At 71.5% G+C, this 57,671-nt stretch carries 51 protein-coding genes and 1 pseudogene (2 of these 52 cut by a window edge); 11 read left to right on the forward strand and 41 right to left on the reverse strand.

What is annotated here, in order from left to right:
- Positions 1–270, reverse strand: the 5' end (the start) of a protein-coding gene (locus JK364_RS30255) for a sugar-binding transcriptional regulator (RefSeq protein ID WP_201854533.1). Its footprint begins 720 nt before the window's first position; the window shows 270 of its 990 coding nt (coding positions 1–270); its start codon is at positions 268–270; its stop codon lies beyond the left edge, outside the window.
- 135 nt (positions 271–405) lie between these two features.
- The gene (gene rpe, locus JK364_RS30260; RefSeq protein ID WP_201854534.1) at positions 406–1,080 is read right to left on the reverse strand and encodes a ribulose-phosphate 3-epimerase; all 675 of its coding nucleotides are present in this window, start codon (positions 1,078–1,080) and stop codon (positions 406–408) included.
- 148 nt (positions 1,081–1,228) lie between these two features.
- Here rpe and JK364_RS30265 point away from each other — a divergent pair, with 148 nt between their 5' ends.
- Positions 1,229–2,182 (forward strand): serine hydrolase, encoded by a 954-nt coding sequence (locus JK364_RS30265; RefSeq protein WP_201854535.1) that lies wholly within the window; start codon positions 1,229–1,231, stop codon positions 2,180–2,182.
- A 116-nt stretch (positions 2,183–2,298) separates the two neighbouring features.
- Here JK364_RS30265 and JK364_RS30270 read toward each other — a convergent pair whose 3' ends face one another.
- The 3 genes from JK364_RS30270 to fmt all read right to left on the reverse strand — a co-directional run bounded on the left by JK364_RS30270 (position 2,299) and on the right by fmt (position 6,979).
- Positions 2,299–3,771: an RsmB/NOP family class I SAM-dependent RNA methyltransferase gene (locus JK364_RS30270; protein ID WP_201854536.1), complete on the reverse strand. Its 1,473-nt coding sequence runs from the start codon at positions 3,769–3,771 to the stop codon at positions 2,299–2,301.
- Positions 3,772–3,814: 43 nt separating this feature from the next.
- Positions 3,815–5,890 carry an ABC transporter ATP-binding protein gene (locus JK364_RS30275; RefSeq protein ID WP_201854537.1) on the reverse strand — a complete coding sequence of 692 codons (2,076 nt, stop codon included), beginning with the start codon at positions 5,888–5,890 and terminating at the stop codon, positions 3,815–3,817.
- 156 nt (positions 5,891–6,046) lie between these two features.
- Positions 6,047–6,979, reverse strand: a complete 933-nt coding sequence (gene fmt, locus JK364_RS30280; RefSeq protein ID WP_201854538.1) for a methionyl-tRNA formyltransferase — start codon at positions 6,977–6,979, stop codon at positions 6,047–6,049.
- Positions 6,980–7,280: 301 nt separating this feature from the next.
- Between fmt and JK364_RS30285 the strand changes: the two genes are divergently transcribed.
- On the forward strand, positions 7,281–7,796 hold the full coding sequence (locus tag JK364_RS30285) for a hypothetical protein (RefSeq protein WP_037951675.1): 516 nt from the start codon (positions 7,281–7,283) through the stop codon (positions 7,794–7,796).
- A gap of 73 nt (positions 7,797–7,869) precedes the next feature.
- Here the strand turns inward: JK364_RS30285 and JK364_RS30290 are convergent, their stop codons facing one another.
- The gene (locus JK364_RS30290) at positions 7,870–10,035 is read right to left on the reverse strand and encodes a primosomal protein N' (protein WP_201854539.1); all 2,166 of its coding nucleotides are present in this window, start codon (positions 10,033–10,035) and stop codon (positions 7,870–7,872) included.
- A gap of 133 nt (positions 10,036–10,168) precedes the next feature.
- Between JK364_RS30290 and JK364_RS30295 the strand changes: the two genes are divergently transcribed.
- The 4 genes from JK364_RS30295 (at position 10,169) to JK364_RS30310 (ending at position 15,321) form a co-directional block, all read left to right on the forward strand.
- Positions 10,169–11,527 (forward strand): NsdA family TPR-like regulatory protein, encoded by a 1,359-nt coding sequence (locus JK364_RS30295; RefSeq protein ID WP_504942008.1) that lies wholly within the window; start codon positions 10,169–10,171, stop codon positions 11,525–11,527.
- A 15-nt stretch (positions 11,528–11,542) separates the two neighbouring features.
- Positions 11,543–12,298 carry a toll/interleukin-1 receptor domain-containing protein gene (locus JK364_RS30300; protein ID WP_201854540.1) on the forward strand — a complete coding sequence of 252 codons (756 nt, stop codon included), beginning with the start codon at positions 11,543–11,545 and terminating at the stop codon, positions 12,296–12,298.
- Positions 12,295–14,214, forward strand: coding sequence for an nSTAND3 domain-containing NTPase (locus tag JK364_RS30305; RefSeq protein ID WP_201854541.1), 1,920 nt, complete (start codon positions 12,295–12,297; stop codon positions 14,212–14,214). Before JK364_RS30300 ends, JK364_RS30305 begins: the two co-directional genes overlap by 4 nt.
- Before the next feature lie 237 nt (positions 14,215–14,451).
- Positions 14,452–15,321, forward strand: coding sequence for a hypothetical protein (locus JK364_RS30310; RefSeq protein WP_230992728.1), 870 nt, complete (start codon positions 14,452–14,454; stop codon positions 15,319–15,321).
- Positions 15,322–15,390: 69 nt separating this feature from the next.
- On the opposite strand, the gene metK is transcribed toward JK364_RS30310, so the two are convergent.
- From metK to pyrR, 13 genes are all read right to left on the reverse strand, one after another.
- Entirely contained in the window at positions 15,391–16,599 is a 1,209-nt protein-coding gene (metK, locus tag JK364_RS30315; RefSeq protein WP_201854542.1) for a methionine adenosyltransferase, read from the reverse strand.
- Between the two features lie 381 nt (positions 16,600–16,980).
- Complete coding sequence (coaBC, locus tag JK364_RS30320) at positions 16,981–18,189, reverse strand: bifunctional phosphopantothenoylcysteine decarboxylase/phosphopantothenate--cysteine ligase CoaBC (RefSeq protein ID WP_201854543.1); 1,209 nt, start codon at positions 18,187–18,189, stop codon at positions 16,981–16,983.
- 160 nt (positions 18,190–18,349) lie between these two features.
- The gene (gene rpoZ / locus JK364_RS30325; protein ID WP_020867048.1) at positions 18,350–18,610 is read right to left on the reverse strand and encodes a DNA-directed RNA polymerase subunit omega; all 261 of its coding nucleotides are present in this window, start codon (positions 18,608–18,610) and stop codon (positions 18,350–18,352) included.
- 58 nt (positions 18,611–18,668) lie between these two features.
- A complete protein-coding gene (gene gmk / locus JK364_RS30330; RefSeq protein WP_201854544.1) occupies positions 18,669–19,235 on the reverse strand; it encodes a guanylate kinase in 567 nt (188 codons plus the stop codon).
- A gap of 50 nt (positions 19,236–19,285) precedes the next feature.
- The gene (locus JK364_RS30335; protein WP_009713618.1) at positions 19,286–19,609 is read right to left on the reverse strand and encodes an integration host factor; all 324 of its coding nucleotides are present in this window, start codon (positions 19,607–19,609) and stop codon (positions 19,286–19,288) included.
- Between the two features lie 204 nt (positions 19,610–19,813).
- Complete coding sequence (gene pyrF / locus JK364_RS30340) at positions 19,814–20,665, reverse strand: orotidine-5'-phosphate decarboxylase (RefSeq protein ID WP_201854545.1); 852 nt, start codon at positions 20,663–20,665, stop codon at positions 19,814–19,816.
- A complete protein-coding gene (locus JK364_RS30345; RefSeq protein WP_201854694.1) occupies positions 20,662–21,771 on the reverse strand; it encodes a quinone-dependent dihydroorotate dehydrogenase in 1,110 nt (369 codons plus the stop codon). Before JK364_RS30345 ends, pyrF begins: the two co-directional genes overlap by 4 nt.
- Positions 21,772–21,863: 92 nt before the next feature.
- Complete coding sequence (gene carB / locus JK364_RS30350; RefSeq protein ID WP_201854546.1) at positions 21,864–25,175, reverse strand: carbamoyl-phosphate synthase large subunit; 3,312 nt, start codon at positions 25,173–25,175, stop codon at positions 21,864–21,866.
- Positions 25,168–26,307, reverse strand: a complete 1,140-nt coding sequence (gene carA / locus JK364_RS30355; protein ID WP_201854547.1) for a glutamine-hydrolyzing carbamoyl-phosphate synthase small subunit — start codon at positions 26,305–26,307, stop codon at positions 25,168–25,170. Before carA ends, carB begins: the two co-directional genes overlap by 8 nt.
- The gene (locus JK364_RS30360) at positions 26,304–26,966 is read right to left on the reverse strand and encodes a PH-like domain-containing protein (protein WP_201854548.1); all 663 of its coding nucleotides are present in this window, start codon (positions 26,964–26,966) and stop codon (positions 26,304–26,306) included. The genes carA and JK364_RS30360 overlap by 4 nt, the downstream gene beginning before the upstream one ends.
- Complete coding sequence (locus JK364_RS30365; protein ID WP_201854549.1) at positions 26,963–28,258, reverse strand: dihydroorotase; 1,296 nt, start codon at positions 28,256–28,258, stop codon at positions 26,963–26,965. The genes JK364_RS30360 and JK364_RS30365 overlap by 4 nt, the downstream gene beginning before the upstream one ends.
- Before the next feature lie 2 nt (positions 28,259–28,260).
- Positions 28,261–29,241, reverse strand: a complete 981-nt coding sequence (locus tag JK364_RS30370) for an aspartate carbamoyltransferase catalytic subunit (protein WP_201854550.1) — start codon at positions 29,239–29,241, stop codon at positions 28,261–28,263.
- Positions 29,242–29,382: 141 nt separating this feature from the next.
- Positions 29,383–29,964 (reverse strand): bifunctional pyr operon transcriptional regulator/uracil phosphoribosyltransferase PyrR, encoded by a 582-nt coding sequence (gene pyrR / locus JK364_RS30375; RefSeq protein WP_201854551.1) that lies wholly within the window; start codon positions 29,962–29,964, stop codon positions 29,383–29,385.
- A 222-nt stretch (positions 29,965–30,186) separates the two neighbouring features.
- Between pyrR and bldD the strand changes: the two genes are divergently transcribed.
- On the forward strand, positions 30,187–30,687 hold the full coding sequence (bldD, locus tag JK364_RS30380; RefSeq protein WP_014056259.1) for a transcriptional regulator BldD: 501 nt from the start codon (positions 30,187–30,189) through the stop codon (positions 30,685–30,687).
- A gap of 119 nt (positions 30,688–30,806) precedes the next feature.
- Here the strand turns inward: bldD and nusB are convergent, their stop codons facing one another.
- The 14 genes from nusB to rpsD form a co-directional block, all read right to left on the reverse strand.
- A complete protein-coding gene (nusB, locus tag JK364_RS30385) occupies positions 30,807–31,259 on the reverse strand; it encodes a transcription antitermination factor NusB (protein WP_201854552.1) in 453 nt (150 codons plus the stop codon).
- Positions 31,260–31,261: 2 nt separating this feature from the next.
- Positions 31,262–31,828, reverse strand: coding sequence for an elongation factor P (gene efp / locus JK364_RS30390; RefSeq protein WP_020867059.1), 567 nt, complete (start codon positions 31,826–31,828; stop codon positions 31,262–31,264).
- A gap of 64 nt (positions 31,829–31,892) precedes the next feature.
- Complete coding sequence (locus JK364_RS30395) at positions 31,893–33,005, reverse strand: aminopeptidase P family protein (protein ID WP_201854553.1); 1,113 nt, start codon at positions 33,003–33,005, stop codon at positions 31,893–31,895.
- 61 nt (positions 33,006–33,066) lie between these two features.
- Entirely contained in the window at positions 33,067–33,945 is an 879-nt protein-coding gene (locus JK364_RS30400; protein WP_201854554.1) for a Pro-rich N-terminal domain-containing protein, read from the reverse strand.
- Positions 33,946–34,225: 280 nt separating this feature from the next.
- Entirely contained in the window at positions 34,226–35,329 is a 1,104-nt protein-coding gene (gene aroB, locus JK364_RS30405) for a 3-dehydroquinate synthase (protein WP_201854555.1), read from the reverse strand.
- Positions 35,326–35,808 carry a shikimate kinase gene (locus JK364_RS30410; protein ID WP_201854695.1) on the reverse strand — a complete coding sequence of 161 codons (483 nt, stop codon included), beginning with the start codon at positions 35,806–35,808 and terminating at the stop codon, positions 35,326–35,328. The genes aroB and JK364_RS30410 overlap by 4 nt, the downstream gene beginning before the upstream one ends.
- 44 nt (positions 35,809–35,852) lie before the next feature.
- On the reverse strand, positions 35,853–37,037 hold the full coding sequence (aroC, locus tag JK364_RS30415; protein ID WP_201854556.1) for a chorismate synthase: 1,185 nt from the start codon (positions 37,035–37,037) through the stop codon (positions 35,853–35,855).
- 213 nt (positions 37,038–37,250) lie between these two features.
- Positions 37,251–38,078, reverse strand: a complete 828-nt coding sequence (locus JK364_RS30420) for a shikimate dehydrogenase (protein WP_201854557.1) — start codon at positions 38,076–38,078, stop codon at positions 37,251–37,253.
- Between the two features lie 6 nt (positions 38,079–38,084).
- On the reverse strand, positions 38,085–39,860 hold the full coding sequence (mltG, locus tag JK364_RS30425; protein ID WP_201854558.1) for an endolytic transglycosylase MltG: 1,776 nt from the start codon (positions 39,858–39,860) through the stop codon (positions 38,085–38,087).
- Positions 39,861–39,951: 91 nt separating this feature from the next.
- Positions 39,952–40,416 (reverse strand): Holliday junction resolvase RuvX, encoded by a 465-nt coding sequence (gene ruvX, locus JK364_RS30430; protein ID WP_307841424.1) that lies wholly within the window; start codon positions 40,414–40,416, stop codon positions 39,952–39,954.
- A gap of 2 nt (positions 40,417–40,418) precedes the next feature.
- Complete coding sequence (gene alaS, locus JK364_RS30435) at positions 40,419–43,091, reverse strand: alanine--tRNA ligase (protein ID WP_201854559.1); 2,673 nt, start codon at positions 43,089–43,091, stop codon at positions 40,419–40,421.
- Entirely contained in the window at positions 43,091–43,420 is a 330-nt protein-coding gene (locus JK364_RS30440; RefSeq protein ID WP_037951636.1) for a DUF6167 family protein, read from the reverse strand. The genes alaS and JK364_RS30440 overlap by 1 nt, the downstream gene beginning before the upstream one ends.
- Positions 43,421–43,428: 8 nt before the next feature.
- Positions 43,429–43,875: a DUF948 domain-containing protein gene (locus JK364_RS30445; protein ID WP_201854560.1), complete on the reverse strand. Its 447-nt coding sequence runs from the start codon at positions 43,873–43,875 to the stop codon at positions 43,429–43,431.
- 327 nt (positions 43,876–44,202) lie between these two features.
- Positions 44,203–44,814: a 30S ribosomal protein S4 gene (gene rpsD, locus JK364_RS30450; protein WP_201854561.1), complete on the reverse strand. Its 612-nt coding sequence runs from the start codon at positions 44,812–44,814 to the stop codon at positions 44,203–44,205.
- A 55-nt stretch (positions 44,815–44,869) separates the two neighbouring features.
- On the opposite strand from rpsD, the gene JK364_RS30455 reads away from it, so the two are divergent.
- Positions 44,870–45,772 (forward strand): DUF2470 domain-containing protein, encoded by a 903-nt coding sequence (locus JK364_RS30455; protein ID WP_372462014.1) that lies wholly within the window; start codon positions 44,870–44,872, stop codon positions 45,770–45,772.
- Positions 45,773–45,943: 171 nt separating this feature from the next.
- On the opposite strand, the gene JK364_RS30460 is transcribed toward JK364_RS30455, so the two are convergent.
- Together JK364_RS30460 and JK364_RS30465 are read right to left on the reverse strand one after the other, a co-directional pair.
- Positions 45,944–47,332, reverse strand: coding sequence for a replication-associated recombination protein A (locus JK364_RS30460; RefSeq protein WP_201854563.1), 1,389 nt, complete (start codon positions 47,330–47,332; stop codon positions 45,944–45,946).
- 62 nt (positions 47,333–47,394) lie between these two features.
- Entirely contained in the window at positions 47,395–48,051 is a 657-nt protein-coding gene (locus JK364_RS30465; protein WP_201854564.1) for a vitamin K epoxide reductase family protein, read from the reverse strand.
- Positions 48,052–48,236: 185 nt separating this feature from the next.
- Between JK364_RS30465 and JK364_RS55640 the strand changes: the two are divergent.
- Positions 48,237–48,474, forward strand: a pseudogene (locus tag JK364_RS55640) (P-loop NTPase family protein); the annotation flags it as partial.
- Between the two features lie 100 nt (positions 48,475–48,574).
- On the opposite strand, the gene hisS reads toward JK364_RS55640, so the two are convergent.
- Together hisS and JK364_RS30475 are read right to left on the reverse strand one after the other, a co-directional pair.
- A complete protein-coding gene (gene hisS / locus JK364_RS30470) occupies positions 48,575–49,837 on the reverse strand; it encodes a histidine--tRNA ligase (protein WP_201854565.1) in 1,263 nt (420 codons plus the stop codon).
- A 13-nt stretch (positions 49,838–49,850) separates the two neighbouring features.
- Positions 49,851–50,567 carry an MBL fold metallo-hydrolase gene (locus tag JK364_RS30475; RefSeq protein WP_201854566.1) on the reverse strand — a complete coding sequence of 239 codons (717 nt, stop codon included), beginning with the start codon at positions 50,565–50,567 and terminating at the stop codon, positions 49,851–49,853.
- Positions 50,568–50,719: 152 nt separating this feature from the next.
- On the opposite strand from JK364_RS30475, the gene JK364_RS30480 reads away from it, so the two are divergent.
- Positions 50,720–51,583 carry a peptidylprolyl isomerase gene (locus tag JK364_RS30480; protein WP_201854567.1) on the forward strand — a complete coding sequence of 288 codons (864 nt, stop codon included), beginning with the start codon at positions 50,720–50,722 and terminating at the stop codon, positions 51,581–51,583.
- A gap of 209 nt (positions 51,584–51,792) precedes the next feature.
- Positions 51,793–53,022, forward strand: a complete 1,230-nt coding sequence (locus JK364_RS30485) for a DUF349 domain-containing protein (protein ID WP_201854568.1) — start codon at positions 51,793–51,795, stop codon at positions 53,020–53,022.
- A gap of 156 nt (positions 53,023–53,178) precedes the next feature.
- Here the strand turns inward: JK364_RS30485 and JK364_RS30490 are convergent, their stop codons facing one another.
- The 4 genes from JK364_RS30490 to secD all read right to left on the reverse strand — a co-directional run.
- Entirely contained in the window at positions 53,179–55,710 is a 2,532-nt protein-coding gene (locus tag JK364_RS30490; RefSeq protein WP_201854569.1) for a RelA/SpoT family protein, read from the reverse strand.
- A gap of 221 nt (positions 55,711–55,931) precedes the next feature.
- Positions 55,932–56,528: an adenine phosphoribosyltransferase gene (locus tag JK364_RS30495; RefSeq protein WP_230992730.1), complete on the reverse strand. Its 597-nt coding sequence runs from the start codon at positions 56,526–56,528 to the stop codon at positions 55,932–55,934.
- Between the two features lie 17 nt (positions 56,529–56,545).
- Positions 56,546–57,667 (reverse strand): protein translocase subunit SecF, encoded by a 1,122-nt coding sequence (secF, locus tag JK364_RS30500; protein ID WP_201854570.1) that lies wholly within the window; start codon positions 57,665–57,667, stop codon positions 56,546–56,548.
- Between the two features lies 1 nt (position 57,668).
- A protein-coding gene (gene secD, locus JK364_RS30505) for a protein translocase subunit SecD (protein WP_201854571.1) crosses the window boundary here: on the reverse strand, positions 57,669–57,671 show its 3' portion. The gene runs 1,794 nt beyond the window's last position; 3 of the gene's 1,797 nt are visible here — the last part of the coding sequence; the start codon falls outside the window, past its right edge; its stop codon occupies positions 57,669–57,671.

The following is a 57,671-nucleotide window of genomic DNA, read 5'->3' on the forward strand; positions in this document are numbered from 1 at the left end:
GGTGTCCGCCTCGGCGTCGGCCGGGGACTCCACGACGACCGCGTGGCGCAGCCCGTAGCGGGCGCGCAAGGCGTCGGAGCGCTCCGCGTCGAGTTCGGCGGGAACCCGGATTTCGATGCGCACCAGATCGCGCTCGAGCGCCGTCTCCAGCACCCGCGCGACCTTGAAGCGGCTGACGCCGAACTCCTCGGCGATCTGGATCTTGGACTTGCCCTCGAGGTAGAAGCGGCGCGCCATGGCGGCCGCCTGCACCAGTTCGGCGGGTCCCATCCGCGTGGCTGAACGGCCCGTCGACACCGCGGTCTCCTCACTATTCACTGTCCGGACTCACCGTTCATCCTGTCAGAAACGGCGGAGTTGGTTTGGCCTTCACCCTTGAGTTCATCGACCGGTAGCTACGTCGCCTCATGAACCGGGGGTGCCGGTCGCCTTTTCGGCGAGGTGGCGCAGCGCCCGTACGGCCTTGGCCGGGTCGTCGGCGCCGTAGACGGCCGAGCCCGCGACGAACACATCGGCGCCCGCCTCGGCGCACCGCTCGATCGTCTCGGCCGAGACCCCGCCATCCACCTGCAACCACATCTCAAGGCCGTGCTTCTCGATGAGCTGCCGGGTGCGGCGGATCTTCGGCAGCATGATGTCGAGGAACGCCTGGCCGCCGAAGCCGGGCTCCACGGTCATCACCAGCAGCATGTCCAGCTCGGGCAGCAGATCCTCGTACGGCTCGATGGGCGTGGCGGGCTTGAGCGCCATCGAGGCCCGCGCGCCCTTGGCCCGGATCTCGCGCGCCAGCCGCACCGGCGCGGCCGCGGCCTCCACATGGAAGGTGACGGAGCCGGCGCCCGCCTCGATGTACTGCGGCGCCCAGCGGTCCGGGTCCTCGATCATGAGATGGCAGTCCAGCGGGGTCTCCGTGGCCTTGCCCAGCGATTCGACCACCGGCACGCCGAGGGTGAGGTTGGGGACGAAGTGGTTGTCCATGACGTCGACGTGGAGCCAGTCGGCGCCTTCGACCGCCTTCGCCTCATCCGCCAGGCGGGCGAAGTCTGCGGACAGGATGCTGGGATTGATCTGCTGGGCCATGGCTCCAAGCCTCCCACGATCGGCGCCGGTCCATGGAGCCGGGATGTGATCACCGGATCCCGCTCGGATCGACGGACGCCGATGGAGCCAGGATCATGAAGATGTCGGACAGAAACCTTGGCCATCGGGCGCAACCAGGCAACCCACCATGACGAGCGATCGGATACCCCGGCACCCCCGCACCGCGGTGTGCGCGGCGCTCACAGCGGCCGTCGTCGCGGCGCCGGTCGCCGGGGCCGGGCCCGCCTCCGCCGCCTCCGTCGCCTCCGCCGCGGCGGCCACGGCACCGCGGCCGGTCTGCGTCTCGCACCAGTCCGGACTGGCCGGAAAGATGTCCAAGGACATCGCCGGCGCGCTGCGCGGCCGGTCCGGCACCGTCGCGATCAGCCTCCGCGACCACACCACCCACACCCGCTGCACCCTGCGCGCGAACCAGGGGTTCGACTCCGCGAGCGTGGTGAAGGTGACGGTCCTGGGGACGCTGCTGTGGGACGCGCAGCGGCACCACCGGGGGCTGACCAAGCGCGAGAAGACCCTCGCCAAGGCCATGATCACCAAGTCGGACAACGCCTCGACCAGCAAGCTGTGGAAGCAGCTCAAGCCCTCCGGGGTCAAGGCGTTCGTGCGGGCGGCCGGCATGGACGCGACCGTGCCCGGCAAGGACGGCTACTGGGGCCTCACCCGGATCACCGCGAACGACCAGGAGCGGCTCCTGGACCTGATCACCCACCCCAATACGGTGCTGAGCGACGGCTCCCGCGCATGCGTCCTCTCCCTCATGGGCAAGGTCATCCCCGAACAGCGCTGGGGCACCCCGGCCGGCGCCCCGGGCGGTACCCGGATCCATGTGAAGAACGGCTGGCTGGAGCGGTCCACGCACGGCTGGCGGGTGCACAGCATCGGCGCCTTCACCGGCGGCGGCCACGACTACACGCTCACCGTGCTCACCCAGGGCAACCGCACCATGGAGGCGGGGGTGGCCACCATCGAGGCGGTGGCGCGCGCGGTGCACAGGGACCTCACCCCCACCGCCTACGCCGTTACGCGCTACGCCCCGACCGACCGGCCCGAGGAAGCGCTTCCGGCGGTCCCGAAGGACTGACCCGGCAGGACCGGCCCGGCAGAAGTGACCCGGTAGCGCTGGCCTGGCAGGAGTGACCCGGCAGGACCGGCCCAGCAGGACTGAACCGGCAGGACCGGCCCCGGAAATGAGCGCGGTCAGCCGGTGCGGCGCAGCAGGGCCAGATACATGGCGTCCGTGCCGTGCCGGTGCGGCCACAGCTGGATGTCGGGGCCGTCGCCCAGCTCGGGCACCCCGGGCAGCAGCGGACGGGCGTCGATCCACTCCGCGGAGACGGCCGCGCCGCCCCGCCCCTTGAGGACGTCCTCGACCACGGCCCGGGTCTCGGCCGGATGCGGGGAACAGGTGGCGTAGCCGACCACCCCGCCGATCCGCGCCGCGGCCAGCGCCTCCCGCAGCAGCCCGCGCTGGAGCGGGGCGAAGCCCTCGAGGTCCTCGGGGCGGCGCCGCCAGCGCGCCTCGGGGCGGCGGCGCAGGGCGCCCAGGCCGGTGCAGGGGACGTCCACCAGCACCCGGTCGAAGGACTCCGGGCGCCACGGCGGCCGGGTGCCGTCCGCGGCGATCACCTGGTACGGCCCGGGGTTGCCCGCCAGGGCCCCGGCCACCAGCCGGGCCCGGTGCGGCTGCTTCTCGGCGGCCAGCAGCGAGGCACCGCGCTCCGCGGCGAGCGCGGCGAGCAGCGCGGCCTTGCCGCCGGGGCCCGCGCAGCCGTCCAGCCAGCGCCGGTCGTCCCCCTCCAGCGGGGCGTTCGCCAGCGCGAGGGCCACCAGCTGGCTGCCCTCGTCCTGCACTCCGGCCCGCCCGTCGCGCACCGCCTCCAGCGCACCGGGCTCGCCGCCCTCGGTGAGCCGTACCGCGTACGGCGACCAGCGGCCCGGCACCGCGGTCTGCTCGCCGACCGCGTCCAGCAGTTCCCCGGGCGTGGACCGGCCGGGCCGGGCGACGAGGGTGACCTCGGGCCGTTCGTTGTCGGCGGCCAGCAGCTCCTCCATACCGGCGCTGCCGCCGCCGAGCGCGTCCCACAGCGCGGAGACGACCCAGCGCGGATGCGAGTGGCGGACGCCCAGATGCTCCTCGGGGTCCTCGTCGTACGGCGGGGCGACCCGCTCCAGCCAGCCGTCGAGATCATGCGTGGCGATCTTGCGCAGCACGGCGTTGACGAACTTGGCCCGGCCGTCGCCGAGCACCACCCGGGCCAGTTCGACGCTCGCCGAGACGGCGGCGTGGGTAGGGATACGGGTCCCGAGCAACTGGTGGGCGCCGAGGCTCAGTACATCGAGCACGGGCGGATCCACCTCGCGCAGCGGGCGGTCCACGCATTCGGCGATGACCGCGTCGTAGGTGCCCTGGTGGCGCAGGGTGCCGTAGACCAGCTCGGTGGCGAGCGCCGCGTCCCGGGAGTCGAACCGCGGCCCGCTGCCGGCCTCCGCGCTCTCCCGCGCCTTGCGCAGCAGGGGCGGGAGAACGAGGTTGGCGTACGCGTCCCGTTCGTCGACCGCCCGCAGCGCCTCGAAGGCGAGGATCCGCACGGGGTCCTTCTGCGGGCGGCGGTAGGGCTTGCCAGGCCGGTTCGGGGCGTGGGGACGGCGACGACGGGGCTGGTCGGTCACGGGAAATGTGCTCCGGGGGACGGATCGGGCTGAAGGGACCAGCCTACGTCGCCGGGGCGTCGGCGGTGGTGGGGCCGCCGTCCAGGGCCGCTCCGTCCACGATGGTCCCGTCCGCGGTCGTTCCGTCCGCGATCATTCTGTCCACGGTCGTTCCGTCCGCGGTCGTGGGGGCGACGGCCGTGGGGGCGACGGCCGTGGGGGCGACGGCCGCGCCGGACCCGCTCGCTCCGTCCAGGGCGGATCCGTCGCCCACCGTCGCCGGCTGTTCGAACTGGGTGCGGTACAGCTCCTCGTAGCGGCCCCCGGCGGCCAGCAGCGCGGTGTGCGTACCGCGCTCCACGATCCGCCCGTCCTCCACGACCAGAATGAGATCCGCCGCCCGGACCGTGGACAGCCGGTGGGCGATCACCACCGCGGTGCGCCCGTCCAGCGCCTCGCCGAGCGCCTCCTGGACATCCGCCTCCGAGGTGGAGTCCAGATGCGCGGTGGCCTCGTCGAGGATCACCACCCGGGGCCGGGCCAGCAGCAGCCGGGCGATGGTCAGCCGCTGGCGCTCACCGCCGGAGAGCCGGTAGCCGCGCTCGCCCACGACGGTGTCAAGACCGTCCGGCAGGGCCGCGATCAGCCCCTCAAGACGGGCCCGGCGCAGCACCTCCCACAGCTCCTCGTCGGTGGCCTCCGGCCGGGCCAGCAGCAGATTGGCGCGGATCGAGTCATGGAAGAGATGGCCGTCCTGGGTGACCATGCCGAGGGTGGCGCGGATCGAGTCGGCCGTCAGCTCGCGGACGTCCACCCCGGCGAGCCGTACGGCGCCGTGGTCGGTGTCGTAGAGCCTCGGCAGCAGCTGCGCGATGGTCGACTTCCCGGCGCCGGAGGAGCCCACCAGCGCGACCATCTGGCCCGGTTCGGCGCGGAAGGACAGCTGGTGCAGGACCGGGACGCCACCGCGGGTGTCCAGGGTGGCGACCTCCTCCAGGGAGGCGAGGGAGACCTTGTCCGCGGCCGGGTAGCCGAAGCCGACGCGGTCGAACTCGACGGACACCGGCCCCTCCGGGACCTCCCGGGCGTCCGGCTTCTCCTTGATCAGCGGCTCGAGGTCGAGCACCTCGAAGACCCGCTCGAAGCTGACGAGCGCGCTCATCACCTCGACCCGCGCCCCGGCCAGCGCGGTCAGCGGCGCGTACAGCCGGGTGAGGAGCAGCGCGAGGGCGACGACGGCGCCGGGGTCGAGCCGCCCGTGCAGCGCGAACCAGCCGCCGAGGCCGTAGACCAGGGCGAGGGCCAGGGCGGAGACGAGGGTCAGGGCGGTCACGAAGGAGACCTGCACCATCGCGGTCCGCACCCCGATGTCCCGCACCCGCCGGGTCCGCGCGGCGAACTCGGCGGACTCGTCGGCCGGCCGCCCGAACAGCTTGACCAGGGTCGCCCCGGGCGCGGAGAAGCGCTCGGTCATCTGGGTGCTCATCGCGGCGTTGTGCGCGGCCGCCTCGCGCCGCAGCTTCGCCAGCCGTCCGCCCACCCGGCGCGCGGGCAGCAGGAAGACGGGCAGGAGCAGCAGCGTCAGCAGGGTGATCTGCCAGGAGATCCCGATCATGACGACAAAGGTGAGCAGCAGCGTGACCACATTGCCGACCACCCCGGAGAGGGTGTCGCTGAACGCCCGCTGCGCGCCGATGACGTCGTTGTTGAGCCTGCTGACCAGCGCGCCGGTGCGGGTCCGGGTGAAGAACGCCACCGGCATCCGCTGGACGTGGTCGAAGACGGCGGTGCGCAGATCGAGGATCAGCCCCTCGCCGATGTTCGCCGACAGCCAGCGGGTCACCAGCCCGAGCGCCGCCTCGGCCACGGCGATCGCGGCGATGAGCCCGGCCAGCCGGAGCACCGTGCCCTGTTCCGAACGGTGGACGATCGCGTCCACCACCCGGCCCGCCAGCAGCGGCGTCGCCACCGCGAGCACCGCCGTGACCGTGCTCAGCACCAGGAACAGCAGCAGCTGACGGCGGTGCGGACGGGCAAAGGCACCGATGCGGCGCAGCGTCTCGCGGGAGAAGGGCCGCCGGTCGTCTTGGGCATTGGCCGTCTGATACAGGGAATGCCAGGCGGTCGATTGCATGTCCATCACGCACCTCCGAGGTCTCGTGAGGAACGTAAGACTTCAACCTAGGTTGAAGTCAACTTCCGCCTGCCCGGCGCGTCCGTAGCGCGGCTGGTCGTGGCATGGCTGGTCGTGGCGCGGCTGATCGTGGCACGGCGCCCTGCTCAGGCTCCGACCCGCTCAGGCGCCGAGCCGCTCGCCCTCCGCGATCCGCACCCCGCGCGCCCAGTCCGCCGCGAGCATCGGCTTCTTGCCCTGCGGCCGCACCCAGGTCAGCTCGACGGCATGGCTGCCGGTGCCCACGTACACGGCCTTCTTGGTGACGGCCGGCAGACCGGGCTCCAGATCCGTACGGTCCGCCACCGGCCGCGCCGAGACGACCTTCAGCCGCTCCCCCCGGAAGGTGGTCCACGCGCCCGGGGCGGGGGTGCACGCCCGCACCAGCCGGTCGACGCGCAGCGCGGGCGCCGTCCAGTCGATCTCCGCGTCCTCGACGGTGATCTTCGGGGCGAGCGAGATGCCCTCGGCCGACTGCTCCACCGGGCGCAGGGTGCCGTTCTCGATGCCGTCCATCGTCGCCTCGAGCAGCCCCGCACCGGCGAAGGCGAGCCGGGTCAGCAGATCGCCGCTGGTGTCGGTGGCCCGCACCTGCTCCGTGACCACCCCGAACACCGGCCCGGAGTCCAGCCCTTCCTCGATCTGGAAGGTCGAGGCGCCGGTCATCTCATCGCCCGCCAGCAGGGAGTGCTGCACGGGGGCCGCACCCCGCCAGGCCGGGAGCAGCGAGAAGTGCAGATTGACCCAGCCGTGCGCGGGGATCTCCAGCGCGGCCTTGGGCAGCAGCGCGCCGTAGGCCACCACCGGGCAGCAGTCCGGCGCGATCTCGGTGAGCCGGGACAGGAACTCCGGATCCCGCGGCTTGGCGGGCTTGAGCACCTCGATCCCCGCCTCCTCGGCCCGCTCGGCGACCGGGCTGGCCACCAGCCGACGGCCGCGTCCGGCGGGCGCGTCGGGACGGGTCACCACGGCCACCACCTCGTGCTTCCCGGACGCGATCAGCGCGTCCAGAGCGGGCAGGGCGACCTCGGGGGTACCGGCGAAGACGAGCCTCATGGGTGGCGAACTACCTCTCACACAGCGGATACGGCGGGAACGTCGCGAACAGCGTCTGAAGTCTATGGTCCGCCGTCCGAGGGGGCGTACGAGCGGACTGCCGCACGCCCCGGACCGTGACCGACGGGCGGGTACCGCGTTGGTCAAGGCAGATTGACCGCATCGGGCCGCTGTCGCGGCCCGATCCATTTCCGCCGTCCGTCCGACTCCCCCGATCCAGCCCCAGCGCTCCCCCTCCAACTCCCCCATCTCATCCCCCCATCTCCCATCCCCCGTCAACGCCGGTTCGAGAGGCTTGTTCATGGCCGACCACGCAACTCATGACGCCCAGGCACGGGCCAGCCTGCACCTCCTGGTCCGGGACATCGAGCGGGTCCGCCGCCAGGTGGACGCGCTGCGTACGCTCACCGCCCAGCTCGGCAATGTCTACCGCCCCCGTCGCACCGGCCCGTCCGCCGGTTTCGTGGTGTACGGACGCGCCCCGGCCCCCACCGTGCGGCTCGCCCAGGAACTGCGGGACAGCGTCGAGACGCTGGTCACGGCCGCGGTCGACTTCGACCGCTCGCTCGGCTTCTCCTGGGACGCGGTGGGTTCGGCGCTCGGCGTCACCAAGCAGGCGGTGCACCGCCGTTACGGCGCCCGCCGGGCCGCCGCGCAGAGCGCGGCCGAGGGCGGCGAACCGTCCACGGGCCGTCCGGCCGAGCCCGCCCCGCTGCCCTCGGTGCCCGCCGCCCGCACGGTCCCCCCGCAGTCGACCCCGTCCCTCCGCGAGGACCCCCGCCCGAGCGCTTTCCCGAGCCCCCGGCCATCCCTCTAGGGGCCGGCCCCCGGCCATCCCTCTAGGGGCTCGGCTCTCCCCCAGCCACCGCTGGGAGGTGCCCCCGCCGGGCTCACCCGATGTCCAGGGGATCCACCCGCACCGCGGGGTCCCTGTCCCCCCGGGCCAGACGGCGGGCCTTCGCCTCCTTGAGGGCTGCCGCGAGGGCGCTGCCCTGGCCGGGGCGGACCCGTAGCAGGGCGCGCTCCCAGACCTCGCCCGCGGGCGGGTCTCCGGGGCGGCGCGGGCGGCCGGGGGGCGGCGGGGGCAGCGGGACCGGGCCCAGGGTCTCGGCCCCCTCGGGGAGCCGGGTCGAGGCGATCAGCTCGGCCACCGCCTCCGCGGGGCCGGTCACGGCCGCCATCCGGGAGATCGGCGGGAAGCCCAGATCAGACCGCTCGGCCAGCTCCCGCGCCGCATAACCGGCCGGGTCCCAGCGCACCAGCGCCTGAACGGGCCGCAGCGTCGGCTCGGCCATGATCACCACCGTGCCGCCCCGGCCGTCGTCCCCCTCCTCCCCATGGCCGCGGACCAGTGAGGCCGCCTCCAGCCAGTGGCGCAGCGCGTCCTCGCCCGCGCGCAGATCGGGGCGGCCGAGCAGGGCCCAGCCGTCGAGCAGCAGCGCCGCGGCGTAGCCGCCCTCCGCGACCGGTTCGGCGCCCGGTGTGCTCACGACGAGCGCCGGACGGTCGGGGACGGACGTCAGCACATGGTCACGGCCCGATGTGCGGACGGGCACGGACGGAAAGGCACGGCCCAGCTCCTCGGCGGTGCGCCGGGCCCCGACGATGGACGCCCGCAGCCGGACGCCCCCGCATTCGCGGCAGTGCCAGGCGGGCTCGTCCCGCCCGCACCAGCCACACACCAGATGGTCCGCGTCCCGCGCCTCCAGGGGGCCCGAGCAGTGCGCACAGCGCGCGGGCTCCCGGCAGCGCTCACAGGCGAGCTTCGGCACATAGCCCCGGCGCGGCACCTGCACCAGCACCGGGCCGCGGGTCAGCGCCTCCCGTACGGTCTGCCAGGCGATCGTGGGCAGCCGGGCGGCGCGGGCCTCCGCGTCCCGGGCCACCTCGCCCTCGTCGACCGTACGGATCAGCGGAGCCGCCGCCCGGACCCGCTCGCGGTCGGCCTCGAGCGGGCGGGCCCAGCCGTTCTCCACCAGCTGGGCGGCCTCGACGGTGCGGCCGAGGTCGCCCAGCAGAAAGCCGGTCTTCTCATGGACGGCGCGCAGCAGCAGCACATCGCGGGCATGCGGCTGCGGCAGCCGGTCGTCGCTGTGACTGCGGTCCCCGTCGTCCCAGATCCCCACCAGCCCGAGGTCCCGGACCGGTGCGAACATCGCCGCCCGGGTGCCCACCACCGCCCGGACCGAGCCCCGACTGACCGCCAGCCAGCGGCGGTAACGCTCCTCGGGCCCGAGGTCGGCGGTGAGCAGCACATGCCGCCCCGGGCCGCCGAGCGCCTCCGTGAGCGCGGCGTCCACCCGCTCGGCGGTCCGCCCGTCCGGCACGACGACGAGCGCCCCGCGCCCGGACGCGAGCGTGGCGGCCACGGCGGTGGCCCACTCCAGGGGCCAGTGCGGCCCGGGCAACGCGGTCCATACGGCACGCGGCCGGTCCCCGCGCACCAGCGCCTCCAGGAACCCGGCCCCGGCCGGATAACGCGCCCAGCTCCCGGGCGCGGGCGGCTCCGGCGGGGGCAGCGGCGGCGGTGACGGCTCGCCCTCGGCGCGGGCGTTGCGCTTGGGCAGGGCCAGCTGGAGCACATCGGCGAGCGATCCGGCGTACCGGTCGGCCACCGCCCGGCACAGCGCCAGCAGCCCCGGCCCCAGCACCTGCTCCGTGGAGACCACCTGCGCGAGGGCGGCCAGCGGGCCCCGGTAGTCGGACTCGGCGACGCGCTCGATGATGTACCCGTCGAGCAGCCCGCCCCCCTCGCGCCGCCCCTCACGCACCTTCCCGGCCCCGGCCCCGAACCGCACCCGCACCCGCACCCCGGGCCGGGCCTCGGCGTCCATCTCGGCCGGCACCGCGTAGTCCCACAGCTTGTCGAGGTGGACCGGCCCCTTGTCGACCAGCACCCGAGCCACCGGCCGCTCCGCGGCCAGCGCCGCCCCCCGCCAGGTCCGCGGCTTGGCCTTGGGCACCTTGGCCTTGCGCACCGTCTCCCGAATGAGCGCGAGCTGCTCCCCCTCCGGCACCTCCGCCGGATCCCCCGGCCGCTCGTTGTCCCTGCTCACAGCTTCAGTCCTACCAGAAGCCACCGACATGGACTCGGTGTCCGGCCATCGCCCGGCCATCTCGACAGGTCGGGCCGATTGCACTTGCCTGCCAAGAGGAAACGGGAAACCCCCCATTTCGCCTTGTTCCACTGTGCTGCCCGGCCGCAATCTGACACGCGGCGGCCGCTGGCTGCTCCGGTGGACGGTCACGGAGGTCGATGTGCTGGAGCAGTCGCACGAGTTCGGGCGAGAGCTGCGCAGGCGACGTCTCGCGGCGGAGCTTTCGCTGGAGCAACTGAGCAAGTTGGTCCACTACAGCAAAGGCCAGCTCAGCAAGGTGGAGCGGGGGCTCAAGCGCCCCACGCCGGAGCTGGCCAGGCTCTGCGACACGCAGTTGACGGCGGGAGGCGCGCTGGCCGGCCTGGTGCCCAACCAGGCCCCGGCGGCCCTCGGCGTCCCGGATCCCCATCAGGACGGTGAGGTGTGGTTGATGCGCTTGGGCAAAAACGGGTCGAGCTCCTTTCAGCAGATGGACCGCCGCCAGGTCATCGCGGCGGGAGCGTCCTCGTTCCTCGCGATGGGAGTCGACGGCATTCGTCTGTCGGCCGAGGCCGGCGGCATGAGCCTGGTCGACGCCTCCAGGGCGTTATTCGTCCAGTTCCGGCAGCTCGGCCAGGCGGCGGGGCCGGGAGCGGTGCTGCCGCCGCTGATCGCGCAGACCCACTCGCTGGAACAGCTGGCCTCCCGCTGCGGCGCCCGCGCACGGCGCGAGCTGCTGGTGCTCGCGTCCCGGTACGCCGAGTACACGGGCTGGATGGCACAGGAGTCCGGAAACGACGAGGCCGCGCTGTGGTGGACGGACCGGGCGGTGGCACTGGCGACGGCGGGCGAGGATCGCGGTCTGGCCACGTACGGCCTGGTCCGCCGGGCGCTGATCAGCCTCTTCCGGGGAGATGTGGGGCAGGCCGTCGAACTGGCCGAGGCCGCGCAGGCCAGCGACGCGCCACCCCGCATTCGCGGCCTGGCAGCGCAGAAACTCGCCCAGAGCCACGCAGTGGCCGGAGACCACACCAGCTGTATGCACAGCCTGGATCAGGCCCGCGAGCTGCTGGCCCTCGACGCCAGGGAGCAGGACGCACCGGTGATCGGCACCTCACAACTGACCGATGTGGTGTCCATGTTCACCGGCTGGTGCCTGTACGAGCTGGGTCGGCCTCAGCAAGCCGCCGAGACCCTGGACCAGGAGACGGCCAAACTGCCGCAACACGCGCTGCGCTCCCGATCCCGGTACGGCGTCCGCACGGCTCTGGCCCATGCCACGGCAGGAGAGATCGACCACGCCTGCGAGCTGACACGCGGCCTCCTCGACACCATCGGCCTCGTCCACTCGGCAACCATCGGCACCGATCTGCGCCGCCTGGCGCGCGTGCTCGGCCGTCACCCGCGCAATCCCTCCGTGCGCTCCCTGAGCCCGGACCTCTCCGCCGTTCTGACCACCACAACAACCTAGAAAGGCATCGGCACCGTGGAAGAAGTGTTCCTCAACTACCGCACCAAGGACGGCAAGGAAGTCGCGTACATCTTCGACGAGAAGCTGTCGGCGCGGTTCGGAAGCGAGAACGTGTTCCGCGCCACCAAGTCCATCGATGCCGGAGCCGACTACGGCGAAACCATGCTCGGCCGTGTCCGGCGCAGTAGCGTGCTGCTCGCGCTCATCGGGGACGCCTGGCTCGACGCCCCCGACCGGAAACGCCCGGGGCGCCGGGCGCTGAACGATCCGCAGGACTGGGTACGCCAGGAGATCGAGGAGGCGTTCGCCCACGGCGTGCTGGTCGTTCCCGTTCTGCTGGGCCGAGGCATGGAGCAGTTGGAGCCGCGCCGCCTGCCGAAGTCACTGACCGCGCTGGCCGAGTGCCAGTACGAGCGGTTCTCGCTACGGAGCCCCGACACCGACATCAAACGATTGGGTGACCGCCTCGTACGCCAGGTACCGACGCTGGCCGCCCTCGACCGGAAGCCGCCCGCCCGCAAGGACACGGACGCCACGAACCAGCCGACCGGAGGCGTCCACAACACCGGGCAGAGCGGCGGCATCAACACCCTGAACGGACCGCTCGGCACGTTCATCCAGGACTCCCACGGTCCGCTGCACACTGGTAACGGTCCGCAGCACGCACCGCAGTTTCAGGGCGAGAACACCAATTACATCGCTCGGGACAACCACGGCGGGGTCCATTTCGGTCCGGCGAAGCGCCAGGACGAAAATGAGGACGAGCGATGAGAGAGGGCCCCACCACACATGTCGGCGCCGCTCACGGCCCCACGGCCACGGGGCCCGGACCGCAGTACAACAATTACTACTTCGAGGCGGCATCACGGCTACGGGTCCAGGGGAAGGATCCACGGACCCTGGCCCAGGACACGCTGGACCGGCTCTCCCAGTGCTTCGTCCCACCGCCAGGGATCGGCCGGGCACGCGATCTGCTGAGCCGCCACAGCACCGTCCTGATATCCGGGCCACCCGGCAGCGGCCGGCGCAGCGCGGCCATGATGCTGCTACACGAGTTGAGTGACAACAGCGGGCCACCACGCGAGCTGGACATGCAGGACGAGCAGCCATTCTTGGACGCCAGAGCCGTGGGGAAGTGCGATCGCATCCTGCTCGACCTGTCGGGCGCGAGCGAGCGCCACGAAGCGGTCTGGCCCGAGTTATCCGGATTACGGTCCGTGGTGCGGCAGCGCGCGGCGTGGCTCACCGTCGTTCTGCCCCAGCCGTCCATCCGCCACGAGGCCGAGCTGCTCCCCATCACCGCGGAGATCAAACGGCCGAAGACAGACGAGATGCTCATGCGGCATCTGCGGGTCGATGACATCCGCCCATCTCTCGACCAGTTGGCCGCCCCGGACCTGGCACGGTACCTGGAGAGCGCTCGCGCGGGCGACGTCGCCCGGCTCTCGGACCTCATCCGGCGCGCCCGGGACGAGGGAGATCCGGGAGACGGCTTCCCCCAATGGAGGAAACGGGCCCTGGGGGCGCTCGACGACCGGAACGGGGAGGTGGGGAAGTTCGTGGCGGGCCTGAACGACGGACGCCCGCGGGCGCTGCTGCTCTCCCTGGCCATGTTCCACGGCTCTACCCCCGAGACCGTCCACCGCGCCGCCACCGAGCTGCTGAAGGCCATCGACCATCCCGAACTGGAGGAACCACGGCTGAACCATCCGGATCTGAGCCAGCAGTTCGAGGCCATCAAGGCGCGGACCGGTGCGGACGGACACGTCCGGTTTGAGGAGTGGGCGTACGACCCCGCCGTCCGCGCCCACTTCTGGACGTACTACCCCGATCTGCGGACCGGGTTCCGTACCTGGGTACGGACGTGTGCCGACTGGCTCGCCCCGGACATGCGCGACGCTCTCGTCAGCCACTTCGCCGAACAGTCGCTGCGCACGGGCCACCCCGAGGACCTCTGGTCGCTGGCTGAGGAGTGGACCGCGCCGGAGTCCTCCGAGCGGTTTGTGCCGGATGCGGCCCAAGCCCTTGCCGCGGGGCTGCTGGACGACCGGCACGGCCGTGCCACCCGCCAGAAGATCTACGATTGGGCGACGGCAAATCTGTCGAGGGGGCTCAGGAACGCCCTCGTCCCGGTCTGCGCCGAGGTCATGTCGGTACGCCATCCCGACCAGGCCCTGGTCCGGCTGCGCCACCTCGCCCGACGGGAAGGCGGGGACGGGCGTCGTCCGGCGCTGGACGCCCTGCTCGCCCTCGCCCGCGGCGACGGCCGCCTCTTCCGGCTACTGCTCGACCGCGTCGATCCGGCCCAGTGGGCCACGGACACGGACATCTTCCTCGCACTGGCCGAGACCGCGTCCCGCACCCGCTCGCTCTACGTCAGCCCAGCGATTCGGAACGGGCTTGCCCGCGGCTGGGCGGAGGTGCTGCGCACACGGCCGCCCGAGGAGTGGAAGCGGCCGGTGGTGCGCTGGCTGGACGCCGCGAACGCGACGGTCACGCACCATGAGGCGCTGCTGGGTCTGCTTCTGGACGGCTGCGAGCGACGCGTCGAGGCGTTCAACCGGATGTACGTGCTCTCCCGCGACTGGGCCGCGGCGGCTCCCGTGGAGCGCGGCGAGCTCGCCGGACGGTTCGCATGGATGATCGACGTCGCGCAGGGCGTCCAGCCGCAGGAGGCCGCCCCATGAGCTCCGGCCACAAGACCATGGCAGGCTTCCTGACCGTCATCTGCGGAATGATCCTGACCATCGTCGGCCTACTGGTGGACTGGCCTCGCTGGGTCTGGCCCCTCGTGGCAGCACTGCTGCTGACCGGCGTGGCCTTCGCTCTGAGGGCGACGTCGCGGCCTTCGGGGCCGATTCCGCCGAGCCACATGCTGGAGCCGGATCTGCCGAATCCCCGAGCCGGAGCGCTGGGAGCGGGTGGTGAGCGATGTCGCACTGCCCAGTTCCATCCCGGACTACGACTTCCTCTTCTCCGCCACGGTCCGGTGGTGCCCGGGAGACGCCTCGGGCGACGCCCCGTACATCAATCCGGGAGCGCTTGCGGTCGACGCGGTCCTCGACCGGGCCCGGCGCATCACCGCCACCCAGCCACCGCATCGGAGTTCACTCGCCCAGCATCAGCTGAACGGTGCGCTCGGCACCATGACGACGGATCCGACGGGACGGGTGAAGGCCCTGGCCGAGGACGTCACGCTCCGGCTCACCGAGGCGGACCTGGCACGGCTGCACAAGCTGTCGACCGTACGCAAGGACGAGGACGTCTGGGAACACGAGCGCAATTACGAGCGCAACAAACGCGCGTACCTCGGCGACGATGTGTTCAAGGACACGGGCAGCGCCGTGGTCTGGTGGATGGCGAAGAACGACGATCATGTCGAGAAGGCAGTCGACCTCATCGGGCCGCTCGCGCAGCTGTCGTCGGCGGCCAACAACACGGAGCTCCCCGAGCGGTTCCAGCACCTGATACGCGGCTTCCCGCCCGAGCAGGAGCCGCAGCGGGGCGACGCCGAGCCTTCGCTCGGCGACCTCTTCTCGGACGGCCCCTTCCGGGCCACGCCCGCGTACGACGAAGCAACCACTACTGACCTGCTGGAACGGCTGATGGACCGACTGGGTCTGGAAGAGGACTCCGACGCCCGGGCCGCGTTCGCGCGGAGGGTCGCGGACGCGTTGCGTGCGCAAGGCCTCGAGAACGTCGCGGAGGAGGTCAAGCAGCGCTTCGACGCGCCGCCACCGCCGCCCGACCCGGAGTGGGGCCCGGACCCCGACGACAACGACAAGGCCGCCTGATACGGGGCGAAGGCCCGGACGCCGCAGGGCGTCCGGGCCTTCGTCGGGGTCCGTGAATCGAGCCGGGGCCTACAGACCCGCCGCCGCGCGGAGGGCGTCTACGCGGTCGGTGCGCTCCCAGGTGAAGTCGGAGTGCTCACGGCCGAAGTGGCCGTACGCCGCGGTCTGGGCGTAGATCGGGCGGAGCAGGTCGAGGTCGCGGATGATCGCGGCCGGGCGGAGGTCGAAGACCTCGGAGATGGCCTTCTCGATCTTCTCGGCGTCGACCGCCGCCGTGCCGAAGGTCTCGACGAAGAGGCCGACCGGCTCGGCCTTGCCGATGGCGTACGCGACCTGCACCTCGCAGCGCTGGGCGAGGCCGGCGGCCACCACGTTCTTGGCGACCCAGCGCATGGCGTAGGCGGCGGAGCGGTCGACCTTGGAGGGGTCCTTGCCGGAGAAGGCGCCGCCGCCGTGGCGGGACATGCCGCCGTAGGTGTCGATGATGATCTTGCGGCCGGTGAGGCCGGCGTCGCCCATCGGGCCGCCGATCTCGAAGCGGCCGGTCGGGTTCACCAGCAGGCGGTAGCCCTCGGTGTCGAGCTTGATGCCGTCCTCGACCAGCTCGTTCAGCACGTGCTCGACCACGAATTCCCGGATGTCGGGTGCCAGCAGCGAGTCCAGGTCGATGTCGGAGGCGTGCTGCGAGGAGACGACGACGGTGTCCAGGCGGACGGCCTTGTGGCCGTCGTACTCGATGGTGACCTGGGTCTTGCCGTCGGGGCGCAGGTAGGGGATGGTCCCGTTCTTGCGGACGTCGGACAGCCGGCGGGAGAGCCGGTGCGCCAGGTTGATCGGCAGCGGCATCAGCTCGGGCGTCTCGTCGCAGGCGTACCCGAACATCAGGCCCTGGTCGCCCGCGCCCTGCTTGTCCAGCTCGTCCTCGTCACCCTCGACCCGGAGCTCGTAGGCGGAGTCCACGCCCTGGGCGATGTCCGGGGACTGTGAGCCGATCGACACCGAGACGCCGCAGGAGGCGCCGTCGAAGCCCTTCTTCGACGAGTCGTAGCCGATGTCGAGGATCTTGTTCCGCACGAGCGCCGCGATCGGGGCGTACGCCTTGGTCGTCACCTCGCCGGCCACATGCACCAGGCCGGTGGTGATCAAAGTCTCGACCGCGACCCGGGAGTGCGGGTCCTCCCGCAGAAGGGCGTCGAGAATGGTGTCGCTGATCTGGTCAGCGATCTTGTCGGGGTGACCCTCGGTCACAGATTCCGAGGTGAACAGGCGGCGGGACACATCGCTCCCTGGGGTTGCAGCGGCTGCTGGCTGATCATGGTCGGGACCGCGCGGGGGCTGCGCCCGATGCGGTTCCTGGGCCAGTTTATCCGGCACGTCCACCGGTCAAGCATCCCCGTCCCACAGAACGGGCAGGCCCGTGACCGGGAACATACCTTGCCTCAAGCCGAAATACAGCCCCACCCCGCCGTGGCGGGAATGTGTCATGAGCCCGATCGGCCGTGTCCTGGCCCCGTCGAGCCCGTCGGAATCGCCTGTCGGGATTGCCTGTCGAGCCTGTCGGGATTGCCCGGCGGGCCCTGCCGGGATCGCCCGGCGGGCCCTGCCGGGATCGCCCGGCGGGCCCTGCCGGACGGGACCCGGCGAGCCCCGGGTCCGCGCTCAGCCCAGGCGGCCGGCCACCAGGTCCCAGACGGTGTCGGCGAGCGCGCCCTTGGGGCCGTACGGCACGGGCGTCTCGGTGCCGTCGGCGCCGAGCACCACGGCCTCGTTGGTCTCGGCGCCGAAGGTCTTGTGCTCCCCGACCTCGTTCACCACCAGCAGATCGCAGCCCTTGCGGACCAGCTTCGCGCGGCCGTTCGCGAGCACGTCGTCGGTCTCGGCGGCGAAGCCGACCACGATCTGGCCGGGGCGGGCGCGCTCCGCGGAGATCTCGGCGAGGATGTCCGGATTCCGTACCAGGGTGAGCGGCTCGGGCTCCTGGCCCTCGCGCTTCTTGATCTTCCCCTCGGCGTACCGCGCGGGGCGGAAATCGGCGACGGCGGCGGCCATGACCACGGCGTCGGCGTCCGCGGCGGCCTTGAGGACGGCCTCCCGCAGCTGTGCCGCGGTGCCCACGCGCACCACATCGGCGCCGGCCGGGTCGGGCAGCTCGCTGTTGGCCGAAACGAGCGTCACCCGCGCGCCCCGGGCGATGGCGGCACGGGCCAGGGCGTACCCCTGGCGGCCGGTGGAGCGGTTGCCGAGGAAGCGCACCGGGTCCAGTGGCTCGCGGGTACCTCCGGCGCTGACCACGACATGGCGGCCGGCCAGATCGGCGGTGAGCGCCTCGGTGCCGCGGGCCAGCACCCGGCGGCAGACCTCGAAGATCTCCCCGGGGTCCGGCAGGCGTCCCTTGCCGGTGTCCACCCCGGTGAGCCGCCCCACGGCGGGTTCGATGACGATGGCGCCGCGGCGGCGCAGCGTCGCCACGTTCTCCTGGGTGGCGGGGTGCTCCCACATCTCGGTGTGCATCGCGGGCGCGAAGACGACCGGACAGCGCGCGGTGAGCAGCGTATTGGTGAGCAGGTCGTCCGCCAGGCCATGGGCGGCCTTGGCGAGCAGATCGGCGGTGGCGGGGGCGATCACGACCAGATCGGCGGACTGGCCGATGCGGACGTGGGGCACCTCGTGGACGGACTCCCAGACCTCGGTCGCCGCCGGATGCCCGGACAGCGCCGACCAGGTCGCCTCGCCGACGAAGTGCAGCGCCGAGGCGGTCGGCACGACGCGTACGTCATGGCCGGACTCGGTGAGGCGGCGCAGCAGCTCACACGCCTTGTAGGCGGCGATCCCGCCACTGACGCCCAGGACCACCTCGGGCTTGTCCATCGCTCGGCTCTCCCCACCAGGTACGTCGTATGCCGCCAGGTACGTCGTATGCCGCATCGGGCGTTGCGTCCAGTCACGGTACGCCGGGTCGGCTCACGTACCCATGACACACCACGGGCCCGGCATCACTGCCGGGCCGGTGGCTCAAGCGATTCGAAACCTACTGAGCGGGGCCCTCGATGGCCTCGGAGGTCAGCAGGCCCGCGTTGATCTCACGGAGCGCGATCGAGAGGGGCTTCTCGTGGACGTGGGTGTCCACGAGGGGGCCGACGTACTCGAGCAGGCCCTCACCGAGCTGGGAGTAGTACGCGTTGATCTGACGCGCGCGCTTGGCAGCGTAGATCACCAGGCTGTACTTGGAGTCGGTGGCCTCGAGCAGCTCATCAATCGGAGGGTTGATGATCCCCTCGGGCGCGGTCATGGGAGAGGACACTCTCTAGCCTTCCTTATTTCGCCTGATGGCAAGAGTGAATCGAAGATCAAGCCACTCGCATCAAGGCTAGCAGCTCATTGGCCACGTCCTCGACGGAGGTATTGACCAAGGTCGTATCGAACTCTGACTCGGCGGCCAGCTCGGTCCGCGCGGCCGCCAGCCGCCGCTCGATCACCTCGGGCGCCTCGGTGCCCCGGCCGGTGAGCCGGCGCACCAGCTCCTCCCAGCTCGGTGGAGCGAGGAAGACCAGCTGCGCCTCCGGCATGGACTCGCGGATCTGCCGTGCGCCCTGCAGATCGATCTCCAGCAGCACCGGCTCGCCCGCGCCGAGGCGGTCCATGACCGCCTCGCGCGGGGTGCCGTAGCGGTTGCCCGCGAATTCGGCCCACTCCAGCAGCTCACCATTGGCTATGAGCTTGTCGAACTCCCCGTCGTCCACGAAGAAGTAGTGGACGCCGTCCCGCTCCCCGGGGCGCGGTCGCCGGGTCGTGGCGGACACCGAGAGCCAGACCTCGGGGAGTTCCTTGCGCATATGGGCGACGACCGTGCTCTTGCCGACCCCGGAGGGGCCGGAGAGCACGGTCAATCGCGGTCGTGCGGAGTGTGCTGCCATGAAGCGATTATCCAGGTTCCCGGGAGTGCCTGGAAACGCCGGGCCGGGGGTCAGCCGGCGGCGCCGCCGAACTCACGCTCGAGCGACGCGATCTGGTTTGAGCCCAGACCCCGCACACGACGGCTCTCGGAGATGCCGAGCCGCTCCATGATCTGCTTGGCGCGGACCTTGCCGACGCCGGGCAGGGACTCGAGGAGAGCGGACACCTTCATCTTGCCGATGACGTCGTTCTCCTGGCCCTGCTTGATGACCTCGTGCAGGGAGGCGCCGGAGTGCTTGAGTCGATTCTTGACCTCGGCGCGCTCCCGGCGAGCCGCGGCGGCCTTTTCTAGCGCGGCTGCGCGCTGTTCAGGGGTAAGGGGCGGAAGAGCCACGCCTACGTCACCTCGGATGTCGAACTGTCGGATATGGACCGGTGAGGAACCTAGTCGCCCCTCACCTGGGGAGCAACGCGCAACGCAGCAGCGCGTTCGCTCTCGTCGGAGACTAGCGGCCGATCCCGCTCCAGTCAGCGAGAACAGACGAAAAGTCCTGGTCAGACTCGCTCGACTCGGACATTTACGGACAAAGTAGCCGGGTTATTCGGCCACGGCACGCACTTCATCAGCCATTCGGGAGGCCGCCGCGACCAGCGACGCGGCGTCCGGACCGTGCCGGAGCACCCCCCGGCTGACGCTCGGCACGACATTTCGCACCGCCGCGCCGAAGACCGCCGGAAGATCGGCGGGGGTCGCGCCCTGGGCCCCGATGCCGGGGGCCAGCAACGGCCCGTCGATCGCCAGATCGGCGCCCAGCCGGTGCGCGGTGCCGCCGAGCGTGGCCCCGACGACGGCCCCGTACGAGCCGAGGCGGCCCTCGGCGGCCTCGGCGGCGTTCTCGGCCTTGAGCGCGGCCAGCACGGTGGCCGCCACGGTCGTCCCGTCGGGCCGTACCGCGTGCTGCACCTCGGCGCCCTCCGGGTTGGACGTCAGCGCCAGCGCGAAGACGCCCGCCCCCGCCGCCCGCGCCGCGTCCAGCGCCGGGCGCAGCGAGCCGAAGCCCAGGTAGGGGCTGACGGTGACCGCGTCCGAGAAGAGCGGGCCGGCCGGATCCAGATAGGCGGAGGCGTACGCGGCCATGGTCGAGCCGATGTCGCCGCGCTTGGCGTCCATCAGCACCAGCGCCCCGGCGGCGCGGGCGTCGGCGACGGCCCGCTCCAGCACCGCGATGCCGCGGGAGCCGAACCGCTCGAAGAAGGCCGACTGCGGCTTGAGGACGGCCACCCGCTCGGCGAGGGCGTCCACGACGGTCCGGGTGAACCGCTCCAGACCGGCCACGTCGTCCCCCAGGCCCCAGTCGGCGAGCAGGGAGGCGTGCGGGTCGATGCCGACGCAGAGCGGGCCGCGGGCGTCCATGGCGGCCCGTAGCCGGGTGCCGAAGGGGGTCGTCATGCGTTCTCCTTGTGGGCGGCCGCGCCGACGGCCTCGGCGAGGGTGGCGTACGGGCTCGCGGCCAGGCGGGCGGCAAGGCCGCGGTGGATCTCGCGGCACCAGAACGGCCCGCGGTAGATGAACGCGCTGTAGCCCTGTACCAGCGTCGCCCCCGCGAGGATGCGCTCCCAGACGTCGTCCGCGGTCTCGATCCCGCCGACCCCGACCAGGGTCAGCCGGTCCCCCACCCGGGCGTACAGGCGGCGCAGCACCGCCAGGGAGCGCGCCTTCAGGGGGGCGCCGGACAGGCCGCCGGTCTCGGCCGTGAGCCGGGCGGGGGAGGTGAGGCCGAGGCCGTCGCGCGCGATGGTGGTGTTCGTGGCGATGATGCCGTCCAGGCCGAGCTCGACCGCCAGATCGGCGACCGCGTCCACGTCCTCGTCGGCGAGATCCGGCGCGATTTTGACCAGAAGTGGCACCCTGCGGCCGGTGACCGTGCGGTCCGCGGCCTCGCGGACCGCGGTCAGCAGCGGCCGCAGGTGGTCCACGGCCTGGAGATTCCGCAGTCCGGGGGTGTTGGGCGAGGAGACGTTGACGACGAGGTAGTCGGCGTGGGCGGCGAGCCGCTCGGTGGACGTCACATAGTCGGCGACGGCCTCCGCCTCCGGGACGACCTTCGTCTTGCCGATGTTGACGCCGACCGTCGTGCGGAAGGCCGGGCGCCGGGCCGCGAGGCGGGCCGCGACCGCCGCCGAGCCCTCGTTGTTGAAGCCCATCCGGTTGATCAGGGCGCGGTCGGCGACCAGCCGGAAGAGCCGCCGCTTGGGGTTGCCGGGCTGCGGCTGGGCGGTGACCGTGCCGATCTCGACATGGTCGAAGCCCAGCATGGCCATGCCGTCGATCCCGGCGGCGTTCTTGTCGAATCCGGCGGCCAGCCCGAAGGGCCCGTGCATCCGCAGGCCCAGCGCCTCGGTGCGCAGCGCCGGGTGGCGGGGGGCGAGGACGGCGGCGGCGAAGGTCCGCAGGACGGGGATGCGGGCGGCCCGGCGGATCCAGGAGAAGGCCAGGTGATGGGCCTTCTCCGGGTCCATGCGCCGGAAGATCAGGTTGAAGAGGAGCGCGTACATGGAGGGCTTTCTGCCGAAGAGCGAGGACGTGGGCATGACGAGCGGTGGGCTCATGAAGAGGGGGACACCGGCCGGTGTCCCCCTCCCTCGCCTCACTCCTCGCGGGCGGCGGTCAGATGTTCCGCGTGTTCCTGGAGCGATCGGACGCCGACCGCGCCCCGGCCCAGCGCCTCGATGCCCTGGACGGCGGCGGCGAGCGCCTGGACGGTGGTCAGGCACGGGACGCCGCGGGCGACGGACGCCGTACGGATGTCATAGCCGTCGAGCCGGCCGCCGGTGCCGTACGGGGTGTTGACGATCAGGTCGACCTCGCCCTCGTGGATGAGCTGGACGATGGTCTTCTCGCCGTTCGGGCCCTCGCCCTCGCTGTGCTTGCGCACCACGGTCGCGTTGATCCCGTTGCGCTTGAGCACCTCCGCGGTGCCCGAGGTGGCCAGCAGCTCGAAGCCGAGGCCGACCAGTTCCCGGGCCGGGAAGATCATCGAGCGCTTGTCGCGGTTGGCGACGGAGACGAACGCGCGCCCCTTGGTCGGCAGCGCGCCGTACGCCCCGGCCTGCGACTTGGCGTAGGCCGCGCCGAAGACCGAGTCGATGCCCATGACCTCGCCGGTGGAGCGCATCTCCGGGCCGAGGATGGTGTCCACCCCGCGCCCGGAGGCGTCCCGGAACCGGCTCCAGGGCATCACGGCCTCCTTGACGGAGATCGGCGCGTCCATCGGCAGCGTGCCGCCGTCGCCGCTGGCGGGCAGCAGCCCCTCGGCGCGCAGCTCGGCGACGGTGGCGCCCAGCGAGATCCGGGCGGCGGCCTTGGCCAGCGGTACGGCGGTGGCCTTGGAGGTGAAGGGGACGGTACGGGAGGCGCGCGGGTTCGCCTCCAATACGTACAGAATGTCCCCGGCCATCGCGAACTGGATGTTGATCAGCCCGCGGACACCGACCCCGCGCGCGATGGCCTCGGTCGAGGCGCGCAGCCGCTTGATGTCGAAGCCGCCGAGGGTGATCGGGGGCAGGGCGCAGGCCGAGTCGCCGGAGTGGATCCCGGCCTCCTCGATGTGCTCCATGACACCGCCGAGGTAGAGCTCCTCGCCGTCGTAGAGCGCGTCCACGTCGATTTCTATGGCGTCGTCGAGGAAGCGGTCGATGAGCACGGGGTGCTCGGAGATCAGCCCGGCGTGCCGCTCCAGGTACGCGGCGAGCGAGGGCTCGTCGTAGACGATCTCCATGCCGCGGCCGCCGAGTACGTAGGAGGGGCGGACCATGACCGGGTAGCCGATCTCGGCGGCGATGCCCTTGGCCTGCTCGAAGGAGAAGGCGGTGCCGTACTTGGGCGCGGGCAGCCCGGCCTCGGTGAGCACCCGGCCGAAGGCGCCGCGCTCCTCGGCGAGGTTGATCGCCTCGGGCGAGGTGCCGACGATCGGCACGCCGTTGTCCTTCAGCGCCTGGGCCAGGCCCAGCGGGGTCTGGCCGCCGAGCTGGACGATCACCCCGGCCACCGGGCCCGCCTGCGCCTCCGCGTGGACGATCTCCAGCACGTCCTCCAGGGTGAGCGGCTCGAAGTAGAGCCGGTCGGAGGTGTCGTAGTCGGTGGAGACCGTCTCCGGGTTGCAGTTGACCATGACGGTCTCATAGCCCGCGTCATGCAGCGCGAAGGAGGCGTGGACGCAGGAGTAGTCGAACTCGATGCCCTGGCCGATGCGGTTGGGGCCCGAGCCAAGGATGATCACTGCGGGGGCCTCGCGCGGGGCGACCTCGGACTCCTCGTCGTAGGAGGAGTAGAAGTACGGGGTCCTGGCGGCGAACTCGGCGGCGCAGGTGTCGACCGTCTTGTAGACGGGCCGGATGCCCAGCGCGTGCCGCACCTCGCGGACCACGTCCTCGCGCAGCGAGCGGATCCCGGCGATCTGGGCGTCGGAGAAGCCGTGCCGCTTGGCCTCGGCGAGCAGCTCGGGGCCGAGCTTGTCGGCGGCGGCGATCTCGTCCGCGACCTCCTTGATCAGGAAGAGCTGGTCCACGAACCACGGGTCGATCCTCGTGGCGTCGAAGACCTCCTCGGGGGTGGCTCCGGCGCGGATGGCCCGCATCACGGTGTTGATCCGGCCATCGGTGGGGACGACGGCCTTGACCAGCAGCTCGGCCTTGTCGCCTGGCTCCCCGGTGAAGTCGAACTGGCTGCCCTTCTTCTCCAGCGAGCGCAGCGCCTTCTGCAGCGCCTCGGTGAAGTTGCGGCCGATGGCCATGGCCTCGCCGACCGACTTCATGGTGGTGGTGAGCCGGGCGTCGGCGGCCGGGAACTTCTCGAAGGCGAAGCGCGGCACCTTGACCACGACGTAGTCGAGCGTGGGCTCGAAGGACGCCGGGGTCTCCTGGGTGATGTCGTTGGGGATCTCGTCCAGGGTGTAGCCGACGGCCAGCTTCGCGGCGATCTTGGCGATGGGGAAGCCGGTGGCCTTGGAGGCGAGCGCCGAGGAGCGGGAGACGCGCGGGTTCATCTCGATGACGATGACCCGGCCGTCCTCGGGGTTGACCGCGAACTGGATGTTGCAGCCGCCGGTGTCGACGCCGACCTCGCGGATGACGGCGATGCCGATGTCGCGCAGGATCTGGTACTCGCGGTCGGTGAGCGTCATCGCCGGGGCGACGGTGATCGAGTCGCCGGTGTGCACGCCCATGGGGTCGAAGTTCTCGATGGAGCAGACGACCACGACATTGTCGTTGCGGTCGCGCATCAGCTCCAGCTCGTACTCCTTCCAGCCGAGGATGGACTCCTCCAGGAGCACCTCGGTGGTCGGCGAGAGGGTCAGGCCCTGCCCGGCGATACGGCGCAGCTCGTCCTCGTCGTGGGCGAAGCCGGAGCCCGCGCCGCCCATGGTGAAGGAGGGGCGGACCACGACGGGGTAGCCGCCGAGCTCCTCGACGCCCGCGAGGACGTCGTCCATGGAGTGGCAGATGACCGAGCGGGCGGACTCGCCGTGGCCGATCTTGGCGTGGACGGCCGCGACGACGTCCTTGAAGAGGTCGCGGTCCTCGCCCTTGTTGATCGCCTCGACATTGGCGCCGATCAGCTCGACGGCGTACTCGTCCAGGGTGCCCGCCTCGTGCAGCGAGATGGCGGTGTTGAGCGCGGTCTGGCCGCCGAGGGTGGGCAGCAGGGCGTCGGGGCGCTCCTTGGCGATGATCTTCTCGACGTACTCCGGGGTGATCGGCTCCACATAGGTGGCGTCGGCGATCTCCGGGTCGGTCATGATCGTGGCCGGGTTGGAGTTGACCAGGATGACCCGCAGGCCCTCGGCCTTCAGCACCCGGCACGCCTGGGTGCCGGAGTAGTCGAACTCGGCGGCCTGGCCGATGACGATCGGGCCGGAGCCGATGACCAGAACGGACTGGATGTCGGTGCGCTTAGGCACGCTGGCCCTCCATCAGGGACACGAAGCGGTCGAAAAGGTACGCGGCGTCATGCGGACCGGCGGCGGCTTCGGGGTGGTACTGGACGCTGAACGCGGGGCGGTCGAGCAGCCGCAGCCCCTCGACCACGTTGTCGTTGAGGCAGACGTGGGAGACCTCGGCGCGGCCGAAGGGGGTGTCGGACGGCGCGTCGAGCGGGGCGTCCACGGCGAAGCCGTGGTTGTGGGCGGTGACCTCCACCTTGCCGGTGGTGCGGTCCTGCACCGGCTGGTTGATGCCGCGGTGGCCGTACTTCAGCTTGAAGGTGCCGAAGCCGAGCGCGCGGCCGAGGATCTGGTTGCCGAAGCAGATGCCGAACAGCGGCGTGGAGCGCTCCAGCACGGCCCGCATCAGGGCGACGGGGTGGTCGGCGGTGGCCGGGTCGCCGGGGCCGTTGGAGAAGAAGACCCCGTCCGGGTTCACCGCGTAGACATCCTCGGCGGTGGCGGTCGCGGGCAGCACGTGCACCTCGATGCCGCGCTCGGCCATCCGGTGCGGGGTCATGCCCTTGATGCCCAGGTCGATCGCGGCGACGGTGAACCTCTTGGTCCCGATCGCCGGGACGACGTAAGCCTCCTCGGTGGCCACCTCGCCGCTGAGGTCGGCGCCCTTCATCTGGGGGGCTTCCCGCACCTTCGCCAGCAGCGTGGCCTCGTCGGCGAGCGCCGCGCCGGAGAAGATGCCCACCCGCATGGCGCCGCGCTCGCGCAGATGGCGGGTGAGGGCGCGGGTGTCGATCCCGCTGATGCCGACGACGCCCTGGGCGCCGAGCTCCTCGTCGAGCGAGCGGCGGGAGCGCCAGTTGGAGGGCGTACGGGCCGGGTCGCGCACGACGTAGCCGGAGACCCAGATCCGCTTCGACTCCGGGTCCTCGTCGTTGACGCCGGTGTTCCCGATGTGCGGGGCGGTCATCACGACGACCTGGCGGTGGTAGGAGGGGTCGGTCAGGGTCTCCTGGTAGCCGGTCATCCCGGTGGAGAACACGGCCTCGCCGAAGGTCTCCCCCACGGCCCCGTAGGCCCGGCCGCGGAAGGCGCGGCCGTCCTCCAGGACGAGGACTGCGGGGCTCGTGGCCCCCCTGCTGGAGGTGGTCATCGTGAGCCTTCCGTGTGGTGCGAGGGGGCGGCCGCTTCGCTGGGGCCGCCGGAGAGTTCGGTGAGGGCGTCCACCCACGCGGTGTGCTCGGCCGCGTGGTCGGAGCGGAAGCCGGAGTCGATCAGCCGGTCACCGTGGCTCCAGGTGATCACCAGCAGCCCGCCCTCGGCGAGGACCTTGCCCGCGATGCCCTTGTCGAGCCGGGCGCCGCGCAGCTCGGCGGCGGGGATGAAGAAGTCCGGCGCGCCCGGCCGTACGACGCTCACGCCCTGGCCGGTGAGGGTGAGCTCGGCCCGGCTGCGGGTGCCGAGGCCATGGGCGACGATCCGGTCCAGCCACTGCCCGGCGGTGGTGGAGCCGTGGTAGCGGCCGCTGAGTGTAAGGGGCTTTCCGTTGAGGGTGGCGGTGGGCGACGGGTGGGCCTGCGTAGGTTCGCCGGGCTCGGCCGGGGCCTGGGGCAGCTCGGGGAGGTCGCCCTGGAGGGTGCCGCGCCACTTCCAGCCCTCGCGCATCAGCCAGTAGACCAGCGCGATGACCAGCAGCAGCCCGACGACCCAGCCCATCCGGGCGGCCCAGTCCGTCACGTCCTGCGATTTCTGCTCGGCCGCGAGGCCCGCGAATCCCGCGAGGCCCGCCACCGGATGACTCGGAGTCGTCACACCAGCTTCCCGTCCACAACCGTCGCCCGGCCCCGCAGGAAGGTGTATGCCACGCGGCCCGGCAGTTCGCGGCCCTCGTAGGGGGTGTTGCGGCTGCGGGAGGCGAAGCCCGCGGGGTTCACCACACCACGGTAAGCCGAGTCGAGCAGGGTGAGGTTGGCGGGCTCCCCCGCGGCGATGGGACGGCCGTGGCCGGTCAGCCGGCCGATGGCCGAGGGCCGCACCGACATCCGGTCGGCGACGCCCGTCCAGTCCAGCAGCCCGGTGTCCACCATGGTGTGCTGGACCACGGACAGCGCCGTCTCCAGGCCCACCATGCCCATGGCCGCCGCGCCCCACTCGCAGTCCTTGTCCTCGTGCGGATGCGGGGCGTGGTCGGTGGCCACACAGTCGATGGTGCCGTCGGCGAGCGCCTCACGCAGCGCCATCACATCGGCCTCGGTGCGCAGCGGCGGGTTCACCTTGAAGACGGGGTCGTAGGAGCGTACGAGCTCGTCGGTCAGCAGCAGGTGGTGCGGGGTGACCTCGGCGGTGACGTTCCAGCCCTTGGACTTGGCCCAGCGGACGATCTCGACCGAGCCCGCGGTGGACAGATGGCAGATGTGCACCCGGGAGCCGACGTGCGCGGCGAGCAGCACATCGCGGGCGATGATCGACTCCTCGGCGACGGCCGGCCAGCCGCCCAGGCCCAGCTCGGCGGAGACGATGCCCTCGTTCATCTGGGCGCCCTCGGTGAGGCGGGGCTCCTGGGCGTGCTGGGCGATGACGCCGTCGAACGCCTTCACGTACTCCAGCGCCCGGCGCATGATCACCGCGTCGTCCACGCACTTGCCGTCGTCGGAGAAGACCCGCACCCCGGCGGCGGAGTCACGCATCGCGCCCAGCTCGGCGAGCTTCTTGCCCTCCAGGCCCACGGTCACCGCCCCGACGGGCTGGACGTCGCAGTAGCCGGACTCCTTGCCCAGCCGCCACACCTGCTCGACGACGCCCGCGGTGTCGGCCACGGGGAAGGTGTTGGCCATGGCGTGGACGGCGGTGAAGCCGCCGATCGCGGCGGCCCGGGTGCCGGTGAGGACCGTCTCGGAGTCCTCCCGGCCGGGCTCGCGCAGATGGGTGTGGAGGTCGACCAGGCCCGGCAGCAGGATCTGCCCGGCGGCGTCGATCACGGTGGCGCCGTCCGCGTCGAGGCCGGTGCCGACCCCGGCGATGCGCTCGCCCTCGATCAGCACGTCACGCGGCTCACCGCCGAGCACCTTCGCCCCGCGCAGCAGCGTCTTGTGGGTGTCGCTCATGGTCACTTGCTCTCCTCGGTGCGGGCGGCGGCGACGGCGGACTCGTTCCCGCCGAGCAGCAGATACAGGACGGCCATGCGGATCGAGACGCCGTTGGCGACCTGCTCGACGGCGGTGCAGCGGTCGGAGTCCGCGACCTCCGCGGTGATCTCCATGCCGCGGTTCATGGGGCCGGGGTGCATCACGATGGCGTGCTCCGGCATCCGCGCCATGCGGTCGCCGTCCAGGCCGTAGCGGCGGGCGTACTCGCGCTCGGTGGGGAAGAACGCGGCGTTCATGCGCTCGCGCTGGACGCGGAGCATCATCACGGCGTCGGTCTTGCCGACCACCGCGTCCAGGTCGTAGGAGACCTCGCAGGGCCAGCTCTCCACGCCGAAGGGGACCAGCGTCGGCGGGGCCACCAGGGTGACCTCGGCGCCCAGGGTGGACAGCAGATGGACGTTGGAGCGGGCCACCCGGCTGTGCAGGACGTCGCCGACGATGGTGATCCGGCGCCCGGCCAGGTCCTGGCCCGCGCCGGACGCCCCGGAGGCCAGCCGGCGGCGCATGGTGAAGGCGTCGAGCAGCGCCTGGGTGGGGTGCTCATGGGTGCCGTCGCCCGCGTTCACCACGGCGCCGTTGATCCAGCCGGAGGTGGCCAGCCGGTGCGGGGCGCCGGAGGCGTGGTGGCGGATCACCACGGCGTCGGCGCCCATCGCCTCCAGGGTGAGCGCGGTGTCCTTCAGGGACTCGCCCTTGGAGACCGAGGATCCCTTGGCGGAGAAGTTGATCACGTCGGCGGAGAGCCGCTTGGCGGCCGCCTCGAACGAGATGCGGGTGCGGGTGGAGTCCTCGAAGAAGAGGTTGACGACGGTACGGCCGCGCAGGGTCGGCAGTTTCTTGATCGGCCGGTCGGCGAGCCGGGCCAGTTCCTCGGCGGTGTCGAGGATCAGGACGGCGTCGTCGCGCGAGAGATCGGCGGCCGAGATGAGGTGGCGCTTCATCCGGATGCTCCGTGGGTGAAGGAGGTATGCGGGCGTGCGGGCGCGGGCAGGCGCGGGGACCGGTGGCCTGGCGGCACCGGTGGTCCTTCGGGCGGGTTCCCCTTCGGTCGCCGGGGTGGCACTCGCCGTCGGTGAGGGGCGCTACTTCCCGTCCGCTGGGGTGGTCCCGCGCAGCCCGAGGAGCACGCTGTCGCGGCCGTCCTCCTCGGTGAGCTGGACCTTGACCGTCTCCCGCAGCGACGTGGGGAGGTTCTTGCCGACGTAGTCGGCGCGGATCGGCAGTTCCCGGTGGCCGCGGTCGACGAGGACCGCGAGCTGGACCGCGCGCGGCCGCCCGATGTCGCCGAGGGCGTCGAGGGCGGCGCGGATGGTGCGGCCGGAGAAGAGCACATCGTCCACGAGGACCACGAGGCGGCCGTCGATGCCGTCGTCGGGGATCTCGGTGCGGGCGAGCGCGCGGGCCGGGCGCAGCCTCAGGTCGTCGCGGTACATCGTGATGTCGAGCGAGCCGACCGGGATCCGGCCGGGCTTGCCGGTGATCTCTTCGAGCCGGGCGGCCAGCCGCCGGGCGAGAAAGACACCACGGGTGGGAATGCCGAGCAGCACCACATCATCGGCGCCTTTGGCGCGCTCGACGATCTCGTGGGCGATGCGGGTGAGAACGCGCGCGATATCCGGTGCTTCCAGCACGGAACGCGCGGCGTCCGAAGTTCGGGCGTCCATACGAAACGGACCTCCTTCTCCGCCTCACGGGACGGACCTTAAAGGACGGTCGGATTTGCGCCATTCACACTAGCAGGGATGCGGAGTGTCCCCGTCAACACCCCTGGCCGGAGCCCCTCCGCTCCGTTCGGCTTGACGAATGGAAATTACGCTGCGTAACCTCACAGTGAGTGACCAGCCGCGCGGCACAGCCGCACGTCGATACAGCGTCCGGGGAGCTTTATGTCCAGCGAATACGCCAAACAGCTCGGGGCCAAGCTCCGCGCCATCCGCACCCAGCAGGGCCTCTCCCTCCACGGTGTCGAGGAGAAGTCCCAGGGCCGCTGGAAGGCCGTGGTGGTGGGATCGTACGAGCGCGGCGACCGCGCCGTGACCGTGCAGCGTCTCGCCGAGCTGGCCGACTTCTACGGCGTCCCGGTGCAGGAGCTGCTTCCGGGCACAAGCCCGGCCGGGGCCGCCGAGCCGCCGCCGAAGCTGGTACTGGACCTGGAGCGACTGGCCCATGTGCCGGTCGAGAAGGCGGGCCCGCTGCAGCGGTACGCCGCGACGATCCAGAGCCAGCGTGGTGACTACAACGGCAAGGTGCTCTCGATCCGTCAGGACGATCTGCGCACCCTCGCCGTCATCTATGACCAGTCGCCGTCCGTGCTGACCGAACAGCTGATCAGCTGGGGCGTGCTGGGTGCCGACGCCCGCCGCGCGGTCCAGCACGAAGACGTCTGAGTCCCTCTTTCCCTGTTCACCAGCAGAAACGTGCCGCCGGGGGCAGTGGAGCCCTTCTGGGTCCTCCACCGCCCCCGGCGGCTTTGTCATGTGCTGAACGCGGCTGTGCCTGGTGCCGGCTATGCCTGGTGCTCCCGGGGCTCCTGCTCGCGACGCAGACTCGGCTTCAGCTCCTTGACGCGGCCCAGCAGGCCGTTGACAAAGGCCGGCGAGTCATCGGTGGAGAACTCCTTGGCGAGCTGCACCGCCTCGTCGATCACCACCGCGTCCGGGGTCGCGTCCTCCCACACCAGCTCATACGCGCCCAGCCGCAGAATGTTCCGGTCGACGACCGGCATCCGGTCCAGCGTCCAGCCCACCGAGTAGGTGGCGATCAGCTCGTCGATCCGAGCGATGTGCTGCGCATATCCCTCGACGAGCTGCATCGTGTATTCGCTGACCGGCGGCTGCCGGTCGTCGGTCCGGGCGAGCCGGATCCAGTCCGCGAGCACGGTCTGCACGGTGCTGCCGCGCTGATCGGCCTCGAAGAGGATCTGGAAGGCGCGCTTACGGGCCTTGTTGCGGGCAGCCACGGTTAGTTGTTCACCCGACCGAGGTACTCACCGGAGCGGGTGTCGACCTTGATCTTCTCACCGGTGGTGATGAAGAGCGGCACACCGATCTCGTAGCCGGTCTCCAGCTTGGCGGGCTTGGTGCCACCGGTGGAGCGGTCGCCCTGGACGCCCGGCTCGGTGTACTCGATCACCAGCTCGACGGCGGCGGGCAGCTCGACGTAGAGCGGGTTGCCCTCGTACATCGCCACGACGGCCTCGAAGCCCTCGAGCAGGTAGCGGGCGTTGTCGCCGACGACCTCGGGGGTGATGTAGATCTGGTCGAAGGTGTCCATGTCCATGAACACGAAGCTCTCGCCGTCCTTGTACGAGAACTGCATGCCGCGCTTGTCGACATTGGCCGTCTCGACCTTCACACCGGCGTTGAAGGTCTTGTCGACCACCTTGCCGGACAGCACGTTCTTGAGCTTGGTACGCACGAAGGCAGGGCCCTTGCCGGGCTTGACGTGCTGGAACTCGACGACGGACCAGAGCTGGCCGCCGTCGAGCTTGAGCACAAGGCCGTTCTTGAGGTCGTTCGTGGATGCCACGGTTGCGGGATCTCCTGGACTACAGCTGGTGGAGACCAGAGAACCGCCGGCGCGCCCGGTTCCGCTAGAGCGCGAGCAGCTCTTTGGTCGTGATGGTGAGTAGCTCGGGTCCGCCGTCCGCCTCGGGGCGGACGACGAGCGTGTCATCGATCCGGACACCGCCCCGGCCCGGGAGGTGGACCCCCGGCTCGACGGTGACCGGCACACAAGCGTCCAGTTTACCCATGGCGGACGGTGTGAGCCGAGGGTCCTCGTCGATTTCCAGGCCCACACCGTGTCCGGTGCACGGTTCCAGCCCGTCTCCGAAGCCCGCGGCGGTCAGCACCTGACGGGTCACCCGGTCCACGTCCCGGTACGCCCGGCCCGGCGACAGCGCCTCCCGCCCGGCCCGCTGAGCGGCGAAGACGGCATCGTACAGCTCGACCTGCCAGTCCGCGGGCGAGGGCCCGATGACGAAGGTACGGCCCACCTGGCAGCGGTAGCCGCGGTAGTCGGCGCCGAGAGAGATCGTGAGGAAATCGCCCTCCTCGACCCTCCGGTCGGTGGGCAGATGGCCGGGGCGCCCCGCGTTGGGCCCCGCCCCGACCACGGTGGGAAAGGCCGGGCCGTCCGCGCCGTGGTCCACCAGCCGGCGCTCCAGCTCCAGCGCCAGATGCCGCTCGGTGCGGCCCACCAGGATCGACTCCAGCAGCTCGCCGAGCGCCTGGTCGGCGAGCTCCCCGGCGATCCGCATACAGGAGATCTCCTCGTCGTCCTTGATCAGCCGCAACTGTTCGACGGCGCGGCCCAGATCGGCGAGACGGACGCGGGGGGCGGCGGCGCCGAGCGCCCGATGGCGGGCGACGGTCAGATCGTGCTCCTCGACGGCCAGCGACTCGGCGTCGTCCGCCGCGGCCAGATCGGCGGCGGCCACGGCCGGATCGCCGTCCGCGCCGGGCATGACCAGCAGCCGCGGCTCGTCGGAACGCGGCGGGCCCGAGGAGAGCGGGGGCGCGGCCGGGGCCTCGGTGGCCACCAGCACGTCCTGGACGGGTCCGAGCAGCAGCACGGCCCCGGGCGGCACGGCGCCGCACAGATAGCGCACATTGGCGGGCCGGGACACCAGCGCCGCCGCGCTCCCGGCCGCGGTGCACTGATCGTGCAGACGGGCACGTCGGGCCGCGTACACCTCGGACATGTCCCCGAGCGTACGCAGGCCTGTCCGGCACGGCCGGTCGAGCGGGTCCGGACGGGGGGGGTTACCAGCTGGGTGGGGAGGCGATGGAGCGGGTGACGACCTCGTCGAGCATGCGGGCCGTGGTCTCCACGTCGTACGTGGAGTTGTCGATGATGGGCAGGCCGGAGCCGTACCACCCCGCCATCCGGCCGTGGATCCGCGCCACCTCCTCGTCGCTGAGGCGGCGGTTCCCGCTGCGGGCCGCGTTCCGCTCCAGGACGATCTCCAGGCCCGGAAGGACCACCACCGGCAGCAGACCGGGGCCCACATGGCGCTTCCAGCCGCCGAGGCCGACGACCGGGCGGTCCGGGAAGACGGCGTCGTCGAGGATGCAGGAGATCCCGTTGGCCAGGAAGTTGCGGGCGGCGAAGCCGCAGGTGCGGCGGGCGAGACGATACTGCGCCTCGGAGTGCTCGTTCCACCCCGACTGGGGGTTGGCGAAGCCGGACCGGACCCACTCCCGCACATCGTCCAGGCTGATGTGCGCGGTCGGCACCCGGCGGCGGTCGGCCCAGTAGCGCGCGACCGTCGTCTTGCCCGCCCCGGCCGGTCCGATCAGCAGCACCGCGACCGCCGCCTGCGAGACATCGGCGAGCGACGGGTCCGACGGGGGGTGCGGCAGCGGCACCGGGCCGCCGGGCGGCAGCTGGACATGGCCGGTGGTGTTCACCGTCTCCAGCGGCGCCCCGGGGGGCGCGGGCGGGGCCGGCGGAGGGGACACCGGATGCTGCGCGGGCGGCACCGGGTGCCCGGCCACGGGAGGCGGGGGCGGGGCGGAAGGGTTGGGGTGAGGTCCCGGGTGATGGTTCGCACTCGCGCCCTGGGTCCAGCCCGCGCCCTGCGGCCCGGGAACCGGACCCGGCTGATGGGGCGGTGGCAGCGGAGCTCCCGCATGCTGCATCCGGTGGCACTCCGTCTCGTACAGGCAGTTCTCGTCCGACAACTGTCAGGTGCTGATACGGCGGTGAGGCCGCTCCTACCGAACGGTACCTGCCCAAAGCTCCGCTGTGTGAACGGACCGCGAACCCGCTGTGTCCGCGCCGCCCCTCGTCAGCCAGGCATTTCGTCCCTCAAGGGCCGCAACCGCGAGGGCTTGGGGGTGTTCGAAAGCCCGCGGCGGGGCCGCGGGCTTTCGAAGGCGATGACAAAGTTGTGACGCCGGAAGGCGGTTGAGGCCCGGGTCAGCCGGAGACCTCGGCGTACGCCGCGAGCAGCACCGCCGGGTCCGGGCCCTCCAGCACGGTGGGCTTGGCGATACCGTCCAGGACGATGAAGCGCAGCAGGTCACCGCGGGACTTCTTGTCGACCTTCATGGTCTCCAGCAGCTTGGGCCACTGGTCGCCGCGGTAGGTGAGCGGCAGGCCCACGGCCTCCAGGACGGTGCGGTGCCGGTCGGCCGTGGCGTCGTCCAGACGGCCCGCCAGCCGGCCCAGCTCGGCGGCGAAGACCATGCCCACGGAGACGGCCGCGCCATGGCGCCAGTTGTAGCGCTCGTTCTTCTCGATGGCGTGGGCGAGCGTGTGTCCGTAGTTGAGGATCTCCCGCAGCCCGGACTCCTTGAGGTCGCTGGAGACGACCTCGGCCTTGACCCGGATGGAGCGCTCGATGAGCTCGGCGGTGTGCGGACCGGCGGGCGTACGGGCGGCGGCCGGGTCCCGCTCGATGAGCTCCAGGATCTCCGGGTCGGCGATGAAGCCCGCCTTGATGACCTCGGCGAGCCCGCTGACGTAGTCGTTGACCGGCAGCGAGTCCAGCGCGGCCAGATCGCACAGCACCCCGGCCGGGGGGTGGAAGGCGCCGACGAGGTTCTTGCCCTCGGCGGTGTTGATCCCGGTCTTGCCGCCGACGGCGGCGTCGACCATGCCGAGCACGGTCGTGGGGACGGCGATCCAGCGCACTCCGCGCAGCCAGGTGGCGGCCACGAATCCGGCGAGGTCGGTGGTCGCGCCGCCGCCGACGCCGACGATCACATCGGTGCGGGTGAAGCCGGTCTGGCCGAGCGCCTTCCAGCAGTACGCGGCGACCTCGGCGGTCTTGGCCTCCTCCGCGTTGGGCAGCTGGATCGCGATGGCGTCGTACCCCTGCTCGGCGAGGTCCTGGCGGACCGCCTCACCGGTGTCGGCCAGCGCCTCGGGGTGCAGGACGGCGACGCGCTTGGCAAACGTGCCGATCAGCCCGGGGAGCTCGCCGAGCAGCTGCCGACCGATCAGCACCTCGTACGGTGCGGTGCCCGCGGTGCCTCCGACCTGGATGCGCGTAGGGGTCTCGGCCACAGGGGGTGTCATGCGTTCTTCAGCTCCAGTACGTCCAGGACGGCCTCGGCGACGGCCTCGGGGGTGCGGTCCTCGGTCGACACCACGGCACGGGCGACCTCGGTGTACAGCGGGCGGCGCTGCTCCATCAGCTCGCGCCAGCGCTGGCGCGGATTGACCGTGAGCAGCGGGCGCGGGGCGTCGAGACCGGTGCGCTTGACGGCCTCGGCGACGCCCATCTCCAGGAAGACGACGGGGAGGCCGGCGAGCAGCGCCCGGGTGCCCTCGTCGAGGACGGCGCCGCCACCCAGCGCGAGCACGCCCCCGTGCTCGGCGACGGCGGTCCGCACCGCCTGCCGCTCCAGCTCGCGGAAGTGCGGCTCGCCCTCGTCGATGAAGATCTCCGAGATCTCCTTGCCCGCCGTCGCGACGATGTCGGTGTCGGTGTCGCGGAAGGTGGTGCCGAGCCGCTCCGCGAGCACCTGCCCGACGGTGGTCTTCCCGACCCCCATGGGCCCGACCAGCACGACGGCGGGGCCCTGGCTGACCTGCCCCGTCACCGGATGGCCAGGTTCTCGAGGAAGCCCCGCACATTGCGGTGGGTCTCGGTGACCGAGTCGCCGCCGAACTTCTCCGCCACCGCGTCCGCCAGGACCAGCGCGACCATCGCCTCGGCGACGATCCCGGCCGCCGGGACGGCGCAGACGTCGGACCGCTGGTGATGGGCCTTGGTGGCCTCGCCGGTGGTCACATCGACCGTGGCCAGCGCCCGCGGCACGGTCGCGATCGGCTTCATCGCGGCCCGGACGCGCAGCAGCTCGCCGGTGCTCAGCCCGCCCTCGGTGCCACCGGAGCGGCCCGAGGAGCGCCGGATGCCCTCATCCGTGGAGAGGATCTCGTCATGGGCCTTGGAGCCGGGCACCCGCGCGAGATCGAAGCCGTCGCCGACCTCGACGCCCTTGATGGCCTGGATGCCCATCAGCGCACCGGCCAGCCGCGCGTCGAGCCGACGGTCCCAGTGCACATGCGAGCCGAGGCCCACGGGCACGCCGTACGCGATCACCTCGACGACGCCGCCGAGCGTGTCGCCGTCCTTGTGGGCCTGATCGATCTCGGCCACCATCGCCTTGCTCGCGCCCTCGTCCAGGCAGCGCACCGGGTCGGCGTCCAGCTTCTCGACGTCGGAGGGCTTGGGGTAGACGCCGTACGGCGCCTTCGCCGCGGCCAGCTCCACGACATGCGAGACGATCTCGATCCCGGCCGTCTCCTTGAGGTAGGAGCGGGCGACCGTGCCCAGTGCCACCCGGGCGGCGGTCTCACGGGCGCTGGCGCGCTCCAGGATCGGCCGGGCCTCGTCGAAGCCGTACTTCTGCATCCCGGCCAGGTCGGCATGGCCGGGGCGGGGGCGGGTGAGCGGGGCGTTACGGGCGACTCCCTCGAGGATCTCGGGGTCCACCGGGTCAGCGGCCATGACCTGCTCCCACTTGGGCCACTCCGTGTTGCCGACCATGATCGCGACCGGCGAGCCGAGGGTGAGTCCGTGGCGTACGCCGCCGAGGAAGGTGACCTCGTCGCGCTCGAACTTCATCCGGGCACCACGGCCGTAGCCGAGCCGCCGTCGGGCCAGGGCGTCGGCCACCATGTCGGTGGTGATCGGCACCCCGGCGGGCAGCCCCTCCAGCGTCGCCACGAGTGCGGGGCCGTGCGACTCCCCCGCGGTCAGCCAGCGCAACCTGCTCAACGGTGCTCCCTCATGCGCGTGCCTCGACGTCGTGCGGCGCGGCCCGGTCCGCGCGACTCCGGCCCGCACCTCCGATCCTCCCACGACCGGGGCGTCCGCTCGGCTCGCGGTCCATGGGGTGGACGCGCGCGGCGCCCCGGGGAGGGTCCGGGGGCGGGCCGGACGGGGTCGGTGAGGGGCCGGACGGGCCCGACGAGGGGCCCGTGGGACGGCTCAGCGGGCGGCCAGCGCCTCGCGCATCGCGGCCAGGGGCGCCGGGGCGCGGCCCGTCATCCGCTCGACCTGGAGCACCGCCTGGTGCACCAGGAGGTCCAGGCCGCCGACCACCGAGCCGCCGCGCGCCGCCCAGGCGGCGGCCAGCGGGGTGGGCCAGGGCTCGTAGAGGACGTCGAAGAGCGCGCCGGGGCGGTCCGGTACGGCCGCGGCGAGCGCGTCGGTGGTGCCCGCGGGGGTGGTGGCGATCACCAGCGGGGCGCCGAGCGCCTCGGCCGCGTCGCCCCAGTCCGCGGTGCGTACGGCGACGCCCAGCCGCTCGCCCCACTGCCGCATCTCGGCGGCGCGGGCCTCGCTGCGGACGTACGCGGTGACCTCGCCGTCGCAGATCCGGGAGAGCGCGGCCAGCGCCGAGGAGGCCGTGGCACCGGCGCCCAGCACGGCGGCGCGCTCCACGCGCCCGACGCCGCGCTCCCGCAGCGCCGCCAGCATGCCGGGGATGTCGGTGTTGTCCCCGCGCCTGCGGCCGTCGTCGCCGAAGACGACCGTGTTGACGGCCTCCACCGAGGCCGCGGTGTCGCTGATCTCGTCCAGCAGCGGGATGACGGCGCGCTTGAGCGGCATGGTCAGGGACAGCCCGGCCCAGGCCGGTCCCGCGTCCTCGCCGAGGTGCTTGAAGAAGTCCGGCAGCCCGGTCTCGTCCACCTCGAAGCGGTCGTACGTCCAGCCGGTCAGGCCCAGTTCGCGGTAGGCGGTGCGGTGCAGCACCGGTGACAGGGAGTGGGCGATCGGCGAACCGAGCACCGCTGCCCTGCGGTTTTCCGACATCTTTCCTCAGCCGTTGTTCGTGCGCTGCTTATTGAACTTGTTGACCCACTTCTGGTGATCCGCGTAGGTCTTGGAGAACTGGCTCGTCTTGCCGTCGAGCGAGATGAAGTAATACCAGCCGTCGCTGGTCGGGTTCATCGCCGCCTTCAGCGCGTCATGTCCGGGATTTCCGATCGGACCGGGCGGAAGTCCCTTGTAGAAGTACGTGTTGTACGGGTTGTCGTACTGCTTGATCTCACTGATCGGGATATCGATCTTGCTCTGATTCTTGATGTAGTTGTAGGTGGAGTCGAATTCCACCTTGCCGTAGGTCTCGGGATTCGCGGGCTTGAGCCGGTTGTAGACGACCTCGGCCATCTTCCGGAAGTCGTCGTGGGTGACGCCCTCCGCCTGGACCAGGCTGGCCACGCTGATCAGCTGGAGCGGGGACTTCAGGCCCAATTCCTTGGCCTTGCCCTCCAGATCCACAGCGGAGTAGTTCCGATTGGCCTCGGCGACCATCTTCCGCAGCACGTCCGCGGGTTTGGCGCCCTCGCCCACGCTGTAGCGGGACGGGTACAGGAATCCTTCCAGCGGATCCTTGATCTTGCTGTTGTCGTCGGCCCAGGAGGGCAGCCCGAGGTTCTTGGCCTCCTTCTTGGCGACGCCCGCGGTGGTCCCCGCCTTGAGGCCGATCTTCTTGTCGATGGCCGCGTAGATCGTGGCGTCGCGCATGCCCTCGGTGACGATCAGGGCGTTGCTGCTGCTGGGGTCGAGCATCAGCTTGACCGCCGCCGCGCCGGACATCTCCTTGCGCAGGGTGTAGGTGCCCGGCTGGACGAACTTGCCGCTGTCCTCCACGGCATCGACGAAGGCGCCGCTGCTCTTGACCACGCCCTTGTCGGCGAGGATCGAGCCGATCTCGGCGTTGCCGGAGCCGGAGGGAACCTCCACCTCGATCCGGCCGGTGCCCTGGCCGGAGTAGTCGGGCGCGGGGCCGAAGCGGGTCTGCCAGAAGTCGTAGGCGTAGTAGCCGCCTCCGCCGACGGCGCCCACCAGGACGACGGTCACGAAGAGGCAGGCCACGCCGCTGCGGCGCTTCTTGGGCTTGCCCTTCTTGCCGGAGCGCTCGCCGTCCTCGCCGTCGTCGTCCGCGTCATCCGCGTCGCCCCGGCCGCCGCCGCCGCCGCCGTCGTTGAAGAACGGATGGTCGTCCTCGTCGTCCGCCTGGAGGGGCGGCTCCTCGGGGGCCTCGCGCTGGCGCGGCACCTGGTGCTCCGCGGGCACCGTGGGCATCTGCTGGGTGCCCTGTTGTCCCTGGTAGGGGTCCTGGCCCGGGTCCTGGCCCGGGTAGGAACCGCCCTGGCCGCCATAGGGATCCCGCGGGTCCATCCCGCCGTACGAGCCGCCCTGGGCCGGGTAGGGGCCGCCCTGACCGGGGTACTCCTGCGGGTGCCGCTGATGCGGGTAGCCGGCGTCCTGGCCGTCCCACTGGGGCTGCTGATGCTGCTGCTGGGGGTCCTGCGGATAGCCGTGCGGATACTGCTGATGTCCGTAAGGATCCTGGCCGTACGGGCCCTGGCCGTAGGTGCCCTGCGCGTACGGATCCTGAGCGTAGGCGTCCTGTGCGTACGGATCCTGTGCGTAGGTGTCCTGCTGTGCGTAGGGGTCCTGTGCGTAGCGGTCCTGGGCGTAGGGATCCTGGCCGGCCGCCGCGCCGTGGCCGCTCCACTCCCGGTCCCCGTACAGCGGATCCTCGGGATGCCACGGTTGGGAGCCGGGTCCCCGGCCGTACTCAGTCATCGGTCCCCTAGCGACGGAGGTGGTCACCGCTCGGCGTGTTCGTGGCACGGGCGGCGGCGGCCATGCCGCGCGGAACGTTACCGTATCGCGATCAGATGACCACTTCGACGGCTTCCCCCGGAGCCCTCCCGGAGACCCGCTCGGTCTCCAGCGCGCTCTGCAGGATCACCACGGCCGCCGCCTGGTCAACGACAGAACGCCCTTTCTTGGACGTCATGCCGGAGGCGCGCAGCCCCTGGGAGGCTGTGACAGTGGTCATACGCTCGTCGACGAGCCGTACCGGCACCGGGTTGACCCGCCGCGCCAACTCGCGCGCGAAGGTGCGCACTTTGGCCGCGGCCGGCCCCTCGCGCCCGCTGAGCGAGCGCGGCAGGCCGACCACCACCTCGATCGGTTCGTACTCCTCGACGATCGCCACGAGCCGCTTGTGGGCGGCCGGGATGTCGCGTCCCGGCACGGTCTCCACGGGAGTGGCGAGGATCCCGTCGGGGTCGCACGAGGCGACCCCGATCCGGGCGTCCCCGACGTCGACGGCGAGCCGCCTGCCGCGTCGCACGACTACCGGTCCGATTCCGCGACAAGCCGCTCGACGGCCTCGATGGCCTCGCCGACGGCCCCCGGGTTCTGGCCGCCGCCCTGGGCCACGTCCGGCTTGCCGCCGCCTCCGCCGCCGAGCGTCTTGGCGGCGGTGCGGACCAGGTCACCGGCCTTGAGCCCGCGCTCACGGGCGGCCTCGTTGGTGGCGATGACGGTCAGCGGACGGCCGCCCGCCACGGTGAAGAGGGCGACGACGGCCGGGCGGTCGCCCGGGATGCGGCCGCGCACGTCCAGGACCAGCTTGCGCAGATCGTCGGCGGAGGTGCCGTCCGGCACCTTGGCGGCGACCAGGGCCGCGCCCCGGATGTCCTTGGCGCCCTGGGCGAGACCGGCGGCGGCCTGCAGCACCTTCTCGGCGCGGAACCGCTCGATCTCCTTCTCGGCCTCCTTGAGCTTGCTCAGCATGCCGGAGATCTTCTCCGGGAGCTCCTCGGGGCGGCCCTTGACCAGGTCGGTGAGCTGGGAGACGACCGTGTGCTCCCGGGCGAGGAAGTTGTAGGCGTCCACGCCCACCAGGGCCTCGACCCGGCGTACCCCGGAGCCGATGGAGGACTCGCCGAGCAGCTTCACCAGACCCAGCTGGGCGGTGTTGTGCACATGCGTGCCACCGCACAGCTCCTTGGAGAAGTCGCCGATGGTCACCACGCGCACCCGGTCGCCGTACTTCTCACCGAACTCGGCGATGGCGCCCTGCTTCTTGGCCTCGTCCATGCTCATCACCTCGGCGGTGACGTCGAGCTCGCGCGAGAGCACCTCGTTGATCTTCTGCTCGACGTCCGTGAGGACCCCGCCGGGCACGGCGGTCGGCGAACCGAAGTCGAAGCGGAAGCGGCCGGGCGAGTTCTCCGAACCGGCCTGGGCGGCGGTCGGGCCCAGGGCGTCGCGCAGCGCCTGGTGGGTGAGGTGGGTGGCGCTGTGGGCGCGGGCGATCGCGCGGCGGCGCTTGAGGTCGATCCGGGCGTGGGCCCCGGCGCCGACCGTCACCTCGCCGACCTGGACGACACCCTTGTGCACGCTGACCCCGGGCACCGGCTGCTGGACATCCCGGACCTCCACCACGGCGCCGGTGTCCAGCTTGATCCGGCCGGTGTCGGCGAGCTGGCCGCCGCCCTCGGCGTAGAACGGGGTGCGGTCCAGGACGACCTCGACCTCGTCGCCCTCGGTGGCGGCGGGCGAGGACACCCCGTCGACCAGCAGGCCGACGACGGTGGACTCGCCCTCGGTGTGGAGGTAGCCGGTGAACTCGGTCAGGCCGGAGCTGTCGGCCACCTCGCGGTAGGCGGACAGGTCGGCATGGCCGGTCTTCTTGGCCTTGGCGTCGGCCTTGGCGCGCTCCCGCTGCTCCTTCATCAGGCGGCGGAAGCCCTCCTCGTCCACCGAGAGGCCCTGTTCGGCGGCCATCTCGAGGGTGAGGTCTACGGGGAAGCCCCAGGTGTCGTGGAGCAGGAACGCCTTGTCGCCCGGGAGCACGGTGCCGCCGGCGGCCTTGGTGTCGGTGACGGCGGTGTCGAGGATGTTGGTGCCGGCCTTGAGCGTCTTGAGGAAGGCCGACTCCTCGGCCAGGGCGACGGTCTCGATGCGCTTGCGGTCGGTCAGCAGCTCCGGGTACTGCTGGCCCATCGTCTTGAGGACGACGTCGACCAGCTCGCCGACGACCGGCTCGGTGGCACCGAGGATGCGCATGTTGCGGATGGCGCGGCGCATGATGCGGCGCAGCACATAGCCGCGGCCCTCGTTGCCGGGGGTGACGCCGTCGCCGATGAGCATGACGGAGGTGCGCATGTGGTCGGCGACCACGCGCAGCGAGACGTCGGATTCATGGGCGGCGCCGTAGGCGACCCCGGTCAGCTCGGTGGCCTTGTCCATGACGACGCGCAGGGTGTCGGTCTCGTACATGTTCCGCACGCCCTGGAGGATCATCGCCAGGCGCTCGAGGCCGAGACCGGTGTCGATGTTCTTGCTGGGGAGCTCGCCGAGGATCGGGAAGTTCTCCTTGCCCTCGCCCGGACCGCGCTCGTACTGCATGAAGACCAGGTTCCAGATCTCCACGTAGCGCTCGTCATTGACGGCCGGGCCGCCCTCCTCGCCGAACTCCGGACCACGGTCGTAGTTGATCTCGGAGCAGGGGCCGCAGGGGCCGGGGACGCCCATGGACCAGTAGTTCGGGCCCATGCCCAGGCGCTGGATCCGCTCGGCGGGCACGCCGATCACCTCGCGCCAGATGCGCTCGGCCTCGTCGTCCTGCTCGTAGACGGTGATCCACAGCCGCTCGGGGTCGAGCCCGTAGCCACCCTCCTCCTGGGAGCCGGTCAGCAGCTCCCAGGCGTACGTGATGGCGCCTTCCTTGAAGTAGTCGCCGAACGAGAAGTTCCCGCACATCTGGAAGAAGGTGCCGTGCCGGGTGGTCTTGCCGACCTCTTCGATGTCCGGGGTACGCACACACTTCTGCACGCTGACGGCGCGGTCGAAGGGCGGCTTGACCTCACCGAGGAAGTACGGCTTGAAGGGCACCATGCCCGCGGGGACCAGCAGCAGCGTCGGGTCGTCCGCGATGAGCGACGCCGACGGCACGACGGTGTGCCCGCGCTCCTCGAAGAAGCGCAGCCAGCGGCGGCGGATTTCAGCCGACTCCATCAGTGGTCCTCATTTCCGGCTTTGTGGAGCTTGTAGGGGGTGGTGCGGGTCAGCTCGGCCCGGCTCCGCTGGGCCGGGAGCCGCTTGCGGTCGTCCGGCGGTGGCGCGGAGAGCCCGAGCGCGTCCTTGAGCGCGGCCTCGCGGTCGGCCATGCCGTCCCGTACGTCGAGGGCGAAGACCTTGATCCGCCGGCCCGCCAGCACCGCGCGGTCGGCGGCCTGCGCCGCCAGGCTCTCCGGGGTGAGCTGGTTGAGCTTGCGGTTGACCTTGGTGGTGGCCCACACTCCGGCGGCGACGCCGGTGGTGAACCAGAATGTGCGGCGGAACATCCGGTCTGTCAGCCCTTCGATCCACGGTTGCGACGGCCGCCCCAGCGGGCGGACGGCAGGGTCTTGCCGATGACGACATTGCGCGCGGGCGCGGGCTCGTCCTCCGCCCGCCCCTTGCGGCCGATCGCCCGCCGGACGCCGTAGCCGAACGCGGCCACCTTGACCAGCGGGCCGCCGAAGGCGGTGGAGACGGTCGAGGAGAGCGCGGAGGCGTTGGAGGTGACCTCCTGGACGTCGGAGGCGATCGAGTCCACCCGGGCGAGCTGGGTGTTGGCCTCGCGCACGGTCGCGGACGTCTCGCTCAGCAGCGGCACCGCCTGGTCGGTCACCTCCGCCACCAGCCTGGTGGCCGCCTTGAGGGTCTGGGCCAGCCTCACCAGCGCCAGCGCCAGGAAGGACACCAGGATCGCCCAGAAGACGGCCACGAGGATCCCGGCCACCTCTCCACCGGACACGTCGCACCGCTCCCTGTCGCCGCTCGTCGTCGTTGTCTCGTGTTGGTCGTGCTCGGCGCGCCGACGTGTCGTGATGACGCGTCGTTCGGCGTCGTCCGTCGCCCGCCGCTCTCGGGCGGTATCCGGGTGCGGGCGGCAGGTATCGACCTTATCGCGCCGCGGACGCGCACCCGAAACGCATAACGGCCGCCGGGCGCCCGGTCCGGACCCGCCATCGGACGAGCCCGCGGGTTCCCCGTCGACCGGTGTCGAGGGGGAACCCGCGGGCTCGGGTGCGTACGGCCGCTCCGCCGGATCAGCGGGCGCAGTGCTCAGCGGGCGTAGTACTCAGCGGGCGTAGTACTCGACGACGAGCTGCTCGTCGCAGATCACCGGGATCTCCTTGCGGTTGGGGTCCCGGTCCAGGCGGAAGGCGAGCGCCTTCAGGTTGACCTGGAGGTAGCGCGGGGTCTCGCCGTCGGGGGCGTAACCACCCTCGCGCGCCACCTGGAAGGGGACCTTCTCGCGGCTGCGCTCGCGGACCATCACCACGTCGTCCGGGCGGACCCGGAAGGACGGCTTGTCGACCTTGCGGCCGTTGACCTCGATGTGGCCGTGGCTGACCATCTGGCGGGCCTGGTAGATGGTGCGGGCGATGCCCGACCGCAGAACGAGCGCGTCCAGACGGCGCTCGAGCTCGACGACCAGGGCCTCGCCCGTCTTGCCCTCGGCCTTCCGGGCGCGGTCGTAGGCACGGGCCATCTGGCGCTCGCTGATGTCGTACTGGGCGCGCAGCCGCTGCTTCTCCAGCAACCGGACCTTGTAGTCACTGGTCTGCTTGCGGCCACGGCCGTGCTCGCCCGGCGGGTAGGGGCGGGCCTCGAAGTACTTGACGGCCTTCGGGGTCAGAGCGATGCCGAGCGCCCGCGACTTCTTGACCTTGGGACGCGACTGGTTCACGGGGAACGAACCTCCATGTAAGTTAGGTGAGCCTTACCTTAGCCGAGGAGAACGCATGTTTCGACCTGGGATCCCCCTGCCCAGCACTGGTCAGAGCCCCGAGGAGGGTCAGCCGCGTCCCATGGAAAGCGCCCTGCGGCCCACACCGGCAGAGCGCGTACGTACTCTCGTTGAATGCAAGGCTACGGCTTCGTTGACGATTCCCGGAATCGAGGCCCTGGACGACCTGGGGGTGGACGGTCCCACCGCCCGTACGGTCGCCCCGGACGGGGACGTGCTGCTGCTGATGCCCAGCGCCTCCCCCGCCGCCCGCGCCGCCACCCACGCCCAGGACGACGAGCTGACCTGCGTGATGGAGATCACCGACGTCGCCCCCGTCGCGATGCCCCACCGGATCCGCGGCCGCGCCTGGGTGGCCGGCTGGCTCACCCTCGTCCCCTGCGGTGAGCGCACGCGCACCGCGGCGGCGCTGCTGGCCGAGCGGCATCCAGTGGGCGAGCTGCTCGGCCTCGACCAGGCGCCGCGGCCGCCGCGGCGCGGTGGGCCGGCCACCGGGGTGGGGCCCGCCGGGAGCGCCGCCTGGACGCTGCTGCGGCTGGAGGTCGGCGAGGCGTGTGTGGACGACCTGTGGGGCGCGGACGGCGTCGAGCCGGACGACTTCACCTCGGCCGAGCCCGATCCGCTGGTCCGGCACGAGGCCGATCTGCTCCAGCATCTGCACGCCGCCCACAGCGAGCAGGTGCGCGGGCTGTGCGCGCTGCTCGGCGACCGCTCCGACCTGGTCTGCACCCGGGGCCCGGCCACCCCGGTGGCGCTGGACCGCTTCGGACTGCGGGTGCGCTTCACGGACGAGGCGGACCGGCCGTTCGACGCGCGCTTCGACTTTCCCGAGCCGGTGCGGGACGTCTCCGAGCTGCGGTACGCGATGCACGCCCTGTTCGACGCGGCGGCGGGCTGAGGGCGTCCCCGGCGGAGTGGACGGGGTGACGGGGGCGGCTGCCGGCGGCGGCTGACCCCTATGACGAGGGCGCGGCCGGATGCCGGCGGACCGCTATGGCGAGACCGCTATGACGAGGTTGGCGGCCGGACGTCGGCGGACCGCTACGACGAGACCGCTATGACGAGACCGCTATGACGAAGTGGCGGCCGGACCGTCGGCGGACGGCGGCGGGTCGCCGCGCAGCCGCGCCCGCACCCGCTCCACCACATCCGCGTACCGCGCCTCGGCCCCGTACCGCGTGGGCTCGTAATACCGCTTGCCGTGGATCTTGTCCGGTGCGTACTGCTGCGCCGCGATGCCGCCCGGCAGATCGTGCGGATAGAGATAGCCCTGTGCGTGGCCGAGCTTCTTGGCGCCCTGGTAGTGGCCGTCGCGCAGATGCGGCGGCACCGGACCGGCCAGGCCCGCCCGCACATCTGCCAGCGCCGCGCCGATCGCGGTGGTGGCGGCGTTGGACTTCGGCGCGAGCGCCAGGGCGATGGTGGCGTGGCTCAGGGTAAGCGCGGCCTCCGGGAAGCCGATCAGGGCGACCGCCTGCGCCGCGGCCACGGCGGTGGGCAGTGCGGTGGGATCGGCCAGGCCGATGTCCTCGCTCGCCGAGATCATCAGCCGGCGGGCGATGAACCGCGGATCCTCCCCCGCCTCGATCATCCGGGCCAGATAGTGCAGCGCCGCGTCCACGTCCGAGCCGCGGATGGACTTGATGAGGGCGCTGGCCACGTCGTAGTGCTGGTCGCCCGCGCGGTCGTACTTCACCGCGGCGCGGTCGACCGCCTCCTCCAGCGAGGTCAGCGTGACCTCGGGCTCGCCCTTGTCCAGGGCCGCCCCGGCGCCCGCCTCCAGCGCGGTGAGCGCCCGCCGGGCGTCGCCGCCCGCTATCCGCAGCAGATGCGCCTCGGCGTCCTCGGGGAGGGTGACCGCCCCGCCGAGCCCGCGCTCGTCGGTGAGCGCGCGCCGCAGCAGCCCGCGCAGATCGTCGTCGGTCAGCGGCTCGAGGGTGAGCAGCAGCGAGCGGGAGAGCAGCGGGGAGATCACGGAGAAGTACGGATTCTCGGTGGTGGCCGCGATCAGCGTCACCCAGCGGTTCTCCACGGCGGGCAGCAGCGAGTCCTGCTGGGCCTTGCTGAAGCGGTGGATCTCGTCCAGGAAGAGCACGGTGTCCCGCCCGTACGCCCCGGAGGAGCGGCGCGCGCCGTCGATGACGGCCCGGACCTCCTTGACCCCCGCGGTGATGGCCGACAACTCGACGAACCGCTTCTGGGTGGCCTGGCTGACCACATACGCCAGCGTCGTCTTGCCGATGCCCGGCGGGCCCCAGAGGATCACCGAAGACGGCCCGGCCGGCCCCCCGCCGCCCTCGCCCACGAGCCGCCGCAGCGGGGATCCGGGGCGCAGCAGATGCTGCTGGCCCACGACCTCGTCGAGGGTGCGCGGACGCATCCGCACGGCCAGCGGGCTGCTGGCCGGATCCTTCTCCTGGCGGTCCTCTGCGGCGGCGGTGAACAGGTCTGGCTCCACCCGGGAAGCCTATGCCAACCCACCGACAGCGCCGCCGCGCGCAGGGTCCGGAGGGCGCGGGCTCAGCCCTGAGCGCCCGTCCAGAAATCCCACCAGCGGGTCAGGATCAGCATCCCGATGACGCCGATCCACACCACCGGGACCACCCAGTGGAACTCCATGAGCCCGCGCCGCAGCCCGTCCGGCGCGGGAAGGTGGCCGTGCTTGAGGTTGTGGCCGGTGACGTAGCAGAACATCACGATGGTGGCGACCCAGGCCAGGCAGCACCACAGGCACAGCGAACCGATGACGTACAGCGACTCGTACTGGAGCCAGGTCACGAAGCCGACGCCGAAGAGCGTGCCCGCGTTGAAGGTCAGCCAGTACCAGCGCGGGAAGCGCGCCCCCGTCAGCAGTGACACGCCCACGCAGATCACGATGCCGTAGGCGACGAGGCCGAGCATCGGGTTCGGGAAACCGAACGCCTGCGCCTGGTCGCTCTCCATGATGTTGCCGCAGGAGACGACGGGGTTGAGGCTGCAGCCGGGCGTGAAGACCTTACCGTCGGCCTTGTACTCGAGGATCTTGTTCTTGTCGATCGTGATGACCCAGGCGGCAAGCAGCCCCAGCGCTCCGGTGATCACGAGCAGGAGGGCGAAGGCACGACTGCCTCCCGTCCCGGCCCGCGAGCCCTCCCGCGCCTCGCCGGACTCCACGTCGTCCATCACTGTCGTCGCCATACTCGCCGTCCGTCGCTCTCCGCCGTCTCCAGCCCCGTCGGGCAGCCCCATTGTGCCGCACCCGCTGTCGCCGTAAGGCGCGCTTATCACGGTCATGCCATGGTGCCCTGTCCCCCGTTCGGAGGACATAAGACGGGCTTTCCGGTCGTCCCCGGGACCGGCGCGGCACCGTCACGCTCAAGGGCATGGCAGACGAAGCGGTACGGGTACGCGGCCTGCGCAAACGCTATGGCGCGGTGACCGCGCTTCGACGGCCGGGGCCATCGGAACCGGGACGCGGGCGAGGTCACGGTGCCGGGCCGGGACCCCGCCTCCGGGGGACGCGAGTGGCGGTCCCGAATCGGGATCGTTTGGCAGGATGAATCCGCCCCGGCCGAGTTGACGATCCGTGAGACGGTACGCCCCTTCGCCGCTACTCCCCCCGGCAGGAAGCGGCGAAAGGGGGCCCAGGGCGTTCCCCGGGCCCCCTTTTGAGGCTCGCTCAGGCCTTTTGAGGCTCACTCAGGCGAGATTTGAGGCTCCCTCAGGCGAGGCGTTCGCGGACCGCCTCGACCACCTCGGTCAGCGGGACCGGGGACTGTTCGCCGGACTCCATGTCCTTCAGCTGGACCACGTTCTCGGCGAGGTCGCGCTCGCCCGCCACGATGGCGTAGCGGGCGCCGCTGCGATTGGCGGCCTTCATGGCGGCCTTCAGGCCCTTGCCGCCGTAGGCGAAGTCCGTGGCGACGCCCGCCGTGCGGAGCTCGCCGACCAGGCCGAAGAGGACCTTGCGGGCCTCCTCCCCCAGCGGCACCGCGAAGACGCTGACGGCGGCGGGGAGGTTCAGCTCGACGCCCTCGGCCTCCAGGGCCAGCACCGTACGGTCCACGCCGAGCGCCCAGCCCACCGAGGGCAGGGCCGGGCCGCCGATCATCTCGGACAGGCCGTCGTAGCGGCCGCCGCCACCGACCGCGGACTGGGAGCCCAGGCCGTCGTGGATGAACTCGAAGGTGGTGCGGGTGTAGTAGTCCAGGCCGCGCACCAGCCTCGCGTCGTCCTCGAAGTCCACGCCCCGCGCGGTGATCAGCTCGCGGACCTCCGCGTGGTACGCCTTGCACGCCTCGCACAGGTAGTCGCGCAGCAGCGGGGCGTCGGCCAGCTGTGCGCGCACGGCCTCGCGCTTGTCGTCCAGCACCCGCAGCGGGTTGATCTCGACGCGCCGCCGGGTGTCCTCGTCCAGGTCCAGGGCGCGCAGGAAGTCCTGGAGGGCGGCCCGGTAGACGGGGCGGCAGGTGGCGTCGCCCAGCGAGTTCAGCAGGATGCGGAAGTTCCGCAGCCCGAGCGAGCGGTAGGCATCGTGGGCCAGGACGATCAGCTCGGCGTCCAGGGCCGGGTCCTCGGCGCCGATCGCCTCCGCGCCGACCTGCGAGAAGTGGCGGTAGCGGCCCTTCTGCGGGCGCTCGTAGCGGTAGTACGAGCCCGAGTACCAGAGCTTGACCGGCAGCGATCCGGCCTTGTGGAGATTGGCCTCCAGGGCGGCCCGCAGCACCGAGGCGGTGCCCTCGGGGCGCAGCGCGAGCTCGTCGCCGCCCTTGGTGGTGAGGGTGTACATCTCCTTGGTCACGATGTCGGTGGACTCGCCGACGCCGCGCGCGAAGAGCTCCACGTTCTCGAAACCGGGGGTCTCGATGTAGCCGTAGCCGGAGCGCCTGAGCGGTGCGGCGATCGCCTCGCGCACCGCGAGGTAGGTCGCGGAGGCCGGCGGGATCAGGTCGTACGTGCCCCGGGGGGCTTTGAAGGTGCTCAACGGAAGTCTCTCGTCACATTCCTCGTCGCGGAGCCGGGCGCCGGGCGCCGTCTCCCAGGCCGGCGGCCACCTCGCGCAGATACGGGTTGGTGGCGCGCTCACGGCCGATGCTGGTCTGGGGGCCATGGCCGGACAGCACCACGGTCGAGTCGTCGAGCGGCAGGACCACACGGGCCAGCGACTCGAGGATCTCGGCGTGATCGCCGCCGGGCAGATCGGTGCGTCCGATGGAGCCGGCGAAGAGCAGATCGCCCGCGAAGAAGACGGACGGGATGTCCGCCTGCTCGGGCATCTGGAAGGTCACCGACCCCTTGGTATGGCCCGGGGTGTGCGCGACGGTGAGCTCCAGACCGGCCAGCTTCAGCTCGGCGCCGTCGGCCAGCTCCTTGACGTCGTCCGGCTCGCCCACGGTGAGTTCGCCCATCAGCGGCATGCCGATGGAGCGCCCGAGGGCCTTCTCGGGGTCGCTCATCATGAAGCGGTCGGACGGGTGGATCCAGGCCGGCACGTCGTGCGCGCCGCAGACCGGGACGACCGAGGCGACATGGTCGATGTGGCCGTGGGTGAGGATGACCGCGACGGGCTTGAGCCGGTGCTTGGCGACCGCCTCCGCGACGCCTTGGGCCGCTTGATGGCCCGGGTCGATGATCACGCACTCCTCACCGGCGGCGGGGGCGACCAGATAGCAGTTGGTCCCCCAGGCCCCGGCGGGGAACCCGGCAATGAGCACGATCGTCCTTAGAAGTCGTCCGGTGAAAGATTGTCGGCGGCTTCAGAGCCTACCGGCGGCGCCCCGGCCACAGCGAACCCGTATACCGTACGGCCGAGCCCTCGTACACAACAGCAGCACACCGACGGCACACGCCATGAGGAGACGACCCGGTGGTCAGTAACGAGCAGCGGCGGAGGCAACTCGCCCGGGAGAAGTACCTTCGGCAGCAGCAGCGGCGCGAAACCGCCCGGCACAAGTCGCGGCAGCGCAATGTGGTGATCGCCGCCGTGCTGGCCGTGGTCCTGGCCGGCGGCGGTGCCGTCGCGGCCACGGGCGCGCTGTCCGGGAACGACAAGGACAAGAAGGACGACGCCGCCTCCTCCGCCACCCCCTCGGCCTCCCCCACCAGCAAGGCGCCGGACCCCTGCGCCAAGGAGGCGAAGGCGGTCGCGGGCAAGAAGCCCAAGAAGCTGTCGTGGAAGAAGGAGCCGACGGTCACGATCGACAAGTCGGCCTCCTACACGATGAAGCTGGAGACGACCTGCGGGGACATCTCCATGACCATGGACGCGGGCAAGGCGCCGCACACGGTCAACTCCTTCAGCTTCCTGGCGGGCAAGGGCTACTTCGACCACACCAAGTGCCACCGGCTGGTGAACCAGGGGATCTACGTGCTCCAGTGCGGTGACCCGCAGGGCACCGGCGCGGGCGGCCCCGGCTACACCCTCCCGGACGAGAACCTCAAGGACGCCTCGATCAAGGGCGGCAAGTACCCGGCCGGGACCGTTGCCATGGCCAACCAGTACAACCCACAGACCAAGCAGGGCCGGAACACCGGCGGCAGCCAGTTCTTCCTGGTCTACAAGAAGAGCGACCTCCCGCCGGACTACACGCCCTTCGGCACCGTGGACAAGGCCGGGATGAAGGTCCTCGAGAAGATCGCCAACGCGGGGGCGGCGCCGCCGGACCAGACGATGAACACCGCCCCGAACGCCAGCGTGGTGATCAACAAGGCGACGGTCGGCAAGTCCTGAGGTCGCCGGGCTCGCGTACTGCGAAATTTCGGTCGCGCAGGATACGGACAGCTGGGGCACCGGTCGCCTATGTTGGCGTTGTGTAGGGTGCCTGGCCCGATGGCCGCCACCCTGATATGAGACTGGCCAGGGCGTATCCCGGCCGGAAGAAACTGTGGACGATGCCGGCGGGCCGCGCGCCCGCCCCGGCATCATGTGGAGGAGGCGCTGTGAGCAGCGAGCCTTGGGGCCGCGTCGACGAGGCGGGGACCGTGTACGTGCGTACGGCCGACGGGGAGCAGGTCGTCGGATCGTGGCAGGCGGGATCGCCGGAAGAGGCCCTCGCCTACTTCGAGCGCAAGTACGACGGGCTGGTCGTCGAGATCGGCCTCCTCGAGCGCAGGGTCAAGACCACCGATCTGTCCGCCAAGGACGCGACAGCGGCCGTCGAGCACATCCGCCACCAGGTGGACGAGCATCACGTGGTCGGCGATCTGGACGCGCTGAGGAAGCGGCTCGACAAGCTCACTGGAGAGGTCGAGGTCCGCCGCGAGCAGCGCAAGGCGGCCAAGGCGGTCCAGACCGACGAGGCCCGCAGGGCCAAGGAGGACCTGGTCGCCGAGGCCGAGCAGCTGGCCGCCAGCGAGCAGTGGCGGGCGGCCGGGGAGCGGCTGCGCGCCCTGGTGGACACCTGGAAGGGCCTGCCCCGGCTGGACCGCAAGACCGACGACGAGCTGTGGCACCGCTTCTCGCACGCCCGCTCGGCGTTCTCCAAGCGGCGCAAGGCGCACTTCGCTGCCCTGGACGCACAGCGCGAGGACGCCCGGCAGACCAAGGAGAAGCTGGTCGCCGAGGCCGAGGCGCTCTCCGGCTCCACCGACTGGGGTCCGACCGCGGCCCGGTACCGGGAGCTGATGTCGGACTGGAAGGCCGCGGGCCGCGCCCAGCGCGAGTCGGAGGAGGATCTGTGGAACCGCTTCCGCGGTGCGCAGGACATCTTCTTCCAGGCCCGTAGCGAGGTCTTCGCGGAGCGTGACGCCGAGCAGCGGGAGAATCTCACCCGTAAGGAGGAGCTCGTCGTCGAGGCCGAGAAGCTGCTGCCGATCTCGGACCTGAAGGCGTCCCGCGCGGCCTTCCGGTCGATCAATGAGCGGTGGGAGGCCGTCGGCCATGTGCCGAGGGACGCCCGCGCCCGTATCGAGGGCCGGATGCACGCGGTGGAGCGCGCCATCCAGGACGCCGAGGAGACGGAGTGGCGGCGGACCAACCCCGAGGCGCGGGCGCGCGCCGCGGGGCTCACCGGCCAGCTGCAGGACGCCGTCGACAAGCTGCGGTCGCAGATCGACGCGGCCCGCGCGGTGGGGAACAACGCGAAGGCCGACAAGCTCTCCAAGGAGCTCGAGGGCCGGCAGGCGCTGCTGGACCAGGCGCTGAAAGGCCTCCAGGAGTTCGGCGGCTGAGCACGCGCTGATCCGCGTACGGCGGCGGCCCCCGGTGTGCAGGCGCCGGGGGCCGCCGCCGTCGTGTGCTCGGCGGGCGGGGATCTCCTTCAGCGGGCTCTCGGCGCGTTCTCGGCGCCTTCTGAGCGCCTTCTGAGCGCCTTCTCGGCGCGTTCCTCAGCGGGCGCGGGCCGAGGTGACCCGGTAGACGTCGTAGACGCCCTCCACGCCGCGTACGGCCTTCAGGACGTGGCCCAGGTGCTTGGGGTCGCCCATCTCGAAGGTGAAGCGCGAGGTGGCCACCCGGTCGCGGGAGGTCTGCACGGCCGCGGAGAGGATGTTGACGTGCTGGTCGGACAGCACGCGGGTGACGTCCGACAGCAGCCGGGACCGGTCCAGCGCCTCGACCTGGATGGCCACCAGGAAGACCGACGACTGGGTGGGCGCCCATTCGACGTCGAGGATGCGCTCGGGCTGCTGGGAGAGCGAGTCCACGTTGACGCAGTCGGCGCGGTGCACCGAGACGCCGCTGCCGCGGGTGACGAAGCCGATGATGGGGTCGCCGGGCACCGGCGTGCAGCAGCGGGCCAGCTTGACCCACACATCCTCGACGCCCTTGACCACCACGCCCGGATCGGCGCTGGAGCGGCGCTTGGTGCGGCGGATGGGCGGGGCGGTCTCGGCGATGTCCTCGTTGGCGGCATCCTCGCCGCCGAGCGCCTGGACGAGCTTCTGCACCACATTCTGCGCGGAGACATGGCCCTCGCCGATCGCCGCGTAGAGCGCGGAGATGTCGGGGTAGCGCATCTCATGGGCGAGGGTGACCAGCGAGTCGCCGGTCAGGATCCGCTGGATGGGCAGGTTCTGCTTGCGCATCGCCCGGACGATCGCGTCCTTGCCCTGTTCGATGGCCTCGTCGCGGCGCTCCTTGGAGAACCAGGCGCGGATCTTGTTACGGGCGCGCGGCGACTTGACGAAGCCCAGCCAGTCGCGGGACGGCCCGGCGCCCGCCGCCTTGGAGGTGAAGACCTCCACCAGGTCGCCGTTGTCCAGGGTGGACTCCAGCGGCACCAGCCGCCCGTTGACCCGGGCGCCGATGGTGCGGTGGCCGACCTCGGTGTGCACGGCGTAGGCGAAGTCGACCGGGGTGGCCCCGGCCGGAAGCGCTATGACATCGCCCTTGGGCGTGAAGACGAAGACCTCGTTGCGGGACAGGTCGAAGCGCAGGGACTCCAGGAACTCGCCCGGGTCCTCGGTCTCCTTCTGCCAGTCCAGGAGCTGCCGCAGCCACGCCATGTCGTTGATGGCGTCGTCCTTGCCCGCCTTACGGGGCACATCGGTGCGCACCTTGGAGGCGCCGGCCACCGCCTCCTGCTTGTACTTCCAGTGCGCGGCGATGCCGTACTCGGCGCGGCGGTGCATGTCGAAGGTGCGGATCTGCAGCTCGACCGGCTTGCCGCTGGGCCCGATGACTGTCGTGTGCAGCGACTGGTACATGTTGAACTTGGGCATCGCGATGTAGTCCTTGAACCGCCCCGGCACCGGGTTCCACCGCGCGTGGATGGTCCCGAGCGCCGCGTAGCAGTCGCGGACGGTGTCGACGAGGACGCGGATGCCCACCAGGTCGTAGATCTCGGCGAAGTCGCGGCCGCGCACGATCATCTTCTGGTAGACGGAGTAGTAGTGCTTCGGCCGGCCGGTGACGGTCGCCTTGATCCGCGCCGCCCGCAGATCGCCCTGGACCTGGTCGGTGACGACGGCCAGGTACTCGTCGCGCTTGGGAGCCCGCTCGGCGACCAGCCGCACGATCTCGTCGTACATCTTGGGGTAGAGGATCGCGAAGGCGAGGTCCTCCAGCTCCCATTTGATGGTGTTCATGCCCAGGCGATGGGCGAGCGGGGCGTAGATCTCGAGGGTCTCGCGGGCCTTCTTCTCCTGCTTCTCCCGCTTGAGGTAGCGCATGGTGCGCATGTTGTGCAGCCGGTCGGCCAGCTTGATCACCAGCACCCGGGGGTCCCGGGCCATGGCGACGACCATCTTGCGCACGGTCTCGGCCTGGGCCGCCTCGCCGAACTTGACCTTGTCCAGCTTGGTGACGCCGTCGACGAGCAGGGCGACCTGGTCGCCGAAGTCGCGGCGCAGGGTGTCCAGCCCGTACTCGGTGTCCTCGACGGTGTCATGCAGCAGCCCGGCCATCAAAGTGGCCGGATCCATACCCAGCTCGGCCAGGATCGTGGTCACCGCGAGGGGGTGGGTGATGTACGGATCGCCGCTCTTGCGCTTCTGGCCGCGGTGCCAGCGCTCGGCCACCTGGTACGCGCGCTCGATCTGGCGCAGCGTCGCGGCCTCCGCCTTGGGGTCGTTGCCGCGCACGATGCGGAGCAGCGGCTCCAGCACCGGGTTGTACGGGCTGGAGCGCTGGACGCCGAGGCGCGCCAGACGGGCCCGGACGCGGTTGGACGAGCCCGAGCGGGGCGCTGGGCTCTGTGCGGGGCGCGCGGGGGGCGTGGTGGCGGGCAGGCTGTTGCCACGGCCCGCGGCGGGCTTCGGGCTGGTCTGCTCGGGGCCGCGCCGGACCGCGCCGTCACCGCTGTTCCTGGGCACGCCTGGGGCCGCCGTCGGCTCGGCGGCGGTGGGCGCGTCCGGCTGAGCGGAGGGGGTTCCGCCCGGACGGACTTTGGGCGAGAGCGGCTGGGCCTCGTCTGGCAAGAGCACTCCTAGCGGTCCGGACCCGAAAAGGTCGGGCTGCCATGGTATCGATCCCGCCACTCCGCTTGCCTCTCGACCGCCAAGCCGGGCCTGACGGGGGTGTGGGGCGGCATGGCGGAGGGCGGGGACCCGGCGGTGCGGGTCCCCGCCCTCCGGCGGTCCTCCCGGCCCGGTGCACGGGCCCGTGAGCCCGGCTCGGACCGTGAGCTCAGACCGTGAGCTCAGACCGTGATCAGGGCCTCCAGCGGGGCACTGTCGAGCGAGCCCAGCAGCCGGCCACGGCCGTCGAGGAAGCCGAGCTCCAGCAGCACGGCGACCCCGGCGATCCGGGCGCCGGCCCGCCGGATGAGCCGCAGGGACGCCTCGGCGGTGCCGCCGGTGGCCAGCACGTCGTCGATCACCAGCACCCGGTCGCCGGGCTCCAGCGCGTCGGCGTGTATCTCGATCTCGGCCGTGCCGTACTCCAGCTCGTACGCCTGGGCGAGCGTCGCCCCGGGGAGCTTGCCGGCCTTGCGGACCGGTACGAAGCCGATTCCGGCGCGGACGGCGGCCGGGGCGGCGAGGATGAAACCGCGCGCCTCCAGGCCCACCACCTTGTCCGCCCGGTGCCGGAGGCACAGCTCGGCGAGCGCCTCGGTGAGCGCGCCGAAGGCCGCGGCGTCGGCGAGCAGCGGGGTGATGTCCTTGAACATCACTCCGGGCTTGGGGTAGTCCGGCACGTCCTGGATGCGGCTGAGCAGCAGTGTGCGCAGCTCCTCGGCGGAGGCCCCGCCGAATCCGTCCGGGCTGTCCGCCGTGGTCTCCGTCGTCTCCGTCATCTCTCAGGCTCCCCCGCTCATCGCCGCTTGCCCGAGGGCCGGCCGCGCCCCCGGTTGCGGGAGGCGGGCTGGCGACGCTGGCCGACGACTCCGGAGGGGGCCGCGGCGGCGTCCTCCAGGGCGGGCGCGTCGTCCTCCTCGGCGGCCGGGTCGGCCGTCTCTGCCTTGGCGGCCGCGGCACGCTTGGCCTTCACCCGCTTGGCCAGGGCCTTCATCCTCGGGTCGCGCCCCTTGAAATCGGCGACCAGCGGGGTCGCGATGAAGATCGAGGAGTACGCACCGGCGGCGAGGCCGACGAAGAGCGCCAGGGAGATGTCGTTGAGCATGCCCGCGCCGAGCAGACCGCCGCCGATGAACAGCAGCGCGCCGACCGGCAGCAGCGCCACGACCGTGGTGTTGATGGACCGCACCAGGGTCGAATTGAGGCTGCGGTTGGCGATCTCGCCGTAGGTGAAGCGGGTCTGCTTGGTGATGTCCTTCGACGCTTCCTTGAGACCGTCGAAGACCACGACGGTGTCGTAGAGCGAATAACCGAGGATGGTCAGCAGACCGATCACCGTGCCCGGGGTGACCTCGAAGCCGACCAGTGCGTAGACACCGACGGTGATGGTGAGGTCGTGGATGAGCGCGATCAGGGCGGCCAGCGCCATCCGCCACTCGAAGGCGATGGCGAGATAGATCACCACCAGCACCATGAAGATCGCCAGACCCTGCCAGGCCTTGCTGGCGATCTGCTCGCCCCAGCTCGGGCCGACCAGCTGGGTGTCGATCTTGCTGGTCTTGACGCCCAGCTCCTTGGCGAGCCCCTCCTGGACCGGCAGGGCCTCCTTGGTGCCCAGCTCGCTGATCTGGATCCGCACGCCGCCCCGGCCGAGCTCCTGGACGACGACGGTGTGGCCGCCGGACGCGTCCTCTGCCGTCTGGCGCAGGTCGGAGGCCGAGACCTTGCTGTTCGGGGTGGTGAAGACCGCGCCGCCGGAGAACTCGATGCCCATGTTCAGGCCGCGCACCGCCAGGCCCACGATGGCCGTGATGGTGATCAGTATCGAGATGCCGTACCAGAGCTTCCGCTTGCCGACGAAGTCGTAGCCGACCTCGCCTCGGTAGAGCCTGGCGCCGAGAGTGCCGAGTCGCGACATCTCA

The sequence above is a fragment of the Streptomyces endocoffeicus genome, from assembly GCF_016741935.1.
In the GTDB taxonomy this organism is placed as follows: domain Bacteria; phylum Actinomycetota; class Actinomycetes; order Streptomycetales; family Streptomycetaceae; genus Streptomyces; species Streptomyces endocoffeicus.

Bases quoted from the DNA above. Each gene is read 5' to 3' on its own strand.
- coaBC (WP_201854543.1), bottom strand. From the start codon at position 18,189: ATGGACAAGCCCGAGGTGGTCCTGGGCGTCAGTGGCGGGATCGCCGCC.
- aroB (WP_201854555.1), bottom strand. From the start codon at position 35,329: ATGACACCCCCTGTGGCCGAGACCCCTACGCGCATCCAGGTCGGAGGC.
- JK364_RS30285 (WP_037951675.1), top strand. From the start codon at position 7,281: ATGGCCGACCACGCAACTCATGACGCCCAGGCACGGGCCAGCCTGCAC.
- JK364_RS30275 (WP_201854537.1), bottom strand. From the start codon at position 5,890: ATGGACATGCAATCGACCGCCTGGCATTCCCTGTATCAGACGGCCAAT.
- secF (WP_201854570.1), bottom strand. From the start codon at position 57,667: ATGTCGCGACTCGGCACTCTCGGCGCCAGGCTCTACCGAGGCGAGGTC.
- JK364_RS30410 (WP_201854695.1), bottom strand. From the start codon at position 35,808: ATGGGGGTCGGGAAGACCACCGTCGGGCAGGTGCTCGCGGAGCGGCTC.
- JK364_RS30370 (WP_201854550.1), bottom strand. From the start codon at position 29,241: ATGAAGCGCCACCTCATCTCGGCCGCCGATCTCTCGCGCGACGACGCC.
- JK364_RS30365 (WP_201854549.1), bottom strand. From the start codon at position 28,258: ATGAGCGACACCCACAAGACGCTGCTGCGCGGGGCGAAGGTGCTCGGC.
- JK364_RS30305 (WP_201854541.1), top strand. From the start codon at position 12,295: ATGAGAGAGGGCCCCACCACACATGTCGGCGCCGCTCACGGCCCCACG.
- JK364_RS30420 (WP_201854557.1), bottom strand. From the start codon at position 38,078: ATGTCGGAAAACCGCAGGGCAGCGGTGCTCGGTTCGCCGATCGCCCAC.
- rpe (WP_201854534.1), bottom strand. From the start codon at position 1,080: ATGGCCCAGCAGATCAATCCCAGCATCCTGTCCGCAGACTTCGCCCGC.
- JK364_RS30345 (WP_201854694.1), bottom strand. From the start codon at position 21,771: ATGTACGCGCTCCTCTTCAACCTGATCTTCCGGCGCATGGACCCGGAG.
- pyrF (WP_201854545.1), bottom strand. From the start codon at position 20,665: ATGACGACCCCCTTCGGCACCCGGCTACGGGCCGCCATGGACGCCCGC.
- JK364_RS30465 (WP_201854564.1), bottom strand. From the start codon at position 48,051: ATGGCGACGACAGTGATGGACGACGTGGAGTCCGGCGAGGCGCGGGAG.
- JK364_RS30265 (WP_201854535.1), top strand. From the start codon at position 1,229: ATGACGAGCGATCGGATACCCCGGCACCCCCGCACCGCGGTGTGCGCG.
- pyrR (WP_201854551.1), bottom strand. From the start codon at position 29,964: ATGGACGCCCGAACTTCGGACGCCGCGCGTTCCGTGCTGGAAGCACCG.
- JK364_RS30440 (WP_037951636.1), bottom strand. From the start codon at position 43,420: ATGTTCCGCCGCACATTCTGGTTCACCACCGGCGTCGCCGCCGGAGTG.
- fmt (WP_201854538.1), bottom strand. From the start codon at position 6,979: ATGAGGCTCGTCTTCGCCGGTACCCCCGAGGTCGCCCTGCCCGCTCTG.
- JK364_RS30455 (WP_372462014.1), top strand. From the start codon at position 44,870: ATGTTTCGACCTGGGATCCCCCTGCCCAGCACTGGTCAGAGCCCCGAG.
- mltG (WP_201854558.1), bottom strand. From the start codon at position 39,860: ATGACTGAGTACGGCCGGGGACCCGGCTCCCAACCGTGGCATCCCGAG.
- alaS (WP_201854559.1), bottom strand. From the start codon at position 43,091: ATGGAGTCGGCTGAAATCCGCCGCCGCTGGCTGCGCTTCTTCGAGGAG.
- JK364_RS30400 (WP_201854554.1), bottom strand. From the start codon at position 33,945: ATGCAGCATGCGGGAGCTCCGCTGCCACCGCCCCATCAGCCGGGTCCG.
- JK364_RS30495 (WP_230992730.1), bottom strand. From the start codon at position 56,528: ATGACGGAGACGACGGAGACCACGGCGGACAGCCCGGACGGATTCGGC.
- rpoZ (WP_020867048.1), bottom strand. From the start codon at position 18,610: ATGACCGCGCCCGAGGGGATCATCAACCCTCCGATTGATGAGCTGCTC.
- JK364_RS30395 (WP_201854553.1), bottom strand. From the start codon at position 33,005: ATGTCCGAGGTGTACGCGGCCCGACGTGCCCGTCTGCACGATCAGTGC.
- carA (WP_201854547.1), bottom strand. From the start codon at position 26,307: ATGACCACCTCCAGCAGGGGGGCCACGAGCCCCGCAGTCCTCGTCCTG.
- bldD (WP_014056259.1), top strand. From the start codon at position 30,187: ATGTCCAGCGAATACGCCAAACAGCTCGGGGCCAAGCTCCGCGCCATC.
- gmk (WP_201854544.1), bottom strand. From the start codon at position 19,235: ATGGCAGCACACTCCGCACGACCGCGATTGACCGTGCTCTCCGGCCCC.